This window comes from Streptomyces macrosporus, assembly GCF_039533145.1.
In the GTDB taxonomy this organism is placed as follows: domain Bacteria; phylum Actinomycetota; class Actinomycetes; order Streptomycetales; family Streptomycetaceae; genus Streptomyces; species Streptomyces macrosporus.
Window position 1 is genome coordinate 389,340 of sequence record NZ_BAAASZ010000026.1, and the last position, 55,453, is coordinate 444,792.

A 55,453-nucleotide genomic window follows, 5' to 3' on the forward strand; every position below is an offset into this window, starting at 1 on the left:
TCCCACGACCGTGCGGGGAGTGTGTCGTCCCTCACCTCCGCAGGCGGCGGTGTTCCCGGTCCGGCGGGTGTGCCGGCCGTCGGACGGGGCATCGGGGAAGACGGACCGGAATGCCTCGGGCGTCGGACGGGTCCTGTGAACCCGTCCGGCGCCCGAGTGAACCGTCCGTCCTCTTTCCGGCGTCCGGTCCTACGCCTTGGCCGCCGCCCGTGCTTCGCGGCGGTTGTCGCGGAAGGCGTTCACCCGCCGCGCGGTGGCGAACAGCGGGATCACCGCGCCCAGCACCAGCTGGAGCGCGCAGCCGGTCTCCAGCAGCAGCTCACCGCCCGGGGCGTCGAAGGACCAGGCCGTCAGCATGCCCATGCTCAGCACGATCCAGCCGAGCATCGCCACCGCCAGCACGCCGCGCGGCTTGGGGTACTCCACCCGGCTCACCATCAGCCAGGCCACCCCGACGATCGCCAGCAGCGTGGGGACGAACGGCAGCTCCAGCAGGACGATCGAGACCACCGTCAGCGCCCCGAACGGGCTGGGCATGCCCTGGAACACCCCGTTGGGCAGGGTGAGGCAGGAGAATCTCGCCAGCCTCAGCACCACCGCCAGCAGCACCACGACCCCGGCGAGCACCGAGACCCCCTGGTGCGCGTCGTTGGCGACCATCCCCCAGACCAGCACGAAGTACGCGGGCGCCAGCCCGAAGCTGATCAGGTCGGAGAGGTTGTCCAGCTCCGCGCCCATCGCCGAGCTGCGCAGCTTCCGCGCCACGAGCCCGTCGAAGAGGTCGAACACCGACGCCAGCAGCATCAGCAGCACGGCGGTCGCGGCGCCGTGCCGGGCCGTGCCGCCGTCGCCGCCGGTCAGGTGCGGGATCAGCACGCCCGTGGTGGTGAAGTACACCGCCATGAAGCCGCAGGTGGCGTTGCCGAGGGTGAGCGCGTCGGCTATCGACAGCCGCATCGACAGCGGCATGTCGTCCATCTCGTCGGCGGGGTCCTCGACCTCCGCCTCGGGCACCCAGGTGCGGTTGCCGGGATCAATCACGGTCAAGACGAGTCACCCCCGCGGTGGTGGGCCGGCCGACCTCGACGTCGACCTCGACGCCCTCCGGGAGGTAGAGGTCCACGCGCGAGCCGAAGCGGATCAGGCCGATCCGCTCGCCCTGCTCGACCTTCGTGCCCTGTTCGACGTACGGGACGATCCGTCGGGCCACGGCACCGGCGATCTGGACCATCTCGATGTCGCCCAGTTCGGTGTCGAAGTGCCAGACGACGCGCTCGTTGTTCTCGCTCTCCTTGTTGAACGCCGGGACGAACCCGCCGGGAACGTGCTCGACGGACGTCACCGTGCCCGCCAGCGGGGCGCGGTTGACGTGGACGTTCAACGGGCTCATGAAGATCGCGACGCGGGTGCGCCCGTCCTTCCAGGGCATGATGCTCTGCACCACGCCGTCGGCGGGAGAGAGGACGCGGCCCTGGGCGATCTCGCGCTCGGGGTCGCGGAAGAACCACAGCATGCCCGCCGCGAGGGCGGTGGCGGGCACGGCGGCCACCGCCGCGCCCCTCGAACGCCTGGCACGGGCCAGGGTGAGGGCGGCGGTGGCCACGGTCGGGAGGAGCCACGGCGATGCTCCGCGCGCGAGACGGATTCGGCCGCGTTGTGCAGAGGATGGGCTGTGGGGCATGGATGACCTTCGTAGCGGAGGGGCCGCGTATACACGGGGGACGGCGGCTTTCCCGGGATGCTATCGGTTACCGGTGGCAACTGGGCAAGCCAGAGCCCCAGTCCGGACCGGGAACCCTCCGGGAGGCCCCGGCCGGGGTGTTCCCCCTTCAGGGAAAACACCCCGAAGGAGGCATCCTACCCCTGAAGCCTGTACTCCTCCAGGAGCCGACGTCCCACGATCATCTTCTGGATCTCGGCAGTGCCTTCACCGATGAGGAGCATCGGAGCCTCGCGGTAGAGCCGCTCGATCTCGTACTCCTTGGAGAAACCGTAACCGCCGTGGATGCGGAACGCGTCCTCCACGACCTCCTTGCAATACTCCGAGGCGAGGTATTTGGCCATGCCCGCCTCAAGGTCGTTACGCTGCCCGGAGTCCTTCTTCCGTGCGGCGCCGACCATCAGCGCGTGCGCGGCCTCCACCTTGGTGGCCATTTCGGCCAACTTGAACTGAATCGCCTGGTGCTGGGCGATGGGCTTGCCGAAGGTGTGCCGCTGCTGGGCGTAGGCGATGCCCAGCTCGAAGGCGCGCTGGGCCACGCCGCAGCCGCGCGCGGCCACGTTGACCCGGCCGACCTCGACGCCGTCCATCATCTGGTAGAAGCCGCGGCCGGTCTTCCCGCCCAGGACGCGGTTCGCCGGGACGCGCAGGCCGTCCAGGATCAGCTCGGTGGTGTCGACGCCCTTGTAGCCCATCTTGTCGATCTTGCCGGGGATCGTCAGACCCGGCTTGACCTCGCCGAACCCCGGCTCCTTCTCGATCAGGAAGGTGGTCATCGACTTGTGGGGGGCCGTACCCTCGGGGTGGCCCTCGTCGGTCCGGCAGAGCACGGCCACCAGCGAGGACGTGCCGCCGTTGGTCAGCCACATCTTCTGGCCGGTGAGGACGTACTCGTCGCCGTCGCGGACGCCCTTGGTGGTGATGGCCGACACGTCCGAGCCCAGGCCCGGCTCCGACATCGAGAAGGCGCCCCGGACCTCGCCGGCCGCCATCCTCGGCAGGAAGTACTCCTTCTGCTCGTCGGTGCCGTGCTGCTTGAGCATGTACGCGACGATGAAGTGCGTGTTGATGATGCCGGAGACGCTCATCCAGCCGCGGGCGATCTCCTCCACGCACAGGGCGTAGGTGAGGAGCGACTCGCCCAGGCCGCCGTACTCCTCGGGGATCATCAGGCCGAAGATCCCCAGGTCCTTCAGGCCTTCCACGATCTGGGTCGGGTACTCGTCCCGGTGCTCCAGCTCGGTGGCGACGGGAATGATCTCCTTGTCGACGAAGTCGCGGACGGTGGAGACGATCTCCCTCTGAACGTCCGTCAGTCCCTCGGTCTGCGCCAGGCGCCCCATCTCACTTCTCCCCCTTCTGCTCCGGCGTGCGCAGCTCGGGACGGCCGGGCTGCTCTCCCCCTCGTTTCTCGATGTACTCGGCGGTGGGCACCATCACCTTGCGGCGGAAGACGCACACCAGCGTTCCGTCCTGCTTGTAGCCCCGGGTCTCGACGTGGACGATGCCGCGGTCGGACTTGGACCTCGAGGGGGTCTTGTCCAGGACGGTGGTCTCGCCGTAGATCGTGTCGCCGTGGAAGGTCGGCGCCACGTGCCGCAGCGACTCGATCTCCAGGTTGGCGATCGCCTTGCCGGAGACGTCCGGCACGGACATGCCCAGCAGCAGGGAGTAGACGTAGTTGCCGACCACCACGTTCCGGCCGAAGTCCGTCGTCTTCTCGGCGTAGTTGGCGTCCATGTGGAGCGGGTGGTGGTTCATGGTCAGCAGGCAGAAGAGGTGGTCGTCGTACTCCGTGACCGTCTTGCCCGGCCAGTGTTTGTAGACGTCCCCGACCTCGAACTCCTCGTAGGTGCGGCCGAACTGCATGGTGTGACTCTCCGGTGGTGTGGTGGACGGACGGCGGGTGGCCCGGGGCCGCCTCCGGCCCGCCGCCCGAGGGCGAGGAGGCGGCGGGCCGGAGGCGGCCGGTTCCCGTGGGGGTCAGTCGGTCGGCGGCTCGAACTTCGAGGTCCGCTTCAGGCCGGCGGCCCGGCCCTTGCCCGCGATGACCAGCGCCATCTTGCGGCTGGCCTCGTCGATCATCTCGTCGCCGAGCATCGCCGAGCCCTTCTTGCCGCCCGCCTCGGAGGTGAAGTACTCGTACGCGTCGAGGATCAGCTCGGCGTGGTCGTAGTCCTCCTGGGAGGGGGAGAAGATCTCGTTGGCGGCCTCGACCTGGCCCGGGTGGAGCACCCACTTGCCGTCGAAGCCGAGGGCCGCGGCGCGCCGGGCCACCTCGCGGAAGCCGTCCACGTTGCGGATCTGCAGGTACGGCCCGTCGATCGCCTGGAGGTCGTGGGCGCGGGCCGCCATCAGGATGCGCATCAGGATGTAGTGGTAGGCGTCGGCCGGGTAGCCCGGCGGCTGCTCGCCCACGACCAGGGACTTCATGTTGATGGAGGCCATGAAGTCGGCCGGGCCGAAGATGATGGTCTCCAGCCGCGGCGAGGCGGCCGCGATCTCGTCGACGTTCACCAGGCCCTTGGCGTTCTCGATCTGCGCCTCGATGCCGATGCGGCCGACCTCGAAGCCCATCGTCTTCTCGATCTGGGTCAGCAGCAGGTCCAGCGCCTTCACCTGGGAGGCGTCCTGCACCTTGGGCAGCATGATGCAGTCCAGGTTGGGGCCGGCGCCCTCGACGACCGTGACCACGTCGCGGTACGTCCAGTGCGTCGTCCAGTCGTTCACCCGCACGACCCGGGTCTTGCCCGTCCAGTCGCCCTCGTTGAGGAACTTCACGATGGTGTGCCGGGCCTCGGGCTTGGCCAGCGGCGCGCAGGCGTCCTCCAGGTCCAGGAAGACCTGGTCGGCCGGGAGGCCCTGGGCCTTCTCCAGGAAGCGCGGGTTGCTTCCCGGCACGGCCAGACAGGAGCGGCGCGGACGCAGCCGGTTCACGCCCGCGTCGGCGGCGTCTGCGGAAGGAGCGGTGGTCATGCGGGGACCTCCAGGGGGTCGAGCTTGTTCGCGATGCGGATCTCGTCGACGATACGGCCGATGATCTCCGTGATGCCGAAGTCCTTCGGGGTGAAGACCGCGGCGACTCCGGCGGAGCGCAGCGCCTCGGCGTCGGCGCGCGGGATGATGCCGCCGACGATCACGGGCACCTCTCCCGCGCCCGCCCGACGCAGCCGGTCCAGCACGTCGGGCACCAGCTCCGCGTGCGAGCCGGAGAGGATCGACAGCCCGACGCAGTGCACGTCCTCGGCGACGGCCGCCGAGACGATCTGCTCGGGAGTGAGCCGGATGCCCTGGTAGACCACCTCGAAGCCCGCGTCGCGCGCCCGTACGGCGATCTGCTCGGCACCGTTGCTGTGCCCGTCCAGGCCGGGCTTGCCGACCAGCAGCCGCAGCCTGCCGCAGCCCAGCTCGGCGGCGGTGGCGTCCACCTTGGCCCGCACGGCGGCGAGCGTGGAGCCCTCCTCGGCGGGGGTCGTCACCGGCGCCGAACTCACCCCGGTCGGGGCCCGGTACTCGCCGAAGACGTCCCGCAGCGCCCAGGCCCACTCCCCGGTGGTCACCCCGGCGCGGGCGCACTCCAGGGTGGCCGGCATCAGGTTGACGGTCCCCGCGGCGGCCCGCTTCAGCTCGGCCAGGGCCCGCTGGGCGCGGACCTCGTCCCGCTCGTCGCGCCAGCGGTGCAGCGAGGCCACCACCTCCGCCTCGACCGCCGGGTCCACGGTCATGATGGCCGTGTCCAGGTCGGCGGTGAGCGGGTTCGGCTCGGTGGACTCGAAGCAGTTGACCCCGACGATCTTCTCCTCGCCGGACTCGATGCGGGCCCGGCGCTCGGCGTGCGAGGCGACCAGCCGCGACTTGAGGTAGCCGGACTCCACGGCCGCCATGGCGCCGCCCATCTCCTGGATGCGCTCGATCTCGGCCCAGGCGTCCTCGGCCAGCTCGGCGGTCTTGGCCTCCACCACGTGCGATCCGGCGAACAGGTCGTCGTACTCCAGCAGATCGCTCTCGTAGGCGAGGACCTGCTGGATGCGCAGCGACCACTGCTGGTCCCAGGGCCGGGGCAGGCCCAGCGCCTCGTTCCAGGCAGGCAACTGCACGGCGCGGGCGCGGGCGTCCTTGGAGAGGGTGACGGCCAGCATCTCCAGCACGATCCGCTGGACGTTGTTCTCCGGCTGCGCCTCGGTCAGTCCCAGCGAGTTGACCTGGACGCCGTAGCGGAAGCGGCGCTGTCTAGGCTCCTCCACGCCGTACCGCTCACGGGTGATCCGGTCCCAGATGCGGGTGAAGGCCCGCATCTTGCACATCTCCTCGACGAAGCGGACACCCGCGTTGACGAAGAAGGAGATGCGGGCCACGACGTCGCCGAACTTCTCCGGCGGCACCTGCCCGGAGTCGCGCACGGCGTCGAGGACCGAGACGGCCGTCGACATGGCGTACGCGATCTCCTGGACGGGGGTGGCCCCGGCCTCCTGCAGGTGGTAGCTGCAGATGTTGATCGGGTTCCACTTGGGGATGTTCGCCACGGTGTAGGCGATCACGTCGGTGGTCAGACGCAGGGAGGGGCCCGGCGGGAAGACGTGCGTCCCGCGCGAGAGGTACTCCTTGACGATGTCGTTCTGCGTCGTCCCCGACAGCTTGGAGACGTCCGCGCCCTGCTCCTCGGCGACCACCTGATACAGCGCCAGCAGCCACATGGCGGTGGCGTTGATGGTCATCGAGGTGTTCATTCGCTCCAGGGGGATGTCCCGGAACAGCCGCCGCATGTCGCCGAGGTGGCAGACCGGCACCCCGACCCGGCCGACCTCGCCGCGGGCGAGGACGTGGTCGGGGTCGTAGCCGGTCTGCGTCGGCAGGTCGAACGCGACCGACAGTCCGGTCTGCCCCTTGGCCAGGTTGCGCCGGTACAGCTCGTTGGACGCCTCGGCGGTGGAGTGCCCGGCGTACGTCCGCATCAGCCACGGACGGTCCCTCTTTCCGCGTTCGCTCGCCTCCGGGCGCTCTGATCCGGTGCCGACGGGGTTCGTCGCACGGTCGCTCGTTCCTCGCTCCCTCCTCCTCACCCCTTTCGGCACCGGCGCGCCCTTCGGCTCGCTCACATCCGAGGGGGTGGCCGGGCCGGGGCGCCCGGGGGCGGCGCCCTTCGGCTCGCTCACGTCACGGGGGTGGGTCATGGCGGACCTCAGACGTTCCGGAAGCGGTTGATGGCGGGGAGGTGCTTCTCGCGCATCTCCTGGTCGCGCACGCCCAGGCCCTCCCGCGGCGACAGGCACAGCACGCCGACCTTGCCCTGGTGGACGTTGCGGTGGACGTCGTAGGTGGCCTGGCCGGTCTCCTCCAGGGAGTAGGTCTTCGACAGCGTGGGGTGGATCTTGCCCTTGGCGATGAGGCGGTTGGCCTCCCACGCCTCGCGGTAGTTGGCGAAGTGCGAGCCGATGATCCGCTTGAGGCTCATCCACAGGTAGCGGTTGTCGTAGCTGTGCATGTAGCCGGAGGTGGAGGCGCAGGTGACGATCGTGCCGCCCTTGCGGGTGACGTAGACGGAGGCGCCGAAGGTCTCGCGTCCGGGGTGCTCGAAGACGATGTCCACGTCCTCGCCGCCGGTCAGTTCGCGGATGCGCTTGCCGAAGCGCTTCCACTCCTTGGGGTCCTGGGTGTTCTCGTCCTTCCAGAACCTGTAGCCCTCGGCCGAGCGGTCGATGATCGCCTCGGCGCCCATGGAGCGGCAGATCTCCGCCTTCTTCTCGCTGGAGACCACGCAGATCGGGGTGGCGCCGCCGGCGAGCGCGAACTGGGTGGCGTAGGAGCCCAGGCCGCCGGAGGCGCCCCAGATGAGCACGTTGTCGCCCTGCTTCATCGCGGCGCCGTTGCGGGAGACCAACTGCCGGTAGGCGGTGGAGTTCACCAGGCCGGGGGCGGCGGCCTCCTCCCAGGTCAGGTGGGCGGGCTTGGGCATGAGCTGGTTGGACTTCACCAGGGCGATCTCGGCCAGGCCGCCGAAGTTGGTCTCGAAGCCCCAGATGCGCTGCTCGGGGTCGAGCATGGTGTCGTCGTGGCCGTCGGCGCTCTCCAACTCCACCGACAGGCAGTGCGCGACGACCTCGTCGCCGGGCCGCCAGGCGTTGACGCCGGGGCCGGTGCGCAGCACCACGCCGGCCAGGTCGGAGCCGATGATGTGGTACGGCAGGTCGTGGCGCTTGGCCAGCGGGGAGGTGCGTCCGTAGCGCTCCAGGAAGCCGAAGGTCGGCAGCGGCTCGAAGATCGAGGTCCACACCGAGTTGTAGTTCACGGAACTGGCCATGACGGCCACCAGGGCCTCGCCCGGGCCGAGTTCCGGCACCGGCACCTCGTCGACGTGCAGCGACTTGCGCGGGTCCTTCTCCCGGGTGGACAGGCCGTCGAACATCTCGACCTCGTCCTTGTGCACGGTCACCGCGCGGTAGGACTCGGGAAGGGGGAGGTTCCCGAAGTCTGCGGGGGTGCTGTCCGACGCGAGGATCGCGTCCAGGATTTCCTTCACGTGGGCCTCCGGCGAGCGTGTCAGACGCTTGAGGGATCGCTGGGGTCTTGTCTGTTCTGGGTGAGCTGCTGGTGCCGTCGGTTCGGCGGTGGTGTTGCGGCTCGGCGCGGTAGCGCTGAAGGCCTGTGACGCAGGCGACCGGGCGCGCGGAGTGACCGCGGGGACAGTGCCCGGACACGGCTCACGTTATGGCACTGCGTGCCAGTGCACAAGACACTGCGTGCCAAGAATTTCTCTCAGCTGTAACCAGGACCGCACGCATGAGCGCGTACGGCCGCCTCCGGGAGGGAGGCGGCCGTACGCGCTCGTCGCCGTGTGTGGTTTTCGGGAGTCTCTTCGCCGTTTCGGTGATCGACGGAACCGCGTGGGGTTCGGACGGCTCGTTCGGCGGTCTCAGCCCTGGCGCAGGGCCCGCTCGATCGTGCGCATGACCTCTTCCAGCGGGGCGTCCGTGCGCGCCACCGTCACCAGCACCTCGTTCTCGGCCCGGGCGGAGGCCGCGGGCGGCTCCGAGGCGGCCGCCCTGCCGGCGACGAAGCCGGTGCCGAAGGTCCGCCGCACGATGGCGAAGGCCCGGTCGAGCTGGGCCTCCACGTCGCCCTCGCCGCCCGCGCGCAGCCAGCGCCGCAGCACGTGGTTGTGCGCGGTGACCACCGCCGACGCGGCGACCTCGGCGAGCAGCGGCTCGTCGAGCGCGTCGTCGCCGTCCCGGTGGGCCTCGTCGAAGTGGCCCAGCAGGTAGCGCGTGAACAGCCGCTCGTAGCGCGACACGGACGCGATCTCCCGCTCCCGCAGGGTGGGAACCTGGCGGGTGAGCTTGTAGCGGGCCACCGAGATCTCCGGGGAGTCCGCGTACATCTTCAGGACTTCCTTGATGCCCCGGCACACGGTGTCCAGGGGGTTCTCGTGGGCGGGCGCCGCGTCCAGCACCGCCTTGGCGCGCTCCAGGGTGTCGTCGTGGTCGGGGAAGATCGCCTCTTCCTTGGAGCGGAAGTGCCGGAAGAAGGTGCGGCGGGCCACGCCCGCCGCCGCCGCGATCTCGTCGACCGTGGTCTCCTCGTAGCCCTTGGTGGCGAAGAGCTCCATCGCGGCGGCGGCCAGCTCCCGGCGCATCTTCAGACGCTGGTTCGGCACGTGCGGACGAGCGGGTTTCACGGGCTGGGACATGTGTGGAACGTTACACGGCGCCCCGCGCGTCGCGGGTGATCCACCGGGCTCCAGCAGCCCGCCCCACCCGGACTCCGCGTGGGGCGGGAACACCGGGACCGCCGGGATCACCGCCTCGCGTACTCGCGGAAGCCCCGCCCGGTCTTGCGCCCCAGGCAGCCCGCCGCCACCAGGTGCTCCAGCAGCGGCGCGGGGGCCAGGCCCGGCTCGCGGAACTCCTGGTGCAGCACCCGCTCGATCGCCAGGGACACGTCCAGCCCGACCACGTCGAGCAGTTCGAACGGGCCCATCGGGTAGCCGCCGCCGAGCTTCATGGCCGCGTCGATGTCGTCCATGCTCGCGTAGTGCTCCTGCACCATCTTGACCGCGTTGTTCAGGTACGGGAACAGCAGCGCGTTGACGATGAAGCCCGCCCGGTCGCCGCAGTCCACCGGGTGCTTGCGGACCTTCCCGCACACCTCGCGCACGGTGGCGTGGACGTCGTCGGAGGTCAGCACGGTGCGGACCACCTCGACCAGCTTCATCGCCGGCGCCGGGTTGAAGAAGTGCATCCCGATCACGTCCTGCGGGCGCGAGGTGGCGCGGGCACAGGCGATCACGGGGAGCGAGGAGGTGGTGGTGGCCAGCACGGCACCCGGCTTGCACACCTCGTCCAACGTCGCGAACAGGTCCTTCTTGACCGCCAGGTCCTCGGCCACCGCCTCGACCGCCAGGTCCACGTCCGCCAGCGCGGACGGCGAGCCGGCCGGGGCGATCCGGGCCAGGGCCTCGTCGCGGGCCTCGGCCGTCATCCGCCCCTTGCGCACCGAGCGCTCCAGCGAGGAGGCGACGCGGGCCTTGGCCCTCTCCGCCTTCTCCTCGGAGCGGGCGGCCAGCACCACGTCGTAGCCCGCCGTGGCGAACACCTCGGCGATGCCGCTCGCCATGGTCCCCGAACCCGCCACGCCCACGGAGCGCACCTCGCGGGGCGTCCCGGCCCGTTCGCCCTCGCGGGGCGTCGCCTCGTCCGGCACGACGGTCGCCGAGCCCGGCGCCTCGTAGGTGTAGAAGCCGCGCCCGGCCTTGCGGCCCGTCAGACCGGCGGCGGTGAGCTGCCCGAGGATCGGCGCGGGCGCGTGCAGCCGGTCGCGGGACTCGGCGTACATCGCCTCCAGCACGGTGCGGGCGGTGTCGACGCCGATCAGGTCCAGCAGGGCGAGCGGGCCCATGGGCAGGCCGCAGCCCAGCCGCATCGCGGCGTCGATGTCCTCGCGGGTGGCGTACCGCGACTCGTACATCGCCGCGGCCTGGTTGAGGTAGCCGAACAGCAGTCCGTCGGCGACGAATCCGGGCCGGTCGCCGACCGCGATGGGCTCCTTGCCCAGGTCGTGGGCGAGATCGGTGACCGCCGCGACCGCCTCGGGGGAGGTCAGCACGCTGGAGACGATCTCCACCAGCTTCATCGCCGGCGCCGGGTTGAAGAAGTGCATCCCCAACACGCGCTCGGGGTGCGCGGATTCGGCGGCGAGCCGGGTGACCGAGAGCGCGTTGGTGCCGGTGGCGATGACGGCCGACGGCTTGACGATGCCGTCCAGCGCGCTGATCACCCGCTGCTTGAGCCCGTAGTCCTCCGGCACGACCTCGATGACCAGGTCGGCCTCGGCCGCGGCCTGGAGGTCGCCGAAGGTGCGGAAGCGGGCGAGGGCGTCCCGCCGCTCCCGCTCGGTGATGCGCTCGCGCTCGACGGCGCGCGCGGTGGACGTCTCCAGGGCGGCGACGGCCTGGCGTGCGGCGTTCTCGTCGGTGTCGATGCCGATGACCTCGCGGCCCGCGCGGGTCAGGACCTCGGCGATGCCGGTGCCCATGGTGCCGAGGCCGACCACGGCGACGGTGGAGAGGGTGGGACGGTCCATCACGGGACTCCAGGAAGGAAGAGGACGGTGACGACTGGGAGGAGAGGGGAGAAAGGGCACGGGCGCGCGACCGCGCCGACCCGCGCCGTACGCGGGTGTCGGGAACGAGCGGGCCCTGTCCCGGGGCCGTGCTCGACTCGCGTACGTGCGTGCTGAACCGACTGCACCTCGGACGGCTGCGTCACCAGGCCGTCCGGCTGAGCGGGGGTGCCGCTCCGATGAGCAGGCTAACCGGTGGGTAACAAGAACACCAGTGGGTAGACCGGTTCCGGGGATGTGGCACGAGCCACAGGGAGGGAGCGGGGCAGTGGGACGCGCGAACGCGGTGGACGACGAACAGGTGGCACGGCTGCGGGCCGAGGCGGAACCGGCCGCGTTCGAACGGCTCCTGGCCCTGGCCCGGCAGGACACCCCCGCCGCCCGCGACGCGCTCGCCGCCGAACTCACCGCCCCCGCCCGCCCGTTGTGGGCCCGGGAACTGGCCGCCTGCACCCTCGGCCGGGCCGGCGACCGCCGCGCCTTCGAGACGCTGGTCTTCCTGCTCAACCACCGCGACCCGCCCCGCTGCGCCGCGGCGGCCCGCGCCCTGCTCCTCCTCGGCGACCCGCGCACCGCCCGCGCCGCGGCGGCGCTCGCCGACAACGAGCTGCGCACCGCCTACGCCCTCCACCCGGTCAGGCTGCTGGCCGCCCTGCGCGCTCCTTCCTCCGCGCCGACGCTGATCCGCGTCCTGGACCGGCTGTTGGCCGGCCCGGTCCACCACTGGCCGGTGGCCCGCGCCTGCGTGGAGGGGCTCGGGACCCTCGGCGACGCGCGCGCCCGGCTGGTGCTCCTCGCCGCCCGCGAGCACCCCACGCTGCGCGCCGCGGCCGACGAGGCGCTGCGCCGGCTGTGAACCGGCCCTCCCCTCACCGCGTTTCCCGCACCACGGCCCCCAGGACGGCCACCGCCTCGCCGATCTCGCCCGCCGTCCTGGCGGCGTAGCCCAGCACCAGTCCCGGCCGGGACGGCCGCTGGGCGTGCCAGGACAGCGGATGCGTCTTCACGCCCCGGGCGAGCGCGGCCGCCGCGAGGTCGGTGTCGGTGAACGGCGGGACGGACGGGGAGCCGGAAGAGGAGCGGGGAGGAGCGTCGAAGACGACCGTCAGGTGCAGCCCCGCCGCGGCGCCGTGGACGACCGCGCCCGGCAGGTGCCTCCGGATCGCCTCCACCATGGCGTCCCGGCGGCGTCGGTGGCGTCCGCGCACCAGGCGCAGATGACGCTCCAGCTCGCCCGACTCCATCAGCCGCGCCAGGGTCAGCTGCGGCAGGACGGCGTTGCCCAGGTCGGCGTACCGCTTGGCGTCCACCAGGACGTCCCGGTACCTCGGCGGGGCCAGCACCCAGCCCACCCGCAGGGCGGGCGCCAGCAGCTTGGAGACGCTGCCGGAGTAGACGACGTGGTCCGGCAGCATCGACCGCAGGGCGGGGACGGGAGGCCGGTCGTAGCGGTGCTCGGCGTCGTAGTCGTCCTCCAGGACCAGCCCGCCCCCGGCGGCCCACCGCATCAGCGCGCGGCGCCGGTCCCCGCCGAGCACCACGCCGGTGGGGAACTGGTGGGCCGGGGTGAGCAGGACGGCCGGGACGCCCGTGGCGCGCAGCGCGTCGACGCGGATACCGCCCTCGTCGACCGGGACCGGCGGGGTGGCGAGTCCACGGGCGTTCAGGTGCATCCGGGCGCCGAGCGACCCGGGGTCCTCCACCGCCATCTCGCGCACCCCCTCGTCGTGGAGCACCTGCGCGAACAGGGTGATCGCCTGGGCGGTGCCGGAGACGACCAGCACCTCGTCGGGGTCCACCCGCACCCCCCGGTTGCGGGCCAGCCACCGGGCGACGGCCAGCCGCAGCGCGGGCGCCCCGCGGGGGTCGCCGTACCCCAGGTCGGAGGAGACCAGTCCGTCCAGGACCCGGCGTTCGGCGCGCTGCCAGGCCGCCCGGGGGAAGGCCGCCAGGTCCGGTGTGCCGGGGGTCAGGTCGAGCCGCGCCGGCACGGCCCGCAGCCGGTCGAAGACGTCCGGGCCGGGAGGCGCGGCGAAGACCTCCTCCGGTGCCGGCGGGCCGGCGGGCGCGGGAGGCCGCGGGGGAGCGGGAGCCCGCGCGGGGGCGGCGACGACGACCGTCCCGGCCCGTCCGCGTCCGGCGACGTGCCCGTCCTCGCCCAACCGCCGGTAGGCGTCGGTGACCACGCCCCGTGACACGCGCAGCTCCGCCGCCAGCGTCCGGGTGGCGGGCAGCCGGCTGCCCACCGGCAGCCGGCCGTCGGAGATCGCCAGCCGCAACCGCCGGGCCAGCCAGTCGGACAGTCCGCCGGGCGGCGCCTCGCGGACGTCCAACTGGAGGAAGTCGGCGCCGGCGGTCCCGGACGGCGACGCTCCGTCCCGTACGGCTTTGGACCTGTCGATGGGGGCCTCATTGGCTCTGTCCACCGGGCCATTGTGGGCACAGGGTGGAGTCCACGGACACCGGACGGCGCGGTGCCGGACGGCACGGACGCCGCACGAGGAAGCGAGGAGCGATGACGGTCGACTATGTGCACGGGTACTCGGAGCGGGAGACCCGCCGGCTGCGCGACCAGGCGGACACCCTGGCGGCCCTGCTGCACGGCGGCACGGCCTACCCGGACGGCAGCCGGGTGCTGGAGGTCGGCTGCGGGGTCGGCGCCCAGACGGTGCACCTGGTCGCGAACAGCCCCGGGGCGCGCGTCACCGCGGTCGACGTCGACGGCGACTCGCTGGCGCGGGCCCGGGCGAGGGTGGCGGCCGAGCACCCCGGCGCGATGGTGGAGTGGCACCGCGCCGACCTGTACGACCTGCCGTTCCCCGAGGCGTCCTTCGACCACCTCTTCGTCTGCTTCGTGCTGGAGCACCTGCCGGAACCGGGGCGGGCGCTGAGCGTCCTGCGCCGCCTGCTGCGGCCGGGCGGCACCGCCACCGTGATCGAGGGGGACCACGGATCGGCGGTCTTCCACCCCGACAGCCCCCACGCCCGCGCGGTGATCGACCACCAGATCCGGTTGCAGGCCGCGGCGGGCGGCGACGCGCTGATCGGCCGCAGGCTCCAGCCGCTGCTGACCGCCGCCGGATACGACGACGTCACGGTGCGCCCGCGGACGGTCTACGCCGACCGGACCCGGCCGGGGATGGTCGACGGCTTCACCCGCCACACCTTCATCCCCGTCTTCGAAAGCCTCGGGGACGACGCGCTGGCCATGGGGTCGACCACCGAGGAGGACTGGCGGCGGGGGATCGCCGATCTGTACCGGACGGCGGAGGACGGAGGCACCTTCCACTACACCTTCTTCAAGGCCACCGCCGTCAACCCGCCGTCCGGAAAGCCCCGTTGACACGGGACCGGCTCAGGCCGGGCCCTCCACGCGCGGCGGCTCGTCGCCGGTGCCGCGCCGGACCACGCGCGGCGGCCCGCCGGGGCGCCAGGTCCGCAGCACCAGGTCCTCGCCCTCCACCGAGACGTGCACCACCTCGGTCAGATCCACCCGGAACAGGTGGAACGGCTCCGGCGGTTCGATCTCCTCGGCGAAGCGGGCGATCACCGCCGGATCGGTCGTCTCCACCGCCCGTCCGGTGATCCGCGCGTCGCCGTCGGACAGGGAGTCGTCCGGGCCGGGGTTGGCCTGGAGCGCGAACCGGGGGTCGCGCCGCAGGTCCAGCGCCTTGCGCGAGTTCGGCATCATGCCGAGCCACAGCTCGCCGAACCGGAAGGTGGTCTCCAGACCGGTGAGCCGCGGCGAGCCGTCCGCACGGAGCGTGGCCAGGACGTGGTGCTTGTACTGCTCGAAGCGTTTCCGGACCGTCGAGGCGAGCCGGGGCTCGGCCTTCTCGAAGTCCGCCCAACTGGTCGTCATGCCGTCATCGTCACCGGGATACCGGACATCTCCTGTCGTGTTTCCGCGGCGAGATGCCGGTCTCCGGTCGGACCGCCCCGCCGCGCCCTCCCGGCGGTCCGGCCGCCCGCCCGGGATTGACGTGCACGGGTCATTGACGCCCCGTCCGGCCGTCCCTATAAGGACTGAGAGCGCTCTCACCCCCCTTCCGGCGGCGCGTTCCCCACCCGCACCCCCGGTGCGGGCCGCCCGCGCCGCCCTCCCATCCGGCAGGAGGTGCTCCACATGAGCACGCAGACCATCGCCCCACCCGCGGCACGCCACGGCCCCGGTCGCGGCGCCCGACTCGCCCTCGCCGCCCTGGCCGCCGGCGTCCTGGCCCTGGCCCTGCTCGCCTCGGGCCTCCTGGCGCCGTCCGCACGCGGCGCCGTACCTCCCGTCCCCGGCTGGAACCTCGTGTGGAGCGACGACTTCGACGGGCCCGCCCGCTCGCTGCCGTCCTCCGCCAACTGGCAGATCGACATCGGCCACAACTACCCCGGCGGACCCGCCAACTGGGGCACCGGCGAGCGGCAGCGCTACACCGACTCGCCCGACAACCTCTCCCTCGACGGCAACGGCAACCTGCGCATCACCCCGCTGCGCGACAGCGCGGGCAACTGGACCTCCGGCCGCATCGAGACCCGCCGCGCCGACTTCAAGGCGCCCGCGGGCGGGGTGCTGCGCATCGAGAGCCGCCTCCAGATGCCGAACGTCACCGGCGACGCCGCCCTCGGCTACTGGCCCGCCTTCTGGGCCCTGGGCTCCCCCTACCGGGGCAACTACTGGAACTGGCCGGCCATCGGCGAGTTCGACGTCATGGAGAACGTCAACGGCCTCAACTCCGTCTGGGGCGTCCTGCACTGCGGCGTCAACCCCGGCGGCGACTGCAACGAGACCCAGGGCCTGGGCGCCAGCCGCGCCTGCCCGGGATCCACCTGCCAGTCGGCGTTCCACACCTACCGCTTCGAGTGGGACCGCAGCGTCACGCCCAACGAGCTGCGCTGGTACGTGGACGACCAGCTCTTCCACCGGCTCACCCAGAGCCGGTTCAGCGCCGGCACCTGGTCGAACATGACCGAGCACGCGGGCTACTTCATCCTGCTGAACGTCGCCATGGGCGGCGCCTTCCCCGACGGCGTGGCCGGGTTCGCCACCCCGACCTCCGCCACCGTCCCCGGCCGCTCGATGCTGGTGGACTACGTCGCCGTCTGGACCCGCGGCGGGTCCGGCGGCCCCACCGACCCGCCCACGTCCAACACGCTCCACCTGAACTCCGGCGGCACGCTCGGCGGCGCGGGCTCCCCGGGCACGGTCACCCTGGCTTCGGCCGGCGGCGTCAACCGGGACGGGACGCCGTACCAGCCGCAGACCTTCACGGCCTCGGGCGTGACCGGGAGGTACAACGGCGGCGCCACCCGCTTCGACCTCCAGGTGGACGCCGGGACGACGGTCGCCAACGGACAGCAGGTCCGCGTCTCCTACGACCGCACCGGCGACGGGAGCTGGGACCGCGTGGAGACCTACCACTACTTCGCCACCGACCCGGTCCCCGGCTTCGAGCACTACACCGAGGCCCGCGGGCTGAAGTCCGCCACCGGCGGCCTGGGCGACATGGCGAACGGCAGGGTCCGCGTCGAGGTCTGGAACGCCATCGGCAACGGGCCCAGCACCCTCGGCGTCGGCGACCGGTCCGTCGTCCGCATCCCGTTCGACTGAGCCGCCCGCCGGCCCTCCGCGGGACGCGGGACGCACCGCGCACACCGGCCGCCCGACCCCCGCCAGGGGACCGGGCGGCCGGTGACGTGCACGGGGACGGCGGCGGAGACCATCGCCGGGCGTCCGCCGACGACCGCGACGGTCACGGCCGGGGAGAGGGCGAACCCGACGGTCGGCGCGTGTCGCCGGTCGGGCATCATGGCCCGGGGATCCGCGGGGCGGTCGGTCCGCCGTACGCGTGATCAAACCTACCCTGACGTAAGAGATGGGTACGGCCGCTGGGCTGTGAAACACAGGTGAACGGCGCCTGGGATCTTGTGATCCACGCCACGCGCGCTTTCCGTTCACCACTTCGAAAGGCGATGACAGATGGCAAGGGAACGGGCGCGGCGATGAGCCGACGGATGCGGATCGGCGAGGTGGCCGAGCGCACGGGCCTGTCGCTGCGCACCATCCGGCACTACGAGGAGGTGGGACTGGTCGTCCCCTCCGCCCGCAGCAAGGGAGGCTTCCGGCTCTACACCGACTCGGACGTCGACCGCCTGATGGTGATCCGCCGGATGAAGCCGCTGGACTTCTCCCTGGAGGAGATGCGGGACCTGCTGGACGTCGTCGACCGGCTCTCCTCCGACGAGCCGCTGCCGGACGCCGAGCGCGAGCGTCTGCGCGAGCGGCTGGACGCCTACCGCAAGGTGGCCGACGCCCGTTGCGAGACGCTGCGCGCCCGGCTCATGGCCGCCGAGGACTTCGCCGCCACCCTCAGGCGACGGCTCGACGCCCGTACGTGACGCGAGCGGTGCGATGCGAGCGGTGCGCGGGCGGGCGCGTCAGTAGCTCCACCAACGGCCCTCGACGGGCTGGGCGATCCAGGTGTAGATGCCGCTCTCGGCGGGGCCGCGCCGCCAGACGGCCTTCACCTCCTCGGCCGGGTACTCCTCCAGGCAGTCCCAGACGCCCAGGGAGTCGGTGTCCTCGATGACGATCTGGCCGTCGGCGGTGCGCCCGGCCCGCCCGGCCTCGATCAGCCTCTCCCGGCCATCCTTGAGTTGCAGTTTGAAGACGGCCATCGTGCGCGCCTTTCTCCCGACGGTCCCCGCCGCTCGGCGGTTCCCGGATGGTCTTCAGGGGTTCGCGGACGTTCTCGGGGGTGTGCCACCCCCGAGGCGCCGGACGACGACGGAGCGGTGGCCCCGGAGGTGGCGTTGGAAGCAGGCCGACCATGTCGGCGAGCACGCTTACTCTAACGCAGGGGGAGAGTTGTCACCGGTCCACTCGTGCCAATGGAGGCACCCGTACGAGGTAGGTTCCGGGGTGTCACCGGAAGAGGGGAGCACGGTGCGCGTACGAGGGGCGGCCGAGACGGACCTGGAGGCGATCGCGGCCCTGCGGGTGCGCGGATGGCGGTACGCCTACCGGGACCTGATGCCGCGTCGGCACCTGGAGGCGATGGACGCCGCGGCCGACGCCGCCCGGCGCCGGAGCACCTTCGCGGCGACGCGCGGGACGACCACCGATCTGGTGGCGGTGGAGGACGACGGACGGATCGTCGGCCGGGCCGCGTTCGGGCCGTGCCGCGACGGCGACGCGTCGCCCGCCGACGGCGAGGTGTACGCCCTCTACGCCGAGCCCGAGCGCGTCGGCACGGGCGTCGGCCGCACCCTGCTGGGCGAGGTGATCGAGCGGTCGGCCGGGCAGGGTCGGCCCCGACTGCTGCTGTGGGTGGTCGAGGGCAACGCGCGGGCCCGCCGCTTCTACGCGGCGGCGGGTTTCGTCGCGGACGGGACCGTGGGGTCCTTCGAGGTCGCGGGCGTGTCCGTGCCCGAGGTCCGCTACGTGCGCGAGCCGCGTGGGGCGCACCTCTGAGGAGCGCCCGGCGGCGTCACAGCAGTGTCAGTTGGGTCGGGCCCGGCTCGGGCTCCGGAGCGCAGCGCCCGGGGTCGGGGACGGCGCGGTGGGCGCCCGGCCGGGACGGGCCGATGCCGTACTCCTCCGCCAGTTCGTGCACCTGCCGGGTGATCCGCCGCTGGTACCACTTCGGGGCGTAGGCGCCGTCGGCGTACAGCGCCTCGTAGTGGCGCACCAGACCGGGATGGTCGCGGGCCAGCCAGGCCATGAACCACTCGCGGGCGCCCGGCCGCAGATGGAGGGCGAGCGGGGTGACGGAGGTGGCGCCGGCCGCCGCGATCGCCCGGACGGTCGCGCGCAGTTGGGCGGGTCCGTCGGAGAGGAACGGGATCACCGGGGCCATCAGCACCCCGCAGCCGATGCCGTGCTCGGCGAGGGTCCGCACCACGTCCAGCCGCCGCTCGGGCGCGGGGGCGCCGGGCTCCACCGTGCGCCACAGCTCCTCGTCCAGGAAGGCCACCGACACCGATATGCCCACCTCGGCCACGGCGCGGGCCGACCGGAGCAGGTCCAGGTCGCGCAGGATCAGCGTGCCCTTGGTGAGGATGGAGAAGGGGTTGGCGAAGTCGCGCAGGGCCGCCAGGATGCCGGGCATCAGCCGGTAGCGGCCCTCGGCGCGCTGGTAGCAGTCGACGTTGGTGCCCATCGCGATGTGCTGGCCGTGCCAGCGGGGCGAGGCCAGTTCGCGGCGCAGCAGCCGGTCGGCGTTGGTCTTCACCACGATCTGGGTGTCGAAGCCGATCCCGGTGTCCAGGTCCAGGTAGGCGTGGCTGCGGCGGGCGAAGCAGTACACGCAGGCGTGCGAGCAGCCGCGGTAGGGGTTGACGGTCCACTCGAACGGCATCCGGGAGGCGCCGGGCACCCGGTTGATGATCGAACGCGCCCGTACCTCGTGGAAGGTGATGCCCCGGAACTCGGGGGTGTCGAACGTGCGGGTCACCACGTCGGTGCCGAAGAGGGCGGCCGTGGTGCCGCTCGCGTCCGGTCCGTCGTGGCTCAGGTTGTCCCAGCGCATGCGGCCTCCTCGCTCTGCCGTCCAAGAATAGAACACCTGTTCCCATGGAGGGGTCAACCCCGATTTGGGCGGGCGCGCCGCCGGTGGTTGGCTTGGGGGAGGAACACGACGAGGCCCGTCCGCCCATCAGGTGACGGACGGTCAGCCGGACCACTCACGGAGGAGCCATGGCGCAGGTCGAGGCCACCACACGGCGGGACATCGCGGCCGACCCGGACGACGTCTTCGACGCGCTCGCCGACTACGCCGGCGTCCGCGCCAGGGTGCTGCCCGGCCAGTACGGCGAGTACGAGGTGCGCGAGGGCGGCGACGGCAAGGGCACGCTCGTGCACTGGAGGCTCCAGGCCACCTCCAAGCGCGTGCGCGACTGCCTGATGGAGGTGGACGAGCCGTCCGAGCGGCGGCTGGTCGAACGCGACCGCAACTCCTCCATGGTCAACACCTGGACCGTCTCCCCCGGACCGGGCGGACGCGGCGCGCGGGTCACCGTCACCACCACCTGGCAGGGCGCCGGCGGCGTCGGCGGCTTCTTCGAGCGGATCTTCGCCCCCAAGGGTCTCGCCCGCATCCACGACGAGCTGCTCGCCAACCTCGCCGCCGAATTGGAGGGATGACCGCGCCCGGCGCCCTCCCTCACCGGATCGGGTGATCCCGGCGGCCGAGGAGGCGTCCGCGGAGGCGTCCGACGGCGCGAGGCACGATCCGCGCGGATCGGGGTACGAGGGCTGTCCCGGCGGCCGTGACACGAGCGGCCCCACGACGACGGCGGAGGGAGAGACCCGTGAACGCCACCACGTCCCGAGACGGCCGAGAGGGCGACACCTGGGACGGCAACTGGAGCACCGATCCCGCGATCACGGCCGCCGTTCACCTGCCGATCTTCGAGAAGTACTTCGACCCGGACCTGCCACTGGTCGACGCCGACTGCGGCAACGGCGCCCAGACGGTCTTCCTGGCCGGCCGCTTCCACCCGTGCGTGGGCATCGACCGGTCGGCCGACGCCCTGGAGCGCGCCCGGACCGTGGTGGGGGAGGGCGCGGGGCACCGCTCCGCGCCCGACTTCCGGCGGCTCGACGCCGCCGACCCCGACGCCATGCGGCACCTGCACGAGGAGTTGGGGGACGCCAACGTCTACCTGCGCGGCGTCCTCCAGCGCAGCGAGCCCGACCACCGCCCGCGCGTCGCGGAGTCCGTCGCCGCCCTCGTCGGCGAGCGCGGACGCGCCTTCGTGGTGGAGGCCGCCCCCACGGCCCGGGCCGCCCTCGCCCGGGGAGCCGAGGCCGTCGACCCCACCGAACTCCCCGGACCGCTGGACGCCCCCGGCCTGTCGGATCTGTCACACCTGGCCGGGGCGCACGGCCCCGAGGGCGGACTGCCGGAGCTGGCCGCCCCGTTCGACGCGGTCGGGCTGCGCGTGCTCGCCGGCGGCTCCCTCCCGTTGTCCACAACGGAGTTCGAGCCGGACGGCTCACGGCTGGACCTCCCGGCGAACTGGCTGGTGGTCGGCCGCGGCGACCGGCACGGCGGGAACGCCGCCGATCACGCCACAGGTATGGACCGGTAGCACTTCACCCCGGGGCTTTGCCCTCGCCCGGGCGGCGCGTAACGTGGCGTGCCATGACGAAGATCTTGATCAGTGCGGACATGGAGGGCGCCACGGGTGTGACCTGGCCCGCCGACGTGCTGCCGGGCACCCCCCAGTGGGAACGCTGTCGTCCGATGTTCACCTCCGACGTGAACGCGGCGGTCGCCGGGTTCTTCGCCGGCGGAGCGGACGAGGTACTGATCAACGAGGCGCACTGGAGCATGCGGAACCTGCTGCTGGAGCGGCTGGACGACCGCGCCCAGATGCTCACCGGCCGCCACAAGTCGCTCAGCATGGTCGAGGGCGTCCAGCACGGCGACGTGGACGGCATCGCCTTCGTCGGCTACCACACCGGCGCCGGCACCGAGGGCGTCCTCGCCCACACCTACCTCGCCAACACCATCACCGGCGTGTGGCTGGACGGCGAGCGGGCGAGCGAGGGACGGCTCAACACCGCGGTGGTGGCCGAGTTCGGCGTCCCCGTGATCCTCGTCACCGGCGACGACCTCACCTGCGAGGACGCCCGCGACTACGCGCCGAGCGCGCTCGGGGTGGCCGTCAAGGACCACGTCTCCCGGTACGCGGCCGTCTGCCGCACCCCCGCCCGCACCGCCGCCGACATCCGCGCGGCGGCCGAGAAGGCGGTGGCGCTGGCCGTCCGCCACGAGCCCGTCCGACCCCGGCCCCACACCATCGAGATCGAGTTCGACGCCGAGCACCTGGTGGGCGCGGCCACCGTCGTCCCCGGCGTGGAGCGGACGGGTGAGCGCCGCGTGGCGTACACATCGCCGTCCATGTACGAGGGCATTCGCACCTTCAAGGCGGTCACCACGGTCGTCTCGTCCGCCGTGGAGGAACAGTATGGCTGAGCGCACCGAGCACATCGACCGGCAGGCCCTCGACGAGGCGGTTGCCTTCACCTCCGAGCTGATCCGCATCGACTCCGTCAACCTCGGCAACGGCGACGGCACGGAGCGGAAGGCGGCCGAGTACGTCGCCGAGCGCCTGGCCGACGTCGGCATCGAGCCGAAGCTGCTGGAGAAGATCCCGGGCCGCACCAACGTCGTCGCCCGCATCGAGGGCACCGACGCGGGCGCCGACGCGCTGCTCGTCCACGGCCACCTGGACGTGGTGCCCGCCGAGCCCGCCGACTGGACCGTCCACCCCTTCTCCGGCGAGGTCCGCGACGGCGTGGTCTGGGGCCGCGGCGCGGTCGACATGAAGAACGCCGACGCCATGGTCCTGGCCACCGTCCGCGCCTGGGCGCGGGCCGGGGTGCGGCCCCGCCGCGACATCGTGCTCGCCTTCACCGCCGACGAGGAGGACACCGGCCAGTACGGCGCCGACTTCCTCGCCACGGAGCACCCCGAGCTCTTCGAGGGCTGCACCGAGGGCATCGGCGAGTCCGGCGCCTACACCTTCCACGCGGACGGCGGCCTGCGGCTCTACCCGGTCGCGGCCGGCGAGCGCGGCACCGCCTGGATGGAGCTCACCGCCACCGGACGCGCCGGACACGGCTCCAAGGTCAACCGCGCCAACGCGGTGAGCCGGCTGGCCGCCGCGGTGCACCGGATCGGCGAGCACACCTGGCCCGTGCGGCTCTCCCCGACGGTGCGGGCCGCCCTCACCGAGCTGTCCCGCCTCAACGGCCTGGACGTCCCCGACCTCGACGCCCCCGACTTCGACGTGGACGCCCTGCTGGCCAAGCTCGGCCCGGCCGCCAAGCTGGTCGAGGCGACCGTGCGCAACAGCTCCGCGCCCACCGGCCTCAAGGCCGGCTACAAGATCAACGTGATCCCCGGCAGCGCCACCGCGTACGTCGACGGCCGCGTCCTCCCCGGCACCGAGGAGGAGTTCGTCGCCACCATGGACGAGCTGACCGGCCCGGACGTGGACTGGGAGTTCTACCACCGCGGCCCGGCCGTCGAGGCACCGGTCGACTCGCGCACGTTCGCCGTGCTCCGCGAGTCCCTGGAGCACTTCGACCCCGACGCCCACGTCATCCCGTTCTGCATGACGGGCGGCACCGACGCCAAGCAGTTCGCGCCGCTGGGCATCGTGGGCTACGGCTTCTCGCCGCTGAAGCTCCCCGAGGGCATCAACTACCAGGCGATGTTCCACGGCGTCGACGAGCGGGTCCCCGTCGAGGCCCTGCACTTCGGCGTGCGGGTCCTCGACCGCGCCCTGTTCAACCTCTGAGTGTTCAACCTCTGAGTGTTCAACCTCTGAGTCCGGCCCCCGAGCCCGACCCTCCGAGTCCGACCTCCGACGCGACCCATCCCCGCCTCCGACCCGACTCCGACGAGCCGCAGCAAGGGAGCCAGCCGATGACGCCCGCCACCGCCCCGTACGGCACCTGGACGTCCCCGATCGACGCCCGCCTGGTCGCCGCGCACGACGGCCACCCCGAGTACGTGGGCACCGTCGGCCAGGAGGTGTGGTGGACCGAGCCCCGCCCGACCGAGGGGGGACGCCGGGCCCTGATGCGGCTGCGCCCGTACGGCACCGGACCGGCCGAGTCCGTGCTGCCCGAGCCGTGGAACGTCCGCAGCCGGGTGATCGAGTACGGCGGCCGGCCGTGGGCGGGGGCGGAGCGCGCGGACGGCGGGCCGCTGGTCGTCTTCGTCCACCATCCCGACCAGCGGATGTACGCGTTCGAGCCGGACCACCCCGGCGCCGCGCCCCGCCCGCTCACCCCCCTCTCCCCGGTGGGCGAGGGCCTGCGCTGGGCCGACCCGGTGGTGCTGCCGGAGCGGGGCGAGGTGTGGTGCGTGTTGGAGGAGTTCACCGGCCCCCGTCCCACCGACGTGCGCCGCGTGCTCGCGGCCGTCCCCCTGGACGGCTCGGCCGCCGACGACCGCGCCCGGGTGCGGGAGTTGACCGACGGCGCCGACCGCTTCGTCACCGGCCCCCGGTTCTCCCCGGACGGGCGGCGCGTGGCGTGGCTGGCCTGGGACCACCCGCGGATGCCCTGGGACGGCACGGTCGTCCGCCTCGCCGACGTCACCGACGCCGGCACCCTGACGGACGCGCGGGCGGTCGTCGGCGGCCCCGACGAGTCGATCGCCCAGGTCGGCTGGGGCGCGGACGGCGCGCTGCTGTACGCCGGCGACGCGAGCGGCTGGTGGAACCTGTACCGCTTGGACGTCGACGCGGCCGGGGCCGGCGGCGGGAGCACCAACCTCTGCCCGCGCCCGGAGGAGTTCGGCGGACCGCTGTGGAAGATCGGCCACCAGTGGTTCGAGCCGCTGGAGAACGGCCTGGTCGCCGTCCTCCACGGCCTCGGCTCCCCACGCCTGGGCATCCTCGACCCCCGCACCGGCGAACTGGCCGACACCCCCGGCCCCTGGACCGAGTGGGCCCCGACACTGGCCTCCGCGGGCACCCGCGTCATCGGCATCGCCGCCGGCCCCCACCGCGACTACGAGGTCGTGGAGCTGGACACCTGCACCGGCCACACCCTGGTCGTCGGCGCCGAGCACACCGACCCCGTGGACCCCGCCCACTTCCCCGAGCCCGAGGCGCGCGTCTTCCACGGGCCCGACGGGCGCGAGATCCACGCCCGGCTCTACCCGCCGCGCAACCCCGCGCACCGGGCCCCCGACGGCGAGCTGCCGCCCTACGTCGTCTGGGCCCACGGCGGTCCCACCGGACGGGCGGCGCTCGTCCTGGACCTGGAGATCGCCTACTTCACCTCGCGCGGCATCGGCGTGGTCGAGGTCGACTACGGAGGCTCGGCGGGCTACGGCCGCGCCTACCGCGAACGGCTGCGGGGGCAGTGGGGCGTGGTCGACGTCGAGGACTGCGCGGCCGTCGCGCGGACCCTGGCCGAGGAGGGCACCGCCGACCCCGCTCGGCTGGCCATACGCGGCGGCAGCGCGGGAGGCTGGACCACCGCGGTCTCCCTCACCTCGCCGCTGACCGAGGGCCTGTACGCCTGCGGGACGATCAGCTACCCGATCCTGGACCTGGAGGGCTGGGCGACCGGCGAGACCCACGACTTCGAGTCGCAGTACCTGGTCTCCCTCGTCGGCCGCCTGGAGGAGCACCCCGACCGCTACCGCGACCGCTCGCCCCTCCACCACGCCGACCGCGTCACCGTGCCGTTCCTGCTCCTCCAGGGCCTGGACGACGTGATCTGCCCGCCCGCCCAGTGCGACCGCTTCCTGGCCGCGGTCGCCGGCCGCGGAGTGCCGCACGCCTACCTCGCCTTCGAGGGCGAGAGCCACGGCTTCCGCAAGGCCGAGACCATCACCCGGGCCGTCGAGGCCGAACTCGCCCTGTACGCACGGGTCTTCGGCTTCGACCGCCCGGACGTCCCCCCGCTGGAGCTCGCCGAATGACCCCCGCCGCACCCTCCCTCACCTCCCTCGCCCGCCCCCGGCGGCTGCGCCCCGGCGACCGGGTGGCGATCGTGGCGCCCAGCGGGCCGGTGCTTCCCGAGCGGCTGGACGCCGGCGTGGACGTCCTGCGCGGCTGGGACCTGGACCCGGTCGTCATGCCGCACGTCCTCGACGTCCACCCGCGCCTGGACCACCTCGCGGGCACCGACGCCGACCGCGCCCGCGACCTGACGGACGCCTGGTGCGACCCCACCGTCGCGGCGGTCCTCGCCGCGCGCGGCGGCTACGGCGTCCAGCGGATGGTGGACCTGGTGGACTGGGAGGCGCTGCGCGCGGCCGGCCCCAAGGCGTTCGTCGGCTACAGCGACCTCACCGCGCTGCACGAGGCCATCGCCGCCCGGCTGGGCCTGGCCACCCTGCACGGCCCGATGCCCGCCACCGTCTCCTTCCTCAAGGACACCACCACCCAGGACCACCTGCGCCGCACCCTCTTCGCGCCGGAGACGGTCACCGAGATCACCTCGCCCACCGCCCGCACCCTGGTGCCCGGCCGCGCCCACGGCACCACCTTCGGCGGCTGCCTGTCCCTGCTGGCCGGCGAACTCGGCGTCCGCGGGCGGCGGCCCGCCTGCCCGGACGGCGGCGGCATCCTGCTGCTGGAGGACGTCGGGGAGCAGCCGTACCGCCTCGACGGCCACCTCACCCACCTGCTGCGCTCCGGGGCGCTGGACGGCGTGACGGGCGTCGTGCTGGGCTCCTGGTACGACTGCGGCCCCTACGAGGAGGTCCGCGCGGTGCTGCTGGACCGGCTCGCCCCGCTGGGCGTGCCCGTGGTGGAGGAGCTGGGATTCGGCCACGGCCCCTCGACCCTGACCCTTCCGCTGGGCGTGCCCGCCACCCTGGACGCCGACGCGTGCACCCTCACCCTCCGGGAGGCGGCCCTGAGATGAGCCCCGAGACGACCGGGATCTTCGGGGACGGCACCCCGCTGCCCGAGCCCCCGCCCGACACCCCGCCCGACCCGGTGGGCCTGCCGGCCGCCTACCTCGACTACTACCGCGACACCGTCCTGCGGAAGCTCGACGGGCTCTCCGAGGCCGAGCTGCGCCGCAGCCGGCTGCCCTCGGGCTGGACGCCGCTGGAACTGCTCTGGCACCTGGCCTGCGTCGAACGCCGCTGGTTCCGATGGGGCTTCACGGCCGAGCCCGTCGAGGACCCCTGGGCGGACCAGGACGCCGACGGCCGCCGGCACGTCCCCGACGGCATGACGACCGAGCGGGTCGTGGAGCGCTTCCGCGCCCAGTGCGCCCGCTCCCGCGAGATCGTCGCCTCCGCCGCCCCGACCGACCGCGCCGCGGTCGGAGGCCGCTTCGCCACCGAGGAGGAGGCCCCGACCCTGGCCTGGATCCTCCTCCACGTCCTCCAGGAGTACGCCCGCCACGCCGGCCACCTCGACATCGTCCGCGAACTGGCCGACGGCGAGGTGGGGGAGTGAGCGCCGGGGACTACAGCCCCGCCAGGTCCGCCAACGTCCGCACCTGACGCATCATCCCGACCCCGGCGTCGAGATCGCCCCGTTCGGCCACGGCCCACAGCGCCGACTCCACGCGTCGCGCCACCCCCCACGCCTGGAGCCGCGCCACGTCCTCGCCGAGCACGTCGGCGACCAGCGCGCAGCGCGCGGCGACCACCGGACGCGGGGAGGGCCGGCCGAAGGGGGCGTCGATCTGCTCGATCAGCGGCCAGGGGTCGTACAGCGGGTCGCCCACCATCGGCTTGGCGTCGATCGCCAGCCAGGGCTCGCGCTCGGCGGCCAGCACGTTGCCGGGGTTGAGGTCGCCGTGCACCACGACCTCGCGGCCGGCGGTGACGGGCAGCTCGCGCAGCAGCCGCACCCCCAGCGCCACCAGGGCGGGATCGAAGCCCGGAGGCCGGAGCCGGGCCATGCGCTCCTCGGCGATCACCGCCCACGCGGCGGTCACGTCCGCCACCCGGTCCAGCCCCGTCTCCGGCGGCACGGGCGCGCTCCACAGCCCGCGCACCAGCTCGGCCCCGGCCACCAGCCGCTCCTCGACGGGCAGTTCGACGGCGTCCCCCAGTTCGGTGCCGGGCGCGCAGTGTTCCAGCAACAGGGCGTACCGCTCGGCGTCGTGCTCGTACAGCCGCACGGCCCCCCGTCCGTCCCACAGCCGCAGCGCCTCGCCCTCCCCGGCGGCCTCCGGATGGGGCCACCCCACCTTGAGGACGGCCCGGGTCTCCCCCCGCCGCACCGGCGCCACCCACGAGCAGCTTCCCCCGGCGAACGGCTCCCCGAGGACGAGCCCCCAACGCTCGCTCAACTCCCGGATCAAGTCGGGCAGTCGCTCCAGCCAGGCGGGCCCGCCCGGAGAACCGGAGACGGTGCGGACGACGGGCAGGGTGGGCGGTACCAACTCCGCGGGGCTCACGGGACCCGAGCATAGGGACCGCGGACGCGGGCCGTCGAACGCGATGTCCGATTGCCGCCGGACCCGTGGGCCGCGCCGCACGAGGATCGAGCCATGTCATCGACGACCAACGGCACGACCGGCACGACCGACACGACCGGCACGACCGGCACGACCGGCACGGGCGACCTGTACGGCAAGGTCGCCCTGGTGACCGGCGGCAGCCGCGGCATAGGCGAGGCCGTGGCGCTGCGGCTCGCCCGGGACGGTGCCGACGTGGCACTGACCTACCGGCACTCCGAGGAGCGCGCGGAGCGAGTGGTGGAGAGGATCAAGGCCCTCGGACGCCGGGCCCGGGCGGTGCGCGCCGACAACGCCGACCCGACCGCCGTCCGCGCCGCGGTGAAGACCACCGTGGCGGAGTTCGGGCGCCTGGACATCCTGGTGAACAACGCCGGGGCCGGAGTCCTCGCCCCGATCGAGGAGATCACGGCGGAGGACGTCGACCGGGTGCTGCACGTCAACGTCCGCGCCCCCTACCTGGCCTGCCAGACCGCCGCCGGCCACATGGGGGAGGGCGGACGGATCGTCACGATCGGCAGTTGCATGGCCGAGCGCGTCGCCTTCCCCGGCGGCTCCCTCTACGCCACCGGCAAGGCCGCCCTGACGGGTCTGACCAAGGCGCCGGCCCGGGAGCTCGGCCCGCGCGGCATCACGGCCAACCTCGTCCACCCCGGCCCGATCGACACCGACACGAACCCCGCGGACGGGCCGGGCGCGGAGGCCCAGAGGAGCCTCACCGCGCTGGGGCGCTACGGGCGGCCCGAGGAGGTCGCGGCGACGGTGGCGCACCTGGCCGGCGCCGGTGGCCGGTACATCACCGGCGCCTCCGTGGCCGTGGACGGCGGCTTCGCCGCCTGAACCGGCCTTCGAACAGGCGGAGTCGGAGCCGCGTGGATTCCATTCTCGCGGCTCCGGCCCCCCTCTGTCACCGTCTTCCGGAACGATCTTTCCGCCGCCGACGGCGTCTACCGTCGAAGCCGACCGAGCGGAAGGAGACACGGAGATGACGGAGACGACCGGCGGCGACGCCCGGGCCGAGGTCGCGGCGGTACTGCGCGCGATGGCCGAGCGGGACCGCCGTTCGGTGCACCTGGCCAACAGCGAGGACGTCGCCGAGCGGCTGGCCTGGCGGCGGCTGACCGCCGAGCACGGCGACCGCCTGGCGGAGATCATGGACGAGTTCGGCTGGCCGAGCGTCGCGGCTGTCGGCGAGGAGGCCGCCACCGGCGCCTGGATCGTGGCCCAGCACGCCGACCGCGACCTCGGCGTCCAGCGCCGCGCCCTGGCCCTGCTGGAGCGGGCCGTGGAGCGGGGCGAGGACAGCGCCTACCGGCTGGCGTTCCTCCGTGACCGCGTCCTGGTCAACGAGGGCCGCCCGCAGGTCTACGGCACCCAGATCGCGGACGTCCGCGACGGCGCCCCCGTCCCGTGGCCGTGCGTCGACCCCGATCCCGCTCGCGTGGACGAGCGGCGCGCCGAGGTGGGCATCGCGCCCTTCGCCGAGTACACCGCCCGCCACGCGCCCGGCCGGTCCGGATAACCGGTGGGCGTCCGGGCGGGGTCCGTGCCACGATCGGCCGCATGACCACCGCACCGGGCACGCCGCCCGCCACCCCCGCGTCCTGGCGGATCGACGAGTCGGCGTACGCCGGTCCCGAGCACCTGGACCCCGACTTCGTGGCGGGGTTCGACCGCAAGCAGGGGTTCCCCGACCCCGCGCCGGACGTCGCCGCGCTGCGCCGTCACGGCGTGGGGGAGGACGCCACCGTGGTCGACCTGGGCGCCGGGACGGGGCGGTTCGCCCTGGCGGCGGCGCGGGAGTTCGCACGGGTGGTCGCCGTGGACGTCTCGCCCGCGATGCTGGAGCACCTGCGGGTCCGGGCGGCCGAGGAGGGGGCGGCGAACCTGGCGTGCGTGCGGGCCGGGTTCCTCACCTACGAGCACTCCGGTCCGCCCGCCGACGCCGTGCACACCCGGCACGCCCTCCACCAACTGCCCGACTTCTGGAAGGCGGTGGCCCTGGACCGCATCGCCCGCACGCTGCGGCCCGGCGGCGTGCTCAGACTCCGCGACCTGGTCTTCGACTTCCGCCCGGCCGAGGCCGAGACCGTCCTGGAGGCGTGGATGGCGGGCGCGGCCGACGACCCCGCGCGGGGATACACCCGGCAGGACTACGCCGAGCACCTGCGCACCGAGTACAGCACCTTCCGCTGGCTGCTGGAGCCGATGCTGGACGCGGCCGGGTTCGAGATAGTGGAGGCGGAGTACGAGGGACGCCTCTTCGGCACCTACACCTGCCTCAGGCGTCCCTGAACCGCCACCGCCGTCCCACCGCGCCCTGGAGGAAACCGTGAAGCTGCACGTACTGCGGGTGTCCGAGCACGCGGCCGACGCCCGCGACGGCGCGGTCCTGTCCGAGGAGGAGCGGGCCCGGTGCGTGGCGTTCGTCCAGGAGGCCGACCGCGACCGCTACCGGGTCGCCCACACGGCCCTGCGCCGGGAACTCGCCGCGCTCCTGGGCACCGACCCGGCCGCCGTCCCCCTGACGCGCGAGGCGTGCCCGCTGTGCGGCGGGCCGCACGGCCGGCCCGCCGTGCCCGGCAACCCGGTGCACTTCTCGCTGTCGCACGCGGGCGACGTGGTGCTCCTCGCCTTCGACGACGCTCCCGTGGGCGTGGACGTCGAGGCGCACCCCACGGCCGCCACCGTCGCCCAGACCGTCCGCGCGCTCCACCCGCGCGAGCGCGCCGAGATCGGAAGACTGCCGTCCGCCGACCGCCCGGCCGCCTTCGCCCGCTGCTGGACCCGGAAGGAGGCGTACCTCAAGGGCACCGGCACCGGCCTGGGCGAGGACCCCTCGGTCACCTACGTCGGCAGCCTCGCGGTGCCCGCCGAGATCCCCGGCTGGACGCTCACCGACGTCGAGGTCCCGGACGGCTACGCGGCGGCCGCCGCCGTCGCGGTCCCCCGTCCGGTCGATCCGCACACCCCGTAGGACCGTGGGACGGCCCCGCCGGGCGGGCCGTACCTCGTCCGCCGTCGCTGACGGCGCACGCCCACCGTCGAACCCCCGCCCGACCGCGGCGAGTTCCGGCCGCGCCCCGCGGCGCGGACCGGGGAGGGCCGCGCCGCGGGACCGGGTCCCGTACGGGGCAGCGGCAGGAATGATCACCCCGGTCGGGGAAGTTGTGCGGAGCATGAAGGCAATCGCTCTGAAGAACTACGGCGGACCGGACGACCTGACGCTCATGGACCTGCCCGAGCCCAAGCTCGGGCCCGACGCGGTGCTGGTGCGGGTGAAGGCGGCCGGGGTGAACCCGGTGGACTGGAAGGTCGGCGCGGGTTACCTCGACGCGATCCTCGACGCGCACTTCCCGCTGATCCCCGGCTGGGACGTGGCGGGCGTCGTGGAGCGGACCGGGCCCGAGGTGCACGAGTTCGCCCCCGGCGACGAGGTGATCGGATACGTCCGCAAGGACTGGGCGCAGAACGGCACCTACGCCGAGCTGGTCGCCGCGCCGGTGCGGACCCTGGCCCGCAAGCCCGCCGCGCTGGACTGGCGGCAGGCGGCGGGGCTGCCGCTGGCCGGACTCACCGCGTACCAGTCGCTGAGGCGGCTGGACGTCGGCGAGGGCGAGACGGTGCTGGTCCACGCCGCGTCCGGCGGTGTGGGCTCGCTGGCCACGCAGATCGCGGTCGCCCGCGGCGCCCGGGTCATCGGCACCGCCAGCGAGCGCAACCACGACTTCCTGCGGGAGCTGGGAGCCGAGCCGGTGACGTACGGGGAGGGCCTGGCCGACCGGGTCCGCGCCCTGGCGCCCGACGGCGTGGACGCGGCGTTCGACTTCGTCGGCGGCGACGCGGTGGACGTCTCGCGGCAGGTGCTGCGCGACCCCGCCAGGGTGCTGTCCATCATCGACCCCGGGGTGACCGCCAAGGGCGGGCGCTACCTGTTCGTGCGGCCCGACCGGGACGACCTCACCGCGCTGGCCGACCTCGCCGACGCGGGGAAGCTGACGGTCGGCGTGGACAAGGCGGTGCCGCTGGCCGAGGCCGCCGAGGCGTGGCGGCTCAGCCGGTCCGGCCGCGCCCGGGGCAAGATCGTGGTCGACGTCTCCTGAGGCGTCCCCGCGCCTCGCCCCTCCGGGACGCCCCCGGAGGGGCTCCCTACCGGCCCGTCTCCCGGCGGTCGACGTACTCGAAGACCGATCCGTCGGGATGACGGGCCACCAGGTTCCGGCCGATGGAGGTCGGCGTGGGCCCGGCGAGGATCTCCGCGCCGACCGCCTTGAGCGTGGCCGCGGCCTCGTCCACGTCCCGCACCGCCAGGGTGGCGACGACCTTGCGCAGGATCTCCATCGGGCCGGGCGGGCCGCTCAGCAGCAGGAAGGGGCCGACCGCCGCCGCCGAGACGGGCCCCTGCGCGAACCGCGCGGCCTCGGCGCCGGTGATCCGCTCGTACACTCCGATCGCCGCGTCGAGGTCGTCGACACACACGCGCAGCGAGGTCCCCAGAATCTCCATGCGGGCGAGCCTAGTTGGGGGCGTGCGCGGTGTCAGGCGCGCCCGGACCGTCCGCCGGGCCCCCTCGCGGACTCCTCGGACCCGGCACAGGATCTCCCCGTGGGGCACCAGGAACCAGCCGTCCTCCCGCGCGCCCCACTCGCGCCAGGCCGCCGCGATCCGCTCCACCTCCTCCCGCCGCGCGTGTCCGCCGTCGACGGCGAGGGAGGCGTAGGAGGAGGCGACCGTGCGCTCCGCCCACAGGTCGCTCCACCAGGCGCGGTCGGCGTCGTCGGCGAAGCACCAGGCGCTCGCGGAGGCGGTGACGTCGGCGAAGCCCGCCGCGCGGGCCCAGGCCCGCAGCCTGCGCCCGGCGTCCGGTTCGCCGCCGGAGGCCCGGGCCACCCGGTGGTACAGGTCCCGCCAGTCGTCCAGCCCCGGCACCTCCGGGTACCAGGCCATGGCCGCGTAGTCGGCGTCCCGGGCCGCGACCACCCCGCCCGGGCGGCACACCCGGCGCATCTCGCGCAGCGCCGCCACCGGATCGCCCACGTGCTGGAGGACCTGGTGGGCGTGGACGACGTCGAAGGAGTCGTCGGGGAAGCCCAGCGCCAGGACGTCGCCGCGCACGAAGCGGACGTTGGTCAGGCCGCGTTCGGCGGCGGTGGCCCGCGCCTCCTCCAGGACGTCCCCGGAGGCGTCCACCGCCGTGACCTCGCCGGGCGCCACCAGCGCGGCCAGGTCGGCGGTGATGGTGCCCGGACCGCAGCCCACGTCCAGCACCGACAGGCCGGGGGAGAGGTCGGGCAGGAGGTGGGCCGCGGAGTTGGCGGCGGTGCGCCTGCGGTGGGAGCGCAGCACGGACTCGTGGTGGCCGTGGGTGTACACGGCGTTCGCTGTGGACATGGGCGCACCGTACCGCCTTGTCTCGCCATGCGAGCAACATTGTTCCGTTATGTGGACTGCATGGACGCTCGGGCGCTCGGGGGAGTCCGGCGGGTTAGGCCGTCGGCGGCTGACCCCCTGTCGCACCCTGCGCCGGGGGTCCGCCGTACGGCCAGCGCAGCAGCGCGCCGAGCCCGCCCACCGGCAGTCCCTCGGGGGTGTTCGGCTCGTCCGCGAGCGGCCCCACGGAGATCACCTCGGCGCCGGTGGCCGCCGCCGCCCGCACCAGCGCGTCGTCGGCGCGGGCGCTGACGGGCTCGGGCCGGCCGGGGGACCGCACGTCGCCGCGGCGCACCGCCACCTGGTCCGGCTCGTCGCCCACCCACACCTCACGGTGCAGGTCGGGGCCGTCGGGACGGACCAGCAGTGCGGCGATGCGGTGCTCGCGCGCCGCGTCGACGAGCGCGGGCACGCCCTCGGCGGCTCCCACCCGGCCGTCGTCGGTCGGCACCCGCCTGGCCTGGAACTGCTCCATGACCGCGGCGGCGTGCCGGCGCAGCCGCTCGGCGCGGGCCGCCTCCACCTCCTCTTCCAGCATCCGCTCGCTCCTGGCCTGGTTGCGGCCCGCGCCGCGGACCCCGTGCCCGGCCAGGACGGACAGCTCCCGCAGTTCGGGAGCCAACCGGTCCTGGACGGCGTGGCACTCGCGGCCGTCCCCGGCGAGCACCACCAGTTCGGCGCCGGTCTCGGCGCGGCGCTTGCGCAACTCCTCCGCGATGAGTGCGGCGTTGCGGTCCCAGGTGTTCTCCACCGAGTTCTGGAAGTGCCGCTCCCGCCAGGAGATGGACGGGGTCATGTGCAGGGGCCGCTCCTCGCCCTGCACCTGACCGACCTCGCGGACTCCGAACGGGCCGCGCAGTTCCAGGTCCGCGCCGGTGCGGTCCACCCGTGCCACCAGGCAGGTCGGCGCCGCGTCCATCAGGTCCAGCAGGGGGGTGGTGTGCGGCAGCGGGCCCCAGGTGACCTGCGCGCCGCCGGGCGGCGGCACGGCCAGGTCCCGGGCGAGCACCACCTCGCCCCCGGTGGCGAACAGCGCCCGCCCCGACGGCCGTGAGGTGCGCGGCAGGGCGACCAGCGCGTCGTACACCGCCCGACAGGTGCGGTCGTCGGCTCCCTGGCCCTTCAACTGCTCGCAGGCCTCGCGGGCGCCGAGTTCGTGGCGAGCGGCCGCGTCCTCGGTCGCCAACGGGGTGTCGAAGTAGACCGAGGCCCAGGGGCCGGGCCGATCGAGGATCGGGCTGAGGAATCCGAGTTCCATGGGCTCCCTCCTTGAATGGAGAGTTTCGGGTACCCGAACCGGTGCAAACGACACGGAAGGCGGCACAGGCCAGGGAGAGGACACAAGGAAGGCCAGGAAGAAGACCACGAAGAAGGCCAGGAAGAAGGCCAGGAAGAAGGAGGTCACCGACAGATGGAACGGGAGCTGGGGATCGATCCGGGAAGGCTGTCCGACTCCGAGCTGCTGGAGGAACTGCAGTCCCTGCACCGGACTCGGCACGACACCCTGCTGCACGGCTCGTCCGACGCGCTCGCCGCGCACACCCGGCGCACGGAGCAGTTGGAGAACGAGTACCTGCGGCGCCATCCCAACCGAGCCGTCTCGGCGGGCCGCACCCGGGAGGGAGCCCGGGCGCGGACCGAGTGAGAGCCGGGAAAGCGACGGATCGGGTGTTTGCCCTCCACGGGCGGGGGCACCCGGACCGCGGCCGAGCGAGCGGCCCTGTGGGGGAGTGAGAGGGCTCCGGGCACGGAGGTCAGGGACCGTGCCCGGAGCCGCTCCGTGTCGGGACCGGGGTGGGGTCCGTGTCGGGCCGGGGAAGCCGTTAGGGCGTGCCGCGCCCCGGGTAGTCGGGGCGCATGAGCGACGAGAAGGCCGATCGGAACAGGAAGAAGGACGACGAGGCGCGCGTCTCGGCCAGGGACCTGGTCCCCGGCGAGGAGCCGGACCAGCCGGCGACCCCGCCGAAGGTCCCGCCCGCCGGCCCCATCGGCGGCACCAGGCCGCGCCGCCGGCCCGACCAGGACGCCGACCGGGATCCCGACCGGAACGCCGACGAGCCGGGCGGCGGGGGCGGGACGGGCCGTTCCCGCTGACCGCCCCCTGCGCACGCGGGGGCGCGCCGAAAATCGGATGCGCTCCCCGCGCGCGTCGGGGAAGGGTGGGACCGTGAACACCCCCTCGAACCCCCGCCCGCGTCCCCGGCCTCGGCACACCGCCCTGACACCGGGCGGCGAAGTGACCGTCGTCCTCCTCAAGTCCCGTGACCGGCAGGTGCGTTACCCGGCCACGGCGGTACGCGACGACGGCACCCACGCGGTGGTGCGGGCGCCCTGGGCCGGGCCGCCGGTGCGCGACTTCGGCTTCGTGCGCTTCGAGCGCGGCGACGTGTTCACCGAGCACTACTGGCGCGATCGCTGGTTCTCGGTGAAGGAGGTGCGCGCCGCGGACGGCTCCCTCAAGGGCTGGTACTGCGACGTGACCCGCCCGGCCCGCGTCGAGGGGGAGACGCTGACCACACGGGACCTGGAACTGGACCTGTGGGTGTCGGCCGACCGCTCCGCCGTGCTGCGCCTGGACGAGGACGAGTTCGAGGCCGAAGGGCTGGCCGAGCGCGACCCGGAGGCCGCCGGACGCGCCCGCCGGGCGCTGGACGAGCTGGAGGACCTGGCCCGCTCCGGCGGCCTCGCCGCCCTGCTGGACTGAGCTGGACCGACCCCGGAGGACGGACCCCGGAGGACGGACCCGGGAGGACCGGGGCGGGGACCGGGACAGGAAAAAGGGGGCGTGGAGAGCCGCACCCTCTCCACGCCCCCGTCCCTGGACGGCGCGGGGTCGCCTCACCCGCGCCGTGATCCGTCCCCTCCGGCGCCGCCCGCCAGGAACTCCTGCGCCTTGGCCTTCAGCCCCTGCGCGACCATCGAGCGGCGGTCGGAGTCGCCCTTGAGGATCGCCGTCAGCGTCGCCTCCATCTGGTCCCAGGTCGCGTGCGGCGGGATCGGCGGCATCGCCGGGTCGGTCAGGAACTCCACGACCGCCGGGCCGTCCGCCCCGAGCGCCCGCCGCCAGCCGCTCTCGACGTCCTCCGGCCGCTCCACCCGGATGCCGGTCAGCCCCAGCGACTCGGCGAAGCGGGCGTAGGAGACGTCGGGCAGCTCCTGCGAGGGCCGGAACTGCGGCGATCCGGTCATCGAGCGCATCTCCCAGGTGACCTGGTTGAGGTCCCGGTTGTTCCACACCGCCACCACCAGCCGCGGGTCCTCCCACAGCGAGCGGTACTTGGCGACGGTGATCAGCTCGGTCAGCCCGTTCATCTGCATGGCGCCGTCGCCCACCAGCGCGATCGCCGGACGGTCGGGGTGGGCGAACTTCGCGCCGATGGCGTAGGGCACCCCGCAGCCCATGGTGGCCAGCGTCCCCGACAGCGAGCCGCGCATGGTGCCGCGCATCCGGACGTGGCGGGCGTACCAGTTGGTCGCCGAGCCCGAGTCGGCGCTGACGACGGCGTTCTCCGGCAGCAGCGGGTCCAGGCAGCGCGCCACGTACTGCGGGTTGATCGGATCGGAGGAGACCGACGCCTGCCGCTCCATCACCTCCCACCAGCGCTCCACCGAGGAGACGATCCGCTCCCGCCAGGAGCGGTCCTCCTTGCGGCGGAGCATCGGCAGCAGCCTCCGGAGCGTGGCGCGGGCGTCGCCGACGAGGTTCACCTCGTACGGGTAGCGCATCCCGATCATGTGCGGGTCGACGTCGATCTGCACCGCCCGCGCCTGGCCGTACTCCGGCAGGAACTGGGAGTAGGGGAAGCTGGAGCCGATCGTCAGCAGGGTGTCGCAGTCGCGCATCAGCTCGTAGCTGGGCCGGGTGCCCAGCAGCCCGATGGCGCCGGTGACGTACGGCAGGGTGTCGGGCAGGGCGTCCTTGCCCAGCAGGGCCTTGGCCACCCCGGCGCCGAGCGTGTCGGCGACCCGCTCCACCTCGGCGCGCGCCCCGGCGGCGCCCTGGCCGATCAGGACGGCGACCCGCTCGCCGGCGTTGAGGACCTCCGCGGCGCGCTCCAGCGCCTCGTCGGAGGGCACGGCCGAGGAGTCGCCGAGGCCGAGGCTGGAGGGCACCATCTTGAAGGCGTGCGCGGGCGGTTCGTAGTCCAGCTCCTGGACGTCCGCCGGGATGATCACGGCGGTGGGGCAGCGCCGGCCGTAGGCGGTGCGGATCGCCCGGTCCAGGACGCCCGGGAGCTGCTGCGGGACGGTGACGGTCTCGACGAACTCCGAGGCCACGTCCTTGTAGAGGCTGTGGAGGTCGACCTCCTGCTGGTAGGAGCCGCCCATGGCGCTGCGGTTGGTCTGGCCGACGATCGCCACCACCGGCACGTGGTCGAGCTTGGCGTCGTACAGGCCGTTGAGCAGGTGGATCGCCCCGGGGCCGGACGTCGCGGCGCACACCCCGACCCGGCCGCCGAACTTGGCGTACCCCACGGCCTCGAAGGCGGACATCTCCTCGTGCCGGGACTGGACGAACCGCGGCCGGTTCCCGGAGCGCTGCCAGGCGGCGAGCAGCCCGTTGATGCCGTCGCCGGGGTAGCCGAAGACGTACTCCACCCCCCACTCGCGCAGCCGGGAGAGTACGTGGTCGGACACCTTCTGGCTCATCGAGCGGCTCCTCTCAGCCTTTCAGTCGCGGCAGGACCTCGTCCCGGTAGAAGTCGAAGAACCCCTTCAGGTCCGGGCCGATCTGGTTGACGTGCACCACGTCGAATCCGGCGTCGGCGAAGGCCCGCAGGGCGCGCGCGTGCTCCTCGGGGTCGTCGCCGCAGGGCAGTCCGGAGGAGGCCACCGTCTCCTCGGTCACCAGCTCGGACGCCTGTGCGAAGTGGGCGGGGGTGGGGAGGACCTGTCCCAGCTCGCCGGGGAGGAACATGTTGGGCCAGCGGCGGTGGGTGACGCGGACGGCCTCGTCGCGGTCGCGGGCGTAGCAGACCTTGGTCCCGGCGAAGGCCGGTCGCCGCCCGGAGCCGCCCTCGCCGGCGCGGCGGAACCGCTCCAGTCCCTCGGCGTCCGGCATCGTGGTGATGAAGCCGTTCGCGATCCGCCCGGCCAGCTCGATCGCGGCCGGGCCGAAACCGGAGACGTCGACGGGGACCGGCTCCTCGGGGACGTCGTACAGTCGGGCGTTCTCCACCGTGTAGTGCCGGCCGCGGTGGTTGACCTCCTCGCCGGTCAGCAGCCGCCGGATGATCCCGACGGCCTCCTCCAGCATCTCCAGCCGCACCGCCGCCCGGGGCCAGGGGTCCCCCAGGATGTGCTCGTTCAGCGCCTCGCCGGTGCCCACGCCCAGCCGGAAGCGACCCTCCAGCAGCACGGCGCTGGTGGCCGCGGCCTGGGCGACGACCGCCGGATGGACGCGGACGGTCGGGCAGGTGACCGCGGTCTGCACCGGCAGCGAGGTGACCCGGGAGATCGCGCCGATGACCGACCACACGAACGGGCTGTGGCCCTGGACGTCGTTCCAGGGGTGGTAGTGGTCGGAGATCCACAGCGAGGTGAAGCCCGCCTGTTCGGCCATTCGGGCCTGCTCGACCAGCGCTTTCGGACCGTGGTCCTCACAGGCCAGGAAGTAGCCGTACTCGGTCATCTCGGGGGCCTTTCGCATACCGGATGGTGCGGGGACCGGGTAACCGGGTGCCGGTGCGAAAAACATCGTTTGAAGGGGTGGGGGTCGGGCATCCGAACTCTCGTGCTTCGGACCGCAGGCACATCCGCGGGAGCGGCGTGATCAGCGTGAATTCCCCGCCCCGGGTGATCGAGCCTCGGCCCCCCCTGTGCCCGTTCCCGCGGTATCCCCCACAGCCCAGTCCACAGTTCGGGAGAGACCGCACATGACCCCCGTACGAGCACGAGCCAAGCACGCGCGGCACCCGCACGACGACGCCCCTGACACCACCGCCGAATTCCAGCGCATCGCCGAGCTCCCTGACGGCCCGGAACGCGACGAACTGCGGCAACAGATCGTGCGGGCCTGGATGCCCATGGCCGAGCGGCTCGCCCGGCACTTCCGCAACCGCGGAGAGTCCCTGGAGGACCTGGAACAGGTGGCCGCCCTCGGCCTGGTGAAGGCGGTCACCCGTTACGATCCGGCGCGCGGCAGCGCGTTCGAGAGCTTCGCCGTGCCGACCATCGTCGGCGAGATCAAACGGCACTTCCGCGACCACATGTGGGGGCTGCACGTACCGCGCCGGGTGCAGGAACTGCGCAACCGCGTGCGCGCCTCCGCCCGCCAGCTCAGCCACTCCCTCGACGGCCGCACCCCCGGGATCAAGGAGATAGCCGAGCACAGCGGTCTGACCGAGGAGGAGGTGCGGATCGGCTCCGAGGCCCTGGAGAGCTACAGCACCCTCTCCCTGGACGCCGAACTGCCGGGCGCCGACGACGGCTACGCCCTCGTCGACACCCTGGGCAGCTCCGAGCCCGGCTTCGACCTCGTCGTCTACCGGGAGTCGCTCAAGCCCAGGCTGCGCAAGCTGCCCGAACGCGAACGCAAGATCCTCTACCTGCGGTTCTTCTGCGACATGACGCAGAGCAGGATCGCCGAGCAGCTCGGCATCTCCCAGATGCACGTCTCCCGCCTGATCAGCCGCACCTGCAACCGCCTCCACGCCGAGGTGGAGGCCGATCAGGAGCGGGAGCAGGAGAAGACCTACGCCGGCTCCCAGGCCGCGTAGGGGGATGAGGGGAGAAGGGAGCCGCCGGCCCGCTCGGGCCGGCGGCTCCCGCGCTCGTCACAGACCGCGCAGCGCCAGGGCGACGTGTCGCGCGATCCGGTCCACGGCGCCGGCCTCCGCCAGCTCGAAGGGGCGGCGCCCCCCGGTGCGCAGCAGCGTCAACGCGCCCAGCGCCGGACCGCCCTCGCCGTCGGCCAGCGGCACGCACAGCAGGGAGGTCGCCTCGGCCCGCACCAGCACGGGGGCGCCCGAGGCGTCCCGGCCGAGGCCCTCGGGGTCCTCCAGCCGCACCCGCAGGGTCTCGCCGCCGTGCCGTATCGCGTCCACCACCAGCGGGCACGAGGCCGGGTCCTGCTCGGCGACCTCCTGCCGCAGCCGCCCGGCCGGGGCGAGGACGGCGGCCCTGCGCAGGGTCCCGCCGGGCACGACGACGTCCACGACCACCCAGTCGGCGAACCGCCCGTAGAGCACGTCGGCCACCCGCTGCGGCACGTCCTTGGGGGAGTCCGCCAGGACCAGCGCCGCCGTCATCGCGTCCAGCAGGTCCATCAGCTCCGCGTTGCGAGTGGCCTCGGCCAGGTCGGGGCGGGGTTCGGCGCGCTCGACGACGGGAGCGCCGGCCGCGAGCGGCGTCGAGGTGGGGACCGCGGCCCGCTGGAAGACCGCGAGCACGACCGCGCGCGGCTCGCGCGGGGGACGCAGCGCGGTCAGCGTGGCCCGCAGCTCCCCGCCGCGCGCCCCGGGCTCCGACGGACGCAGCAGGTGGACGACGAGGCTGCGGTCGCCCTCGCCCCGGGCGACCGCGGCGACCTGGGAGCGGAAGACCGCCCGGGAGTCGTGGGCCAGCGAGCCGGTCAGCGACCGCCCGGTGGCGTACCCGGCGCGCACCCCGAACAGCTGGGTCGCGGCGGAGTTGAACCGCCGCACCACCCCGTCCCGGTCCAGCAGGGCCACCGCCACCGGCAGCCGCTGGAACAGGGCGCGCAGCACCTGGTGCTCGTGGTGCTCCTGACGGCCGCCCTGGTGCCGCTCCGCGGCGGCCAGCTCCTCGTACCGCGGCCACAGCACCTCGGCCACGTGCTGGAGTTCGAAGAGAGCCGCGTCCAGGGCGGGGAGCTGGTCCGCGTCGGGCAGGGCACGCGCCGAACGCAGCTCCTCCACCCGCCGGCGGAAGTCCGCCAACTCGGCTCCGAATTCCTCGGCCTGCGCCATGGGCACAACGTAACCCGCGAACCGCCGGAGGTCTCGTTGGTCACGCGGAAAAATATGACTCATCACTCTTTGTCGAGAAGATGGAGGTGGGAGGGCGGTCCCAAGACGGTGGGGCCATCCGGAACGGCCCGGTCCACCAGGCCGTTTCCCCGCCGTCGTCCGGGGCAGCCGAACCCTCGGAACCGGACGCCCGACGGCCGTGAAGCCGGAGCCCAGGGAAAGGACCGAGCGCCACCATGCCGGACCGATGCGAAGCGATTCCCTTCGAGACCGCTCCGGACCGGCCGGAGCCGGTGCTCGACGTCGCCTCCTCCGCCCGGAGCCTCGCCCGGCTGGCCGAACAGATCGTCCGCTGCACCCCCGGCTGCTGCGGCGCCGCCGCGACCGCCCACACCGGCGGCGCGGGGGCCGAGGCGCCCACCGCCGTCACCCATCCGGACCTGTCCGCGCTGGTGGCCGTCGAGTGGGAGGCGGGGGACGGGCCCGTCCTCCACGCCCTCCACACCGGCCGGCCCGTCGGGGTCGACGACCTGCTGCTGGAGGAGCGCTGGCCGCACTACCGCGCCAAGGCCCTGGACATGGGCCTGCGCGCCAGCGCCACCCTGCCCTACCGCCGCGACGTCCTCACGCTCGCCGTCACCGTCTTCGCCTTCCGCCCCAGCCCTCTGGGGGAGACCGTGCGCGGCTCGGCGGCGCTGCTGGGCGACCTGGCCGCCACCGGGCTGGCCCGCGACCTGCGCTACCACGAGGCCCTGGCGGAGGTCGAGCACCTCGAGAGCGCCCTGCGCAGCAGACCCGTCGTCGACCAGGCCTGCGGCATCGTGATGTACGTGCTCGGCTGCGACGCGGAGGAGGCGTTCGCCCTCCTGCGCAGGATCTCCCAGCACACCAATCGCAAGCTCTCCGACCTGGCGCGGGCTCTGGTGCGCACCCGGGGACACGGCATAGAGCAGGAACTCCAGCGGTTCCGGCGGCACACCTGACGGCGGAGGCACGGATGCAGCCGATCGACACCCACACCCCCACGTCCGGCACCACCTCCGACCCCGCGCCCGGCTCGACCCCCGACGCCGTGGCCGCCGCGGCCGGCGGCTACTGGCACCGGCGCGGCCTGCCCACCGAACCCGACCAGGTCGTGGCGGCCCCCACCGCGCCCCTGCTGCTCCTGGCACTGCTCGCCGCGACCGGCGGGGACGGCGGGGACGGCAGGGGTGGCGGGGTGGTGGTGCCCCGGCCCGGCACCGCCTGGCACGCCGAACAGGTCCGGCTGCTCGGCCGCCCCCTCCACCCCGTCCCCGTCCCCGCCGAGTGCGGCGGGGTGCCCGACCCCTTCGCGCTGCTGGAGACCGTGGGCCGCGCCCGCGCCGACGGCGACGACCCGCGGGTGCTGCTGCTGTCCGTGGCCGACGACGTCACCGGCACCACCGCGCCGCCCGAACTGCTCCACGAGGTGTGCGAGGCGGCGGCGCAGGAGGGACTGCTGGTCGTCGGCGACGAGAGTTGGCGCGACGCCGTCCACGACCCCCACGACACGGTGATCGTCAGCCCCGCCGAGATCCTGCACCGCGCCGGACCCGCGCCGGGCGCGGGCACCCACCCCGAGGACGTCCACGGCATCCACGGCACGGCCCCGCGCGCCACGGCCGCCCCCACGGCCGCCCCCACGGCCGCCCCCACCGCCGAGCACCGGGGCGCGGTCGTGGTGCTCGCCGACCTCGGCGCCGGCCCGGACCCCGCCCCGCGCCCCGGCCCCGGCGTGGGCGTCGCCCGCTTCTCCGCCGACGGGTACGGCCGGGAGCTGGGGGAGAGGACGCGCGCCGCCCTGGCCGCCCTGAACGCCCGTCTGGACGGTCCCCGGGCCGCCGCGGCCGTCCGGACCCTCGACGAGCCCCGGGCGCTGCGCGAGCGCCGCGCCGCCGTCGGTCGCGCGCACGGCGTGCTCGCCGCCGCGCTCCACCGCGCCCTGACCGACGCCGGCGCCGTCTGCCGCCCCCCGCACGTCGGACGGCACCTGTACCCGGACTTCGAGGCGCTCCGCCCCGACCTGGCCGCCCGCGGCATCGAGGACGCCCCCCGGCTGGAGGCGGAACTGGTACGGCGGCTGGGCCCGCACGTCCTCGGCGGCCACCGGTTCGGCGACGACCCGAGCGCCCTGCGGGTGCGGCTGTCAACCGATCCGGCGGCCCTCGGCGTCTTCCGGGACGCCGTGCCCCTCCCGGCCGGCTCCACCCCGTCCGACGCCGCCGCCCTCCTGGAGCGGCCGGAGGTGGCGGCGGCGCTGGCGGCGGTGACGTCGGCCCTGACCGACCTGACGGCCGGATGACCCGGTGGCCGTACATCCCGTGAAGTCCCCGGACGCCGATGGGAGCCCCGCATGATCCAACGGACCAGGAAACCCGCCCACGTCCTGCGCGAAGCCCCGGGCTCCCCGCCCCTCGCCCCGTCCGAGCCCCGGCCGCTCGGCGAGACGCGCACCTGGCCGCGCTCCTTCGCCGACCGGCTCACCGACCCGCTGCCCGGCATACGCTCGCTGGCGCGGATAGCCCGCGAGGGCACCACCCGGCCCGACCCCGAGTCGCTCCGCGAGGTCGCCCGGCTGCCCGTCGAGCCGGGGCCCCTGCCGCGGGTCGACGCCGACACCGTCGCCGTCACCTGGGCCGGGCACGCGAGCTGGGTGGTGCGCGTGGGCGGCCTGACCGTCCTGACCGACCCCGTCTGGTCCCGTCGGATCCTCGGCACCCCGGCCCGGGTCACCCCGGTCGGCGTCCCCTGGGAGGACCTGCCCCGCGTCGACGCCGTGGTGATCTCGCACAACCACTACGACCACCTCGACCTGCCCACCCTCAGGCGGCTGCCGCGCGACACCCCGCTGTTCGTCCCCGCCGGACTCGGCGTCTGGTGCCGTCGCCGCCGCTTCACGCGCGTCACCGAGCTGGACTGGTGGGAGGCGGCCGAACTGCCCTCGCCGGACGGCGGTGCCGTCCGGTTCGACTTCGTCCCCGCCCACCACTGGTCGAGGCGCACCCTGACCGACACCTGCCGCTCGCTGTGGGGCGGCTGGGTGCTCACCGACCGCCACGGACAGCGCGTCTACTTCGCGGGCGACACCGGATACGGCCACTGGTTCGCCGAGATCGGCCGCCGCCTGCCCGGCATCGACCTCGCCCTGCTGCCGATCGGCGCCTACGCCCCGCGCTGGATGCTCCGCCCCGTCCACACCGACCCCGAGGAGGCCGTCGCCGCCTGCCTGGACCTCGGCGCGCGGCGCATGGCCCCCATGCACTGGGCCACCTTCCTCCTCTCGGCCGAACCCCCGCTGGAACCGCTGCGCCGGGTACGGGCCGCCTGGGCCGCGGCCGGCCGCCCGCGCGAGGACCTGTGGGACCTGCCGATCGGGGCCTCGCGGGTGCTGGACTGACGGCCGCGCCCGCCGGGGCGCGGCACGGGGACACGGGCGCACGGACACGGGCGCACGGACACGGACGCACGGGCCGGAGGACGGGCGGGCCGGCGGGCTAGTGGGAGGACCGGGCGGGACGCAGCCGCCGCCACACCGAGGGCGCCGCGCCGATCAGCAGCGTCAGCCCGACCGCCGCGGCCACGCCCTCCCAGGGCTCGGGGAACAGCGACCCGCCCAGCACGCCGATCAGCTGGTAGGTCGCCGTCCACGCCAGACAGGCCGGCGCGTCACCGCGCGCGAAGGAGCGCATCGGCATCCGCGACAGGAGGCAGGCGACCATCACCGGAATCCGCCCGGCCGGCACCAGCCGGGAGAGCACCAGCACCGTCACACCGTGCTCGTCCAGCTTCCGGCGGGCCGTCGCCAGCCGGTCCGGTTCGGCCCGGGCGCGCAGCCACGTCCGCCAGCGCGTGCCCACCCCCGACCGCTCCCCGCGCTGCCCCAGCCAGTACAGCCCCAGGTCGCCCAGGAACGCCGCCAGCGCCGCGACGGAGAACACCAGCAGCAGCGGAAGGGCCGGGGGACTGCTGTGGAAGGCCACCACCGCCGCCCCGCTGACCACCGCCCCCGTCGGAACCACCGGCACCAGCGAGCCGAACACCACCAACAGGAACAGCGATGGATAACCCGCCGCCCCCGGCACCACCTGAGCCGGAAGCTCCCGCACCGCGGCGAGCAGCGCCTCTATCACCCCTGGTCCCCCAGTCTTATGCTCTCGCCGTGCTCCAGCCGGTGCACCGCCGCCGCGGGAGCCGCCCGCGCCGCCAGCCGGACGAACTCGTCCCCCGGGGAGTGGAACTCGTGCGGCCGGACCGCGTCCAGGCCGATCGGCCAGTACGTGCCGTAGTGCACCGGCACCGCCCGGGGGGCCTTCAGCCGGGCCAGCGCCTCGGCGGCCCGGCGCGCGTTCAGGTGCCCCTCGCCCAGTCGCGGTCCCCAGCCGCCGACGGGCAGCAGCGCCACGTCCACCTCGCCGACCTCCTCGGCCATGGAGTCGAACAGCCCCGTGTCCCCGGCGAAGTACGTCCGGGCCCGGCCCTCCACCACGTAGCCGAGCGCGGGCGCCAGCCGCGGCCCGTACGGCAGCCGCCGCCCGTCGTGCAGCGCGAACACCGCGCGGACGGTGACCGGGCCGACCCGCACCAGGTCGCCCACGCCCACCTCCTCGATCCGCAGCCGCTCCGCCAGCCGCCGCAGCCCCACCACCGAGGCGAGCGCGCCGCGCGGCACCACCACGCGCGTACCGGGCGCCAGCCGGGCCAGGGAGGGCAGGTGCAGGTGGTCGGCGTGCAGATGGGAGACCAGCACCACGTCCACCTGCGCCACCGACTCCGGCGGCAGGTCCCCGCGCCGCCTGCGCAGATGGGCCAACCGGCGGACGAACAGCGGGTCGGTGAGCAGCGTGACACCGGAATCCCGCACGGTCGCCGTGGCATGGCCCCACCAAGTGATCTCCACCGGCACCCGGACTCTCCTTCCGTCCGCTCGCCCCGTTCCCGCACCGATCCTCTCATCCTTCCCGCCCCGCGCCCCGGCCATCGCCCCACGCCCCCGGGAGCCTCCCGGCCGGCCGGGGGCGCGCCCCCGGGCGGGTGACGCACTGTGGAAAAGTGGAACGTGCCGCCACAACCGGGGCGGTTCCCGGTACCGGACCCACACCCGGACCGACGGCCACAGGGGCGGCCACCCGGGTACACACGCGGATACACGGTCGGATACGCAGACGGACGCACAATCGGATACGCGGACGGACCCACGGACGGACACACACGGCACACGGAAAGGCGGGGCGGCGTGCGGATGGCGGCATGGCGCAGGGCGGGCGGCGCGGTGCTGCGCGTACTGGTCGTATGGGCGGTGAGCACCCTCACCATGCTCGTGCTGGCCGGGGCGCTGCCCGACTTCCGACTCCAGTCCGCCGACGGCGACACCGCCACCAACATCGGGATCACCGCCGCCCTGGCGGCCGGCGCCTTCGGCCTGCTCGGCGCCCTGGTGTGGCCCCTGCTGGTCAGAGCGCTGCTGCTGGTGCCCGCGCTCGTGCTGGGCCTGCTGGTGTTCTTCCTCAACGGCTCGCTGCTGTGGATCGCGCTCAGCCTCCTCCCCGACGGCAGGGGCGAGGCCGAGCCCCAGACCGCCGTGGTGGTCGCCGCCGTCATGTCCGCCGCCTCCTCGGCGGCCAGCACCTTCCTGGCCGTCCGCGACGACGGGGCCTACCGGCGACGCCTGGCCCGGCTCGCCGACCGCCGCTGGCGTCGCGCCGGGCGCCGGGAGGTGCCCGCCACGCCCGGCACGGTCTTCCTCCAGCTCGACGGCCTCGGCCACGACGTGCTGCGCGAGGCGATCACCGCCCCCGAGGGCGACGAGCCGCTGATGCCCACCGTCGCCGCCATGTGCCGCGACACCCACCGCCTCGTCCCCTGGCACACCGACTGGTCCAGCCAGACCGGCGCCAGCCAGCTCGGCATCCTCCACGGCTCCAACGAGGACGTGCCCGCCTTCCGCTGGTACGAGAAGGAGACCGGCGAGGTGATGATCAGCAACCGGCCCAGCAGCGCCGCCGAACTCCAGCGCCGGGCCGCCGCCCGCAGCGGACACCCCGGACTGCTCGCCCACGACGGCGCCAGCCGCGGCAACCTCTTCAGCGGCGGCGCCGCCCAGGCCGCCCTGGTGCTGTCCGTCTCCGCCCGCCGCGGCCGGCACAACCGCTCCCGCGCCGGCTACTTCGCGTACTTCTCCGACCCCGCCAACGCCACCCGCACCGCCGTCTCCTTCGTCGCCGAGGTCGTCCGCGAACTCCTCCAGGCCGGCCGGGCCCGGCTGCGCGGGGAGAGGCCCCGGGTGGGGCGCGGCGGGCTCTACCCCTTCATCCGGGCCTTCGCCACCGTCGTCGAGAGGGACGTGGTGGTTGCCGCCGTCCTCGGCGACATCCTCAACGGACGGACCGCCGTCTACGCCGACCTGGTCGCCTACGACGAGGTGGCCCACCACTCCGGCCCCCGCAGCCGCGACACCCACCAGGTGCTGCGGCGCCTCGACCGGTCCGTCGCCCTGATCGCCAAGGTCGCCGAACGGGCCCCGCGCCCCTACCGCCTGGTGCTCCTCTCCGACCACGGGCAGAGCCCCGGCGAGCCCTTCGCCGCGCACTACGGGCTCACCCTGGAGGACCTGGTGCGCGCCGGATGCGGGCTGCCGGTCTCCCGGCGTGCCAGGCGGTCGGTCAGCGGCGCCGAGGCCCGTGCCGCCGCCCGAGCCGCCCTCCACCGGCCCGAGGACGGACACGGCGCCGAACCCCACCGGGTCACCGGGCCCGGGCCGGTGGTGCTGGGGTCGGGCAACCTCGGACTGGTCTCCTTCCCCGGCATCCCCGGACGCGCCACCCGCGAGGAGATCGAACGCCGCCACCCCGCCCTGCTGCGCACCCTCGCCGACCACCCCGGCATCGGGTTCCTGCTGCTCCACAGCGAACGCCACGGGCCGGTGGTGCTGGGTGCGAACGGCGCCGAACACCGGCTCGCCACGGGCGAGATCGTCGGCCACGACCCCCTGGCCCCCTACGGGCCGCGCGCGGCCGAGGCGGTGCTGCGCACCGCGCGCTTCCCGCACGCCGCCGACATCATGGTCAACTCCGCCCTCGACCCGGCCACCGGCGCCGTGCACGCCTTCGAGGAGCAGATCGGCTCCCACGGCGGTCTCGGCGGCGAGCAGTGCCGGGCGTTCCTGCTCTACCCGCGGCTGCTCTCCGCCCCGGACGAGGACGGCGAGCTGTTCGGCGCCGAGCGGATCCACCACGTCCTCCGTCGCTGGCTGCGCGAGGCGGAGAGCGCCCCCGTCCTGCCCACGCCGATCCCGGCCCGCGTCCCCCTCCATTGACCCCGCCGCCTCGCCGCCCCCACCGGGTCCGTCGGCGCGGAGATCGGTCTCAGGAAAAGTGTGCCAAGCAGCTCATACGACTTTTCCGGGCACCGTGCGTCCCGGGCATTACCCCGGCGGTAATCGACCTCTCACCCCGCTCGCGACAGAGTGGAGGCACCGGGTTCCGACCGGCGCACTCCGGCCGGAGCCCGGCCTCCGACCGGCGCTCTCGGCCGACGGCCGAGAGCGCGCCCGTCCCGACGCACGGAAGGTCCCGCCATGTCCGCGACCTCGCTCGGCACCCTCGGCGCCACCCGACCCGGCACCGCCGGCCCTCCCCTGGTGTGGCTGCGCCGCCTCCTCGCCCTGGACGCGGCCGTCACCACCGTCAACGGCCTGGCCTATCTCGCCCTCCCCGGCCTTCTCGGCCGGCTGCTCGGCGTGGACGCGGGCCTGCTGACGGGACTCGGGGTCTTCCTGCTGCTGTACGGCGCGGGGGTCGGCGTCCTCGCGTCCCGTCCCGCCCCGCCCGCCCTCGGGGTGCGCCTGGTGGTCGAGGGCAACCTGCTCTGGGCGCTGGCCGGTGTCGCCGCCCTGGTGCTGGGCCTGCCGGCCCCGACCACGGCGGGGCCGGTGTGGATTCCGCTCCAGGCCGCGGTGGTCGCGGCCCTCGCCGTCGGCCAGTACCTGACGCTGCGCGCCGCCGCCCGTCCCGACCGCTGACCGCCGGCCGGGCCCGTCACTCCAGGAACGTCGGCAGCAGGGCGGCCGTCTCCGGGTCGGCCGGGACGAAGGTCTCGATGGCCAGCTCGGAGACGGTCACGTCCATCGGGGTGTTGAACGTGGTGATCGTGGAGAAGAACGACAGCGTCCGTCCCCGGTGGTCGATCACCATCGGCAGGGCGAAGGGGATCTCACGGCCCCGCCGCTCGGTGCCGCCCTCGGGCGGCGGATAGGCGACGACCTCCTCGTACAGCTCGCGCAGCGGCGCCGAACGCAGCAGCGCGAGCTGCCGCTGCATCTGCTCCAGCAGGTGCTCGCGCCATTCGAGGAAGTTGCGGATGCGCGGGGCCAGGCCCTCGGGGTGGAGGGTGATGCGCATCGCGTTCGGCGGAGGCCGCAGCAGGTGGTCGGCGACCCCCTCCAGGAGGACGGCGATGCCGCGGTTGGCGGCCAGCACCTCGTACCGTCCGTCGACCACCAGGGCCGGGTACGGCTCGTAGGCCGTGAGCATCCTCTCCAGGCTGTCGCGCAGGGAGGCCAGCGAGGGGTCGTCCACGGGGGTCTCGGGGTAGCGCGGCGCGTACCCGGCGGCCAGCAGCAGCGCGTTGCGCTCCCGTACGGGGACGGACAGGTGCTCGGCCAGTCGGAGCACCATCTCCTCGCTGGGCCGGGCGCGTCCGGTCTCGACGAAACTGATGTGCCGCGCCGAGGAGTCGGCGCGCAGGGCCAGCTCCAACTGGCTGAGCCCGGCGCGTTGCCGCCAGTGCCGCAGCATGGGGCCCACTCCGGTGCTCGCGTCGGCTGCCACAGATCCCATGACCGCGACCCTAGGCTTGGAGGGCCGCCTACCGAAAGCGAGAATCCTCCATGGCACCGCAGCCGCTGACCCCGGAAGAGATCGAGAGCGCCCTGGCGGAGCTGCCCGGCTGGGAGTGGGACCGGGAGCGGAACCTGCTGAAGCGCTCCTACTCCTTCGCCCGGCACCTCCAGGCCGCGGCGATGGTGATCCATGTGGCGCGGATCCAGGACGAGTCGGACCACCACGCCGATCTGCTGCTGGGCTACAACACGCTGGGGGTGTCGGTGAACACCCACAGCGTGGGCGGGAAGGTGACCGAGCGGGACGTGCGGCTGGCGCGTCGCATCGAGGAGATCGCGCCGGCGCACGGGGCGAGGTGACCTCCACCCCCGTGCGCCGTGCGTCGGGGAGCCCGGCCCCGCCGCCCCGTCGGAAGGTCGGGGCGGCGGGGGAGGCGCCGGTCGGGGGAGGGGTCAGCCCAGGGTGTCCGGGTCGGCGCCGAGCCGGTTGCCGGTGTCGAGTCCGGCCAGTTTCGCCATGTCGTCCTCGTCCAGCTCGAAGTCGAAGACGTCGATGTTCTCCTCGATCCGGGAGGGGGTGACGGACTTGGGGATCACCACGTTCCCGAGCTGGAGGTGCCAGCGCAGCACCGCCTGGGCGGGAGTGCGACCGTGCTTGCGGGCGACCTCCTCGACGGCCGGGTCCTCCAGCAGCCCCTTGCCCTGGCCCAGCGGGGACCACGCCTCGGTGGCGATGCCGTGTTCGGCGTGGAAGGCGCGCGACTCGGCCTGCTGGAACCAGGGGTGGAGCTCGATCTGGTTGACGGCGGGAACGATCTCGGTCTCCTCCATCAGCCGCCGCAGGTGGGTGGGCTTGAAGTTGGAGACGCCGATGGCCTTGGCCCGGCCGTCGGCGTACAGCTTCTCCAGCGCCTTCCAGGTCTCGACGTAACGGTCCTGCCGGGGCGCCGGCCAGTGGATGAGGTAGAGGTCCACGTACTCCAGGCCGAGCCGCTCCAGGGACTCGTCGAAGGCGCGCAGGGTGGAGTCGTATCCGTGCCGGTCGTTCCAGACCTTGGTGGTGACGAAGAGTTCCTCGCGCGGCACCCCGGACTCGGCGATGGCCCGTCCGGTGCCCCTCTCGTTGCGGTACAGGGCGGCGGTGTCGATGCTGCGGTAGCCCGAGGCGATGGCGTGGGCGACGGCGGAGGTGGCCTCCTCGTCCGGAACCTGCCACACGCCGAAACCGAGCTGCGGCATCCGGACGCCGTTGTTGAGGATGATGTTCGGAACGTTGCTCACGTGTGTTCGGTCCTTCGGTCGGTTGCGGCACGTCTACCCCGCCGCACAACGATCATGGCCGCGCTCGCGTTCCCGGGGGACGGCCGTTCGAGGCCGGCTCCGTTCGAGGCCGGCTCCGTTCGGGGTCAGCTCTGGTAGAGCGCCTCGATCTCGACCGCGTACGCCTTCTCGATCGCCTTCCGCCGCAGCTTCAGGGAGGGGGTGAGCAGCCCCTCCTCCTCGGTGAACTGCGAGCCCAGTATCCGGAAGGTGCGGATGGACTCGGCCTGGGAGACGAGGGTGTTGGCGGCGACCACCGACCGCCTGATCTCGGCCTCCAGGTCGGGGTCGCGGACGAGTTCGGCCGGGCCGAGATCGGGCTTGTTCCGCATGGTCAGCCAGTGGTGCACGGCGTCCTGGTCGAGGGTGACCAGGGCGGCGACGTAGGGCCGGTCGTTGCCGACGACGATGCACTGGGCCACCAGGGGGTGCGCCCGCACCCGGTCCTCCAGGAGCGTGGGGGACAGGCTCTTGCCACTGGAGGTGACCAGGATGTCCTTCTTCCGGCCGGTGATCGTCAGATAGCCGTCCTCGTCCAGGGAGCCGAGGTCCCCGGTGGCCAGCCAGCCGTCGCGCAGGACCTCCTCGGTGGCCTTGGGGTCGTTGAGGTAGCCGGCGAAGACCTGGCCGCCGCGCAGCCACACCTCGCCGTCGTCGGCGATGTGGACGGTGGTGCCGGGGACGGGGACGCCGACGGTGCCGAAGCGGGGCTGCTCGGGCGGGTTGGCGGTGGCGGCGGCGGTGGACTCCGTCAGCCCGTACCCCTCGAAGACGCGGACGCCCGCGCCGTCGTAGAACAGCCCCAGGCGCCTCTCCATGGCCGAGCCGCCGGACATCGCGTGGCGGCAGCGTCCGCCGAGGGCCGCGCGGAGCTTGGAGTAGACGACCTTGTCGAAGAACCGGCGCTGGAGCCGCAGGCCGGGTCCGGGCCCGCGACCGGTGCCGAACGCCTTGCGCTCCCTGGCCTCGGCGTAGCGGACGGCGACCTCCACGGCCTTGTCGAAGGGGCCCTCCCGGCCCTCGGCCTCGGCCTTGCGGCGGGCGGCGTGGAAGATCCGCTCGAAGATGTAGGGCACGGCCAGGATGAAGGTGGGACGGAAGGCCGCCAGGTCGGGCAGGAGGGCGGTGGCGTTGAGGTTGGGCTGGTGGCCGAGCCTGACGCGGGCTCGGACCGCGCCGACCTCGATCATCCGGCCGAAGACGTGGGCGAGGGGCAGGAAGAGCAGGGTGGCGGGCTGCTCGCCGGCCTTGGAGGTGAACACCGTCTCGTAGCGCCGCACGATGTTGTCGCACTCGGCCATGAAGTTGCCGTGGGTGAGCACGCAGCCTTTGGGGCGGCCGGTGGTGCCGGAGGTGTAGATGACGGTCGCCGGGGTGTCGGGGGTCAGCGCCAGCCGGTGCCGGTGCACGACGTCGTCGTGGAGGTGGGCCCCGGCCGCGGACAGCGCGCCCTCGGCGTCGGCGTCGAGCTGCCACAGCCGCTTCAGGCGCGGCAGCCGGTCGATGACCGATCCGACGGTCATCGCGTGGTCCTCGTGCTCCACGACGGCGGCCGTCACCTCGGCGTCGTGGAGCGCCCAGTAGACCTGTTCGGCCGAGGAGGTCGGGTAGATCGGCACCGGCTGGGCGCCGATGGACCACAGGGCGAAGTCGAAGAGGGTCCACTCGTAGCGGGTGCGGGACATGATGGCGACCCGGTCGCCGAACCGCACGCCCTCGGCGAGCAGCCCCTTGGCCAGGGCCAGGACCTGATCGCGGAACTCGGAGGCGGTCACGTCCCGCCAGACGCCGGAGGCGTCCTTGCGGGAGAGGGCGATCCGGCGCGGGTCCTCGTCGGCATGGTCGAAGACGGCGTCGGCCAGTCCTCCCACCTGGGGAGCCGTGGCCAGGGCGGGGACGGTGAACTCGCGCAATTGCCGCTCCTTGGTGCGCCGCCGCGCGTGGAGACTCGCGGCGGGGCGACCGTACCGGATCGGCGGACTGTCCGGGAAGGGCGGTGTTGCCGCCCGACGGGGTAAATAGGGGCAGTTCGGTCCGGGCGTGGTGAGCCGTCACCGTTCATCCCGGATATCTGCACGGATTCTCCGCGCAGGCACACCCCTCCGGAGGCCGGGTGGTCCCGGAGGGCGCCCGTCCCGCGCGGGTGCGGAGACCCCTTGGACCTGCGGGGCGACGGATCGGCGGGAGCGGTGGTCCTCACTCGTGGAGGGGGAGCCAACCGAGCCGGACGGACCGGACTCCGGCCTCGAAACGACTGCGGGCTCCGAGCCGTTCCATCAGACCGTTGGCGATGCGACGCGCGGTACGTGCGGAGACACCGATCCGTTTGGCGACGGACTCGTCGGTGTGGCCTTTGGCGAGCAGCCGTATGACGGTGGCCTCCTGGGGGGTGAGGCCGTGCTCGTCGCGGGCCTTCTCCCGGCCCAGCGGTCGGCCGGTGTTCCAGATGCTCTCGAAGAGCGCGCACAGGGCCGTCACCGTGCCCTGCCCTGTGAGGACGACGGCGCCGGCGGCCGTGTCGCTGGTGCTGACCGGGATGACGGCGGTCCTCCGATCGGAAATGATCATGCGGGTGGGCAGCGTGGGGACGGTGCGAACCAGTCCTCCCAGGGAGGCCAGCCAGTTCACGTACTCCATGGTCGGGGGGTTGTTGCGGACGCTGTCGAGGTAGACCGTCCGCAGGGTGACCCCGCGGTCGAGCAGTTGCCGGTTGAGAGGTCGTGCGGCGGCGATGCTCTCCTCGGTGTGCGCTCCGTCCGGGGCGAACGTCATCACCTCGGTGGTGGTCTCCCGGGCGAGGCGGACCAGCCGGTCACGGATCCGGTCCAGCCCGGTCACCTGCTCCACGCCCGGGTGCCGCTCGGCCGGACGCAGGTCGGCGTACTGCGATATCAACTGCGCGGCCGCGGCCCGGAAGGCTTCCAGGCGCTGCTGCTGCGCGGCCAGGGCTGCTTGCTGGCGGGTCAGCAGGATGTCCATGCCCACGTCCGGCGAGATCGCCCGCAGTTCCCCCCGGCGTTCGAACGACGGCTGCACCAGGCACAGTTCGCTGAGCGTGTCCAACGAGCGGCGGACCTCCCCGTCGGTGAGCCCGAGACGTTCGGCCAACTCCGCGACTCCGGCGCGCGGATGCGTGAGCATCGCCCGGTAGACCTGCTCGGACACCGTGTCCAGACCCAGTGCCGTCAGCATCCGTAACCCCCCTGAACTCCTGTACCGCCTGGTCGCGATGATCATGGCAGAGCGGATCGGGCGGAAGAGGGATCCGCGTCATTTTCCCCTGGCACAAACCTCGGCGCGAGGACGGAAGAGGCCATGGCCTGAACCGGCCGTCGGTTGGCCTGGTGGCGACGGCGTGCTCTTGAGAAGAGTCCACGGTGTGTATCTCATCCATGTGCGGCTGCGCCCTCCGGTCGGTGCCGAGTTGCCCCATGATGCGGCGGACCAGGTGCGGGGATGTGCTGTGGCACACGAGCGGATCGAGCACGTGTCGGATCACCGGCACGCCGCGGGAGGCCCTGTTCTGGGCATCTACCTGATCGCCGACGACCTGTTCCAGGCCGAGGCCCGAGCCGGCTCGATCTGTCGGCGCGCACTGGCGCGTTGCCCCGACTTCCGAGGCTGGG

Annotated in this window: 53 protein-coding genes and 1 pseudogene (1 of these 54 running past the window's edge); 28 read left to right on the top strand and 26 right to left on the bottom strand. The window is 73.7% G+C overall.

Annotation, left to right across the window (positions count from 1 at the left end):
- Positions 1-189 precede the first annotated feature (189 nt).
- From pssA to ABD335_RS18815, 9 genes are all read right to left on the bottom strand, one after another.
- Positions 190-1,014: a CDP-diacylglycerol--serine O-phosphatidyltransferase gene (pssA, locus tag ABD335_RS18775; protein WP_344324730.1), complete on the bottom strand. Its 825-nt coding sequence runs from the start codon at positions 1,012-1,014 to the stop codon at positions 190-192.
- 19 nt (positions 1,015-1,033) lie between these two features.
- Entirely contained in the window at positions 1,034-1,681 is a 648-nt protein-coding gene (locus ABD335_RS18780) for a phosphatidylserine decarboxylase (protein WP_344324555.1), read from the bottom strand.
- A gap of 176 nt (positions 1,682-1,857) precedes the next feature.
- Positions 1,858-3,063, bottom strand: coding sequence for an acyl-CoA dehydrogenase family protein (locus ABD335_RS18785; protein ID WP_344324558.1), 1,206 nt, complete (start codon positions 3,061-3,063; stop codon positions 1,858-1,860).
- Position 3,064: 1 nt separating this feature from the next.
- Positions 3,065-3,589: a MaoC family dehydratase gene (locus ABD335_RS18790; RefSeq protein WP_344324561.1), complete on the bottom strand. Its 525-nt coding sequence runs from the start codon at positions 3,587-3,589 to the stop codon at positions 3,065-3,067.
- A 114-nt stretch (positions 3,590-3,703) separates the two neighbouring features.
- Complete coding sequence (locus ABD335_RS18795) at positions 3,704-4,696, bottom strand: HpcH/HpaI aldolase/citrate lyase family protein (RefSeq protein WP_344324564.1); 993 nt, start codon at positions 4,694-4,696, stop codon at positions 3,704-3,706.
- The gene (locus ABD335_RS18800) at positions 4,693-6,780 is read right to left on the bottom strand and encodes a protein meaA (protein ID WP_425583677.1); all 2,088 of its coding nucleotides are present in this window, start codon (positions 6,778-6,780) and stop codon (positions 4,693-4,695) included. The genes ABD335_RS18795 and ABD335_RS18800 overlap by 4 nt, the downstream gene beginning before the upstream one ends.
- A gap of 119 nt (positions 6,781-6,899) precedes the next feature.
- Positions 6,900-8,237 (bottom strand): crotonyl-CoA carboxylase/reductase, encoded by a 1,338-nt coding sequence (gene ccrA, locus ABD335_RS18805; RefSeq protein ID WP_344324567.1) that lies wholly within the window; start codon positions 8,235-8,237, stop codon positions 6,900-6,902.
- Positions 8,238-8,630: 393 nt separating this feature from the next.
- Positions 8,631-9,404: a TetR family transcriptional regulator gene (locus tag ABD335_RS18810; RefSeq protein WP_344324570.1), complete on the bottom strand. Its 774-nt coding sequence runs from the start codon at positions 9,402-9,404 to the stop codon at positions 8,631-8,633.
- A 107-nt stretch (positions 9,405-9,511) separates the two neighbouring features.
- Positions 9,512-11,296, bottom strand: coding sequence for a 3-hydroxyacyl-CoA dehydrogenase family protein (locus ABD335_RS18815; protein WP_344324573.1), 1,785 nt, complete (start codon positions 11,294-11,296; stop codon positions 9,512-9,514).
- 307 nt (positions 11,297-11,603) lie between these two features.
- On the opposite strand from ABD335_RS18815, the gene ABD335_RS18820 reads away from it, so the two are divergent.
- Positions 11,604-12,191 carry a HEAT repeat domain-containing protein gene (locus ABD335_RS18820; RefSeq protein ID WP_344324576.1) on the top strand — a complete coding sequence of 196 codons (588 nt, stop codon included), beginning with the start codon at positions 11,604-11,606 and terminating at the stop codon, positions 12,189-12,191.
- A gap of 13 nt (positions 12,192-12,204) precedes the next feature.
- Here ABD335_RS18820 and pdxR read toward each other — a convergent pair whose 3' ends face one another.
- Positions 12,205-13,761 (bottom strand): MocR-like pyridoxine biosynthesis transcription factor PdxR, encoded by a 1,557-nt coding sequence (gene pdxR, locus ABD335_RS18825; protein WP_425583671.1) that lies wholly within the window; start codon positions 13,759-13,761, stop codon positions 12,205-12,207.
- Between the two features lie 89 nt (positions 13,762-13,850).
- Between pdxR and ABD335_RS18830 the strand changes: the two genes are divergently transcribed.
- On the top strand, positions 13,851-14,678 hold the full coding sequence (locus ABD335_RS18830) for a methyltransferase domain-containing protein (RefSeq protein WP_344324579.1): 828 nt from the start codon (positions 13,851-13,853) through the stop codon (positions 14,676-14,678).
- A 12-nt stretch (positions 14,679-14,690) separates the two neighbouring features.
- On the opposite strand, the gene ABD335_RS18835 is transcribed toward ABD335_RS18830, so the two are convergent.
- Positions 14,691-15,197, bottom strand: a complete 507-nt coding sequence (locus tag ABD335_RS18835) for a pyridoxamine 5'-phosphate oxidase family protein (RefSeq protein WP_344324582.1) — start codon at positions 15,195-15,197, stop codon at positions 14,691-14,693.
- 264 nt (positions 15,198-15,461) lie between these two features.
- Here ABD335_RS18835 and ABD335_RS18840 point away from each other — a divergent pair, with 264 nt between their 5' ends.
- Together ABD335_RS18840 and ABD335_RS18845 are read left to right on the top strand one after the other, a co-directional pair.
- Positions 15,462-16,934 (top strand): glycoside hydrolase family 16 protein, encoded by a 1,473-nt coding sequence (locus ABD335_RS18840; RefSeq protein WP_344324585.1) that lies wholly within the window; start codon positions 15,462-15,464, stop codon positions 16,932-16,934.
- Positions 16,935-17,326: 392 nt separating this feature from the next.
- Positions 17,327-17,722, top strand: a complete 396-nt coding sequence (locus ABD335_RS18845; RefSeq protein WP_344324588.1) for a MerR family transcriptional regulator — start codon at positions 17,327-17,329, stop codon at positions 17,720-17,722.
- Between the two features lie 39 nt (positions 17,723-17,761).
- On the opposite strand, the gene ABD335_RS18850 is transcribed toward ABD335_RS18845, so the two are convergent.
- Positions 17,762-18,001 (bottom strand): hypothetical protein, encoded by a 240-nt coding sequence (locus ABD335_RS18850; RefSeq protein WP_344324591.1) that lies wholly within the window; start codon positions 17,999-18,001, stop codon positions 17,762-17,764.
- A 268-nt stretch (positions 18,002-18,269) separates the two neighbouring features.
- Here ABD335_RS18850 and ABD335_RS18855 point away from each other — a divergent pair, with 268 nt between their 5' ends.
- On the top strand, positions 18,270-18,797 hold the full coding sequence (locus tag ABD335_RS18855; protein ID WP_344324594.1) for a GNAT family N-acetyltransferase: 528 nt from the start codon (positions 18,270-18,272) through the stop codon (positions 18,795-18,797).
- A gap of 16 nt (positions 18,798-18,813) precedes the next feature.
- Here the strand turns inward: ABD335_RS18855 and ABD335_RS18860 are convergent, their stop codons facing one another.
- Positions 18,814-19,854, bottom strand: a complete 1,041-nt coding sequence (locus ABD335_RS18860; RefSeq protein WP_344324597.1) for an Rv2578c family radical SAM protein — start codon at positions 19,852-19,854, stop codon at positions 18,814-18,816.
- Between the two features lie 167 nt (positions 19,855-20,021).
- Here ABD335_RS18860 and ABD335_RS18865 point away from each other — a divergent pair, with 167 nt between their 5' ends.
- From ABD335_RS18865 to ABD335_RS18895, 7 genes are all read left to right on the top strand, one after another.
- Complete coding sequence (locus tag ABD335_RS18865; RefSeq protein WP_344324600.1) at positions 20,022-20,468, top strand: SRPBCC family protein; 447 nt, start codon at positions 20,022-20,024, stop codon at positions 20,466-20,468.
- Between the two features lie 167 nt (positions 20,469-20,635).
- The gene (locus ABD335_RS18870) at positions 20,636-21,418 is read left to right on the top strand and encodes an SAM-dependent methyltransferase (RefSeq protein ID WP_344324603.1); all 783 of its coding nucleotides are present in this window, start codon (positions 20,636-20,638) and stop codon (positions 21,416-21,418) included.
- Positions 21,419-21,471: 53 nt separating this feature from the next.
- A complete protein-coding gene (locus tag ABD335_RS18875) occupies positions 21,472-22,308 on the top strand; it encodes a M55 family metallopeptidase (protein WP_344324606.1) in 837 nt (278 codons plus the stop codon).
- Positions 22,301-23,638 (top strand): M20/M25/M40 family metallo-hydrolase, encoded by a 1,338-nt coding sequence (locus ABD335_RS18880; RefSeq protein ID WP_344324609.1) that lies wholly within the window; start codon positions 22,301-22,303, stop codon positions 23,636-23,638. Before ABD335_RS18875 ends, ABD335_RS18880 begins: the two co-directional genes overlap by 8 nt.
- A 128-nt stretch (positions 23,639-23,766) precedes the next feature.
- Complete coding sequence (locus ABD335_RS18885; RefSeq protein ID WP_344324612.1) at positions 23,767-25,782, top strand: S9 family peptidase; 2,016 nt, start codon at positions 23,767-23,769, stop codon at positions 25,780-25,782.
- Positions 25,779-26,732, top strand: a complete 954-nt coding sequence (locus ABD335_RS18890; RefSeq protein WP_344324615.1) for a S66 peptidase family protein — start codon at positions 25,779-25,781, stop codon at positions 26,730-26,732. Before ABD335_RS18885 ends, ABD335_RS18890 begins: the two co-directional genes overlap by 4 nt.
- A complete protein-coding gene (locus tag ABD335_RS18895; RefSeq protein ID WP_344324618.1) occupies positions 26,729-27,277 on the top strand; it encodes a DinB family protein in 549 nt (182 codons plus the stop codon). The genes ABD335_RS18890 and ABD335_RS18895 overlap by 4 nt, the downstream gene beginning before the upstream one ends.
- A 10-nt stretch (positions 27,278-27,287) precedes the next feature.
- On the opposite strand, the gene ABD335_RS18900 is transcribed toward ABD335_RS18895, so the two are convergent.
- On the bottom strand, positions 27,288-28,229 hold the full coding sequence (locus ABD335_RS18900; protein WP_344324621.1) for an aminoglycoside phosphotransferase family protein: 942 nt from the start codon (positions 28,227-28,229) through the stop codon (positions 27,288-27,290).
- 93 nt (positions 28,230-28,322) lie between these two features.
- Between ABD335_RS18900 and ABD335_RS18905 the strand changes: the two genes are divergently transcribed.
- From ABD335_RS18905 to ABD335_RS18925, 5 genes are all read left to right on the top strand, one after another.
- Entirely contained in the window at positions 28,323-29,129 is an 807-nt protein-coding gene (locus ABD335_RS18905; protein WP_344324624.1) for an SDR family NAD(P)-dependent oxidoreductase, read from the top strand.
- A 145-nt stretch (positions 29,130-29,274) separates the two neighbouring features.
- Positions 29,275-29,811: a DUF6624 domain-containing protein gene (locus ABD335_RS18910; protein ID WP_344324627.1), complete on the top strand. Its 537-nt coding sequence runs from the start codon at positions 29,275-29,277 to the stop codon at positions 29,809-29,811.
- A gap of 41 nt (positions 29,812-29,852) precedes the next feature.
- On the top strand, positions 29,853-30,584 hold the full coding sequence (locus ABD335_RS18915) for a class I SAM-dependent methyltransferase (RefSeq protein ID WP_344324630.1): 732 nt from the start codon (positions 29,853-29,855) through the stop codon (positions 30,582-30,584).
- A 43-nt stretch (positions 30,585-30,627) separates the two neighbouring features.
- A complete protein-coding gene (locus tag ABD335_RS18920) occupies positions 30,628-31,266 on the top strand; it encodes a 4'-phosphopantetheinyl transferase family protein (RefSeq protein WP_344324735.1) in 639 nt (212 codons plus the stop codon).
- Positions 31,267-31,468: 202 nt separating this feature from the next.
- Positions 31,469-32,392, top strand: coding sequence for an NADP-dependent oxidoreductase (locus ABD335_RS18925; protein WP_344324633.1), 924 nt, complete (start codon positions 31,469-31,471; stop codon positions 32,390-32,392).
- Positions 32,393-32,438: 46 nt separating this feature from the next.
- Here ABD335_RS18925 and ABD335_RS18930 read toward each other — a convergent pair whose 3' ends face one another.
- From ABD335_RS18930 to ABD335_RS18940, 3 genes and pseudogenes are all read right to left on the bottom strand, one after another.
- Positions 32,439-32,795 carry a VOC family protein gene (locus ABD335_RS18930; protein ID WP_344324738.1) on the bottom strand — a complete coding sequence of 119 codons (357 nt, stop codon included), beginning with the start codon at positions 32,793-32,795 and terminating at the stop codon, positions 32,439-32,441.
- Positions 32,796-32,876: 81 nt separating this feature from the next.
- A pseudogene (locus ABD335_RS18935) lies at positions 32,877-33,680 on the bottom strand (class I SAM-dependent methyltransferase); the annotation flags it as partial.
- 94 nt (positions 33,681-33,774) lie between these two features.
- Positions 33,775-34,977, bottom strand: a complete 1,203-nt coding sequence (locus tag ABD335_RS18940; protein WP_344324636.1) for a baeRF2 domain-containing protein — start codon at positions 34,975-34,977, stop codon at positions 33,775-33,777.
- A 153-nt stretch (positions 34,978-35,130) separates the two neighbouring features.
- Between ABD335_RS18940 and ABD335_RS18945 the strand changes: the two genes are divergently transcribed.
- The 3 genes from ABD335_RS18945 to ABD335_RS18955 all read left to right on the top strand — a co-directional run bounded on the left by ABD335_RS18945 (position 35,131) and on the right by ABD335_RS18955 (position 36,423).
- Positions 35,131-35,364 (top strand): DUF6158 family protein, encoded by a 234-nt coding sequence (locus tag ABD335_RS18945; protein WP_344324639.1) that lies wholly within the window; start codon positions 35,131-35,133, stop codon positions 35,362-35,364.
- Positions 35,365-35,576: 212 nt separating this feature from the next.
- The gene (locus ABD335_RS18950; RefSeq protein WP_344324642.1) at positions 35,577-35,813 is read left to right on the top strand and encodes a hypothetical protein; all 237 of its coding nucleotides are present in this window, start codon (positions 35,577-35,579) and stop codon (positions 35,811-35,813) included.
- Between the two features lie 73 nt (positions 35,814-35,886).
- A complete protein-coding gene (locus ABD335_RS18955; protein ID WP_425583672.1) occupies positions 35,887-36,423 on the top strand; it encodes a ribonuclease FAU-1 family protein in 537 nt (178 codons plus the stop codon).
- A gap of 134 nt (positions 36,424-36,557) precedes the next feature.
- Here ABD335_RS18955 and ABD335_RS18960 read toward each other — a convergent pair whose 3' ends face one another.
- On the bottom strand, positions 36,558-38,369 hold the full coding sequence (locus tag ABD335_RS18960; RefSeq protein ID WP_344324644.1) for a thiamine pyrophosphate-requiring protein: 1,812 nt from the start codon (positions 38,367-38,369) through the stop codon (positions 36,558-36,560).
- 13 nt (positions 38,370-38,382) lie between these two features.
- On the bottom strand, positions 38,383-39,351 hold the full coding sequence (locus ABD335_RS18965; RefSeq protein ID WP_344324744.1) for an LLM class F420-dependent oxidoreductase: 969 nt from the start codon (positions 39,349-39,351) through the stop codon (positions 38,383-38,385).
- 244 nt (positions 39,352-39,595) lie between these two features.
- On the opposite strand from ABD335_RS18965, the gene ABD335_RS18970 reads away from it, so the two are divergent.
- The gene (locus tag ABD335_RS18970; protein WP_344324647.1) at positions 39,596-40,438 is read left to right on the top strand and encodes a SigB/SigF/SigG family RNA polymerase sigma factor; all 843 of its coding nucleotides are present in this window, start codon (positions 39,596-39,598) and stop codon (positions 40,436-40,438) included.
- Between the two features lie 57 nt (positions 40,439-40,495).
- On the opposite strand, the gene ABD335_RS18975 is transcribed toward ABD335_RS18970, so the two are convergent.
- A complete protein-coding gene (locus ABD335_RS18975) occupies positions 40,496-41,650 on the bottom strand; it encodes a PAS domain-containing protein (protein WP_344324650.1) in 1,155 nt (384 codons plus the stop codon).
- Positions 41,651-41,886: 236 nt separating this feature from the next.
- On the opposite strand from ABD335_RS18975, the gene ABD335_RS18980 reads away from it, so the two are divergent.
- From ABD335_RS18980 to ABD335_RS18990, 3 genes are read left to right on the top strand one after another with little or no spacing between them, the layout of a single operon-like run.
- Complete coding sequence (locus ABD335_RS18980) at positions 41,887-42,633, top strand: GAF and ANTAR domain-containing protein (RefSeq protein ID WP_344324653.1); 747 nt, start codon at positions 41,887-41,889, stop codon at positions 42,631-42,633.
- 14 nt (positions 42,634-42,647) lie between these two features.
- On the top strand, positions 42,648-43,973 hold the full coding sequence (locus ABD335_RS18985; protein ID WP_344324656.1) for an aminotransferase class I/II-fold pyridoxal phosphate-dependent enzyme: 1,326 nt from the start codon (positions 42,648-42,650) through the stop codon (positions 43,971-43,973).
- Between the two features lie 51 nt (positions 43,974-44,024).
- Complete coding sequence (locus ABD335_RS18990) at positions 44,025-45,068, top strand: MBL fold metallo-hydrolase (RefSeq protein WP_344324658.1); 1,044 nt, start codon at positions 44,025-44,027, stop codon at positions 45,066-45,068.
- Between the two features lie 97 nt (positions 45,069-45,165).
- Here the strand turns inward: ABD335_RS18990 and ABD335_RS18995 are convergent, their stop codons facing one another.
- Together ABD335_RS18995 and ABD335_RS19000 are read right to left on the bottom strand one after the other, a co-directional pair.
- Complete coding sequence (locus ABD335_RS18995) at positions 45,166-45,801, bottom strand: DedA family protein (RefSeq protein WP_344324660.1); 636 nt, start codon at positions 45,799-45,801, stop codon at positions 45,166-45,168.
- On the bottom strand, positions 45,798-46,574 hold the full coding sequence (locus tag ABD335_RS19000) for an MBL fold metallo-hydrolase (protein ID WP_344324663.1): 777 nt from the start codon (positions 46,572-46,574) through the stop codon (positions 45,798-45,800). The genes ABD335_RS18995 and ABD335_RS19000 overlap by 4 nt, the downstream gene beginning before the upstream one ends.
- Positions 46,575-46,910: 336 nt before the next feature.
- On the opposite strand from ABD335_RS19000, the gene ABD335_RS19005 reads away from it, so the two are divergent.
- Positions 46,911-48,983, top strand: a complete 2,073-nt coding sequence (locus ABD335_RS19005) for a phage holin family protein (protein WP_344324747.1) — start codon at positions 46,911-46,913, stop codon at positions 48,981-48,983.
- 261 nt (positions 48,984-49,244) lie between these two features.
- A complete protein-coding gene (locus ABD335_RS19010; RefSeq protein WP_344324666.1) occupies positions 49,245-49,688 on the top strand; it encodes a hypothetical protein in 444 nt (147 codons plus the stop codon).
- A gap of 16 nt (positions 49,689-49,704) precedes the next feature.
- Here the strand turns inward: ABD335_RS19010 and ABD335_RS19015 are convergent, their stop codons facing one another.
- Positions 49,705-50,505 (bottom strand): helix-turn-helix domain-containing protein, encoded by an 801-nt coding sequence (locus ABD335_RS19015; RefSeq protein WP_344324669.1) that lies wholly within the window; start codon positions 50,503-50,505, stop codon positions 49,705-49,707.
- A 50-nt stretch (positions 50,506-50,555) separates the two neighbouring features.
- Between ABD335_RS19015 and ABD335_RS19020 the strand changes: the two genes are divergently transcribed.
- On the top strand, positions 50,556-50,867 hold the full coding sequence (locus ABD335_RS19020; RefSeq protein ID WP_344324672.1) for a 4a-hydroxytetrahydrobiopterin dehydratase: 312 nt from the start codon (positions 50,556-50,558) through the stop codon (positions 50,865-50,867).
- A 93-nt stretch (positions 50,868-50,960) separates the two neighbouring features.
- On the opposite strand, the gene ABD335_RS19025 is transcribed toward ABD335_RS19020, so the two are convergent.
- The 3 genes from ABD335_RS19025 to ABD335_RS19035 form a co-directional block, all read right to left on the bottom strand.
- Positions 50,961-51,788, bottom strand: coding sequence for an aldo/keto reductase (locus tag ABD335_RS19025; RefSeq protein ID WP_344324675.1), 828 nt, complete (start codon positions 51,786-51,788; stop codon positions 50,961-50,963).
- 125 nt (positions 51,789-51,913) lie between these two features.
- Positions 51,914-53,740, bottom strand: a complete 1,827-nt coding sequence (locus ABD335_RS19030) for an AMP-dependent synthetase/ligase (protein WP_344324678.1) — start codon at positions 53,738-53,740, stop codon at positions 51,914-51,916.
- A 283-nt stretch (positions 53,741-54,023) separates the two neighbouring features.
- Complete coding sequence (locus tag ABD335_RS19035; protein ID WP_344324681.1) at positions 54,024-55,019, bottom strand: LuxR C-terminal-related transcriptional regulator; 996 nt, start codon at positions 55,017-55,019, stop codon at positions 54,024-54,026.
- Positions 55,020-55,206: 187 nt separating this feature from the next.
- Here ABD335_RS19035 and ABD335_RS19040 point away from each other — a divergent pair, with 187 nt between their 5' ends.
- On the top strand, positions 55,207-55,453 hold the 5' portion of the coding sequence (locus tag ABD335_RS19040; RefSeq protein WP_344324684.1) for a hypothetical protein. The gene runs 71 nt beyond the window's last position; the window shows 247 of its 318 coding nt (coding positions 1-247); its start codon is at positions 55,207-55,209; its stop codon lies beyond the right edge, outside the window.

What these genes read in the sequence shown, in the direction of transcription:
- ABD335_RS19035 (WP_344324681.1), bottom strand. Translation starts at nt 55,019, where the DNA reads ATGCTGACGGCACTGGGTCTGGACACGGTGTCCGAGCAGGTCTACCGG.
- ABD335_RS18950 (WP_344324642.1), top strand. Translation starts at nt 35,577, where the DNA reads ATGAGCGACGAGAAGGCCGATCGGAACAGGAAGAAGGACGACGAGGCG.
- ABD335_RS18890 (WP_344324615.1), top strand. Translation starts at nt 25,779, where the DNA reads ATGACCCCCGCCGCACCCTCCCTCACCTCCCTCGCCCGCCCCCGGCGG.
- ABD335_RS18840 (WP_344324585.1), top strand. Translation starts at nt 15,462, where the DNA reads ATGAGCACGCAGACCATCGCCCCACCCGCGGCACGCCACGGCCCCGGT.
- ABD335_RS18985 (WP_344324656.1), top strand. Translation starts at nt 42,648, where the DNA reads ATGCAGCCGATCGACACCCACACCCCCACGTCCGGCACCACCTCCGAC.
- ABD335_RS18980 (WP_344324653.1), top strand. Translation starts at nt 41,887, where the DNA reads ATGCCGGACCGATGCGAAGCGATTCCCTTCGAGACCGCTCCGGACCGG.
- ABD335_RS18830 (WP_344324579.1), top strand. Translation starts at nt 13,851, where the DNA reads ATGACGGTCGACTATGTGCACGGGTACTCGGAGCGGGAGACCCGCCGG.
- ABD335_RS18905 (WP_344324624.1), top strand. Translation starts at nt 28,323, where the DNA reads ATGTCATCGACGACCAACGGCACGACCGGCACGACCGACACGACCGGC.
- ABD335_RS18990 (WP_344324658.1), top strand. Translation starts at nt 44,025, where the DNA reads ATGATCCAACGGACCAGGAAACCCGCCCACGTCCTGCGCGAAGCCCCG.
- ABD335_RS18925 (WP_344324633.1), top strand. Translation starts at nt 31,469, where the DNA reads ATGAAGGCAATCGCTCTGAAGAACTACGGCGGACCGGACGACCTGACG.
- ABD335_RS18910 (WP_344324627.1), top strand. Translation starts at nt 29,275, where the DNA reads ATGACGGAGACGACCGGCGGCGACGCCCGGGCCGAGGTCGCGGCGGTA.
- ABD335_RS18795 (WP_344324564.1), bottom strand. Translation starts at nt 4,696, where the DNA reads ATGACCACCGCTCCTTCCGCAGACGCCGCCGACGCGGGCGTGAACCGG.
- ABD335_RS18930 (WP_344324738.1), bottom strand. Translation starts at nt 32,795, where the DNA reads ATGGAGATTCTGGGGACCTCGCTGCGCGTGTGTGTCGACGACCTCGAC.
- ABD335_RS18810 (WP_344324570.1), bottom strand. Translation starts at nt 9,404, where the DNA reads ATGTCCCAGCCCGTGAAACCCGCTCGTCCGCACGTGCCGAACCAGCGT.
- ABD335_RS18850 (WP_344324591.1), bottom strand. Translation starts at nt 18,001, where the DNA reads ATGGCCGTCTTCAAACTGCAACTCAAGGATGGCCGGGAGAGGCTGATC.
- ABD335_RS19020 (WP_344324672.1), top strand. Translation starts at nt 50,556, where the DNA reads ATGGCACCGCAGCCGCTGACCCCGGAAGAGATCGAGAGCGCCCTGGCG.
- ABD335_RS19015 (WP_344324669.1), bottom strand. Translation starts at nt 50,505, where the DNA reads ATGGGATCTGTGGCAGCCGACGCGAGCACCGGAGTGGGCCCCATGCTG.
- ABD335_RS18965 (WP_344324744.1), bottom strand. Translation starts at nt 39,351, where the DNA reads ATGACCGAGTACGGCTACTTCCTGGCCTGTGAGGACCACGGTCCGAAA.
- ABD335_RS18845 (WP_344324588.1), top strand. Translation starts at nt 17,327, where the DNA reads ATGAGCCGACGGATGCGGATCGGCGAGGTGGCCGAGCGCACGGGCCTG.
- ABD335_RS18860 (WP_344324597.1), bottom strand. Translation starts at nt 19,854, where the DNA reads ATGCGCTGGGACAACCTGAGCCACGACGGACCGGACGCGAGCGGCACC.
- ABD335_RS18940 (WP_344324636.1), bottom strand. Translation starts at nt 34,977, where the DNA reads ATGGAACTCGGATTCCTCAGCCCGATCCTCGATCGGCCCGGCCCCTGG.
- ABD335_RS18885 (WP_344324612.1), top strand. Translation starts at nt 23,767, where the DNA reads ATGACGCCCGCCACCGCCCCGTACGGCACCTGGACGTCCCCGATCGAC.
- ABD335_RS18780 (WP_344324555.1), bottom strand. Translation starts at nt 1,681, where the DNA reads ATGCCCCACAGCCCATCCTCTGCACAACGCGGCCGAATCCGTCTCGCG.
- ABD335_RS18880 (WP_344324609.1), top strand. Translation starts at nt 22,301, where the DNA reads ATGGCTGAGCGCACCGAGCACATCGACCGGCAGGCCCTCGACGAGGCG.
- ABD335_RS19005 (WP_344324747.1), top strand. Translation starts at nt 46,911, where the DNA reads ATGGCGGCATGGCGCAGGGCGGGCGGCGCGGTGCTGCGCGTACTGGTC.
- ABD335_RS18895 (WP_344324618.1), top strand. Translation starts at nt 26,729, where the DNA reads ATGAGCCCCGAGACGACCGGGATCTTCGGGGACGGCACCCCGCTGCCC.
- ABD335_RS18915 (WP_344324630.1), top strand. Translation starts at nt 29,853, where the DNA reads ATGACCACCGCACCGGGCACGCCGCCCGCCACCCCCGCGTCCTGGCGG.
- ABD335_RS18975 (WP_344324650.1), bottom strand. Translation starts at nt 41,650, where the DNA reads ATGGCGCAGGCCGAGGAATTCGGAGCCGAGTTGGCGGACTTCCGCCGG.
- ABD335_RS18835 (WP_344324582.1), bottom strand. Translation starts at nt 15,197, where the DNA reads ATGACGACCAGTTGGGCGGACTTCGAGAAGGCCGAGCCCCGGCTCGCC.
- ABD335_RS19010 (WP_344324666.1), top strand. Translation starts at nt 49,245, where the DNA reads ATGTCCGCGACCTCGCTCGGCACCCTCGGCGCCACCCGACCCGGCACC.
- ABD335_RS18865 (WP_344324600.1), top strand. Translation starts at nt 20,022, where the DNA reads ATGGCGCAGGTCGAGGCCACCACACGGCGGGACATCGCGGCCGACCCG.
- ABD335_RS18960 (WP_344324644.1), bottom strand. Translation starts at nt 38,369, where the DNA reads ATGAGCCAGAAGGTGTCCGACCACGTACTCTCCCGGCTGCGCGAGTGG.
- ABD335_RS18815 (WP_344324573.1), bottom strand. Translation starts at nt 11,296, where the DNA reads ATGGACCGTCCCACCCTCTCCACCGTCGCCGTGGTCGGCCTCGGCACC.
- ABD335_RS18785 (WP_344324558.1), bottom strand. Translation starts at nt 3,063, where the DNA reads ATGGGGCGCCTGGCGCAGACCGAGGGACTGACGGACGTTCAGAGGGAG.
- ABD335_RS18790 (WP_344324561.1), bottom strand. Translation starts at nt 3,589, where the DNA reads ATGCAGTTCGGCCGCACCTACGAGGAGTTCGAGGTCGGGGACGTCTAC.
- ABD335_RS18970 (WP_344324647.1), top strand. Translation starts at nt 39,596, where the DNA reads ATGACCCCCGTACGAGCACGAGCCAAGCACGCGCGGCACCCGCACGAC.
- ABD335_RS18945 (WP_344324639.1), top strand. Translation starts at nt 35,131, where the DNA reads ATGGAACGGGAGCTGGGGATCGATCCGGGAAGGCTGTCCGACTCCGAG.
- ABD335_RS18875 (WP_344324606.1), top strand. Translation starts at nt 21,472, where the DNA reads ATGACGAAGATCTTGATCAGTGCGGACATGGAGGGCGCCACGGGTGTG.